Source organism: Luteimonas huabeiensis HB2 (assembly GCF_000559025.1).
In the GTDB taxonomy this organism is placed as follows: Bacteria; Pseudomonadota; Gammaproteobacteria; order Xanthomonadales; family Xanthomonadaceae; genus Luteimonas; species Luteimonas huabeiensis.
The window spans coordinates 1-52,742 of the sequence record NZ_JAAN01000033.1 but is presented as its reverse complement, the minus strand read 5'-3'; the positions used below and the strand labels follow the sequence as shown (position 1 = coordinate 52,742).

Annotated in this window: 53 protein-coding genes and 2 pseudogenes; 23 read left to right on the top strand and 32 right to left on the bottom strand. The window is 73.4% G+C overall.

The annotated features are described in order from the left end of the window. The first annotated feature begins 152 nt into the window (after positions 1-152). The 5 genes from Z164_RS0113975 to Z164_RS20645 all read left to right on the top strand — a co-directional run bounded on the left by Z164_RS0113975 (position 153) and on the right by Z164_RS20645 (position 3,662). Complete coding sequence (locus Z164_RS0113975; protein WP_043690172.1) at positions 153-530, top strand: diacylglycerol kinase; 378 nt, start codon at positions 153-155, stop codon at positions 528-530. 37 nt (positions 531-567) lie between these two features. After that, positions 568-1,347, top strand: a complete 780-nt coding sequence (locus tag Z164_RS0113970) for a TerC family protein (RefSeq protein WP_052338454.1) — start codon at positions 568-570, stop codon at positions 1,345-1,347. Positions 1,348-1,411: 64 nt separating this feature from the next. Continuing rightward, positions 1,412-2,323, top strand: coding sequence for a prolipoprotein diacylglyceryl transferase (gene lgt, locus Z164_RS0113965; protein WP_024891302.1), 912 nt, complete (start codon positions 1,412-1,414; stop codon positions 2,321-2,323). Then, positions 2,323-3,117 (top strand): thymidylate synthase, encoded by a 795-nt coding sequence (locus Z164_RS0113960; RefSeq protein ID WP_024891301.1) that lies wholly within the window; start codon positions 2,323-2,325, stop codon positions 3,115-3,117. Before lgt ends, Z164_RS0113960 begins: the two co-directional genes overlap by 1 nt. After that, positions 3,117-3,662, top strand: a complete 546-nt coding sequence (locus Z164_RS20645; RefSeq protein WP_052338453.1) for a dihydrofolate reductase — start codon at positions 3,117-3,119, stop codon at positions 3,660-3,662. The genes Z164_RS0113960 and Z164_RS20645 overlap by 1 nt, the downstream gene beginning before the upstream one ends. Here the strand turns inward: Z164_RS20645 and Z164_RS20640 are convergent. The 7 genes and pseudogenes from Z164_RS20640 to lptD form a co-directional block, all read right to left on the bottom strand. Further along, positions 3,638-4,526 (bottom strand): annotated as a pseudogene (locus Z164_RS20640) (symmetrical bis(5'-nucleosyl)-tetraphosphatase). The gene Z164_RS20645 and the pseudogene Z164_RS20640 sit on opposite strands and share 25 nt — an antisense overlap. A gap of 10 nt (positions 4,527-4,536) precedes the next feature. Then, positions 4,537-4,920 carry a Co2+/Mg2+ efflux protein ApaG gene (apaG, locus tag Z164_RS0113950; RefSeq protein ID WP_024891300.1) on the bottom strand — a complete coding sequence of 128 codons (384 nt, stop codon included), beginning with the start codon at positions 4,918-4,920 and terminating at the stop codon, positions 4,537-4,539. A 102-nt stretch (positions 4,921-5,022) separates the two neighbouring features. Continuing rightward, positions 5,023-5,829 carry a 16S rRNA (adenine(1518)-N(6)/adenine(1519)-N(6))-dimethyltransferase RsmA gene (gene rsmA, locus Z164_RS0113945; protein WP_024891299.1) on the bottom strand — a complete coding sequence of 269 codons (807 nt, stop codon included), beginning with the start codon at positions 5,827-5,829 and terminating at the stop codon, positions 5,023-5,025. Then, positions 5,826-6,164, bottom strand: a complete 339-nt coding sequence (locus Z164_RS0113940) for a tRNA-binding protein (protein ID WP_024891369.1) — start codon at positions 6,162-6,164, stop codon at positions 5,826-5,828. The genes rsmA and Z164_RS0113940 overlap by 4 nt, the downstream gene beginning before the upstream one ends. Then, positions 6,161-7,132, bottom strand: a complete 972-nt coding sequence (gene pdxA / locus Z164_RS0113935; protein WP_024891298.1) for a 4-hydroxythreonine-4-phosphate dehydrogenase PdxA — start codon at positions 7,130-7,132, stop codon at positions 6,161-6,163. Before pdxA ends, Z164_RS0113940 begins: the two co-directional genes overlap by 4 nt. Beyond that, a pseudogene (locus tag Z164_RS20635) lies at positions 7,113-8,445 on the bottom strand (peptidylprolyl isomerase); the annotation flags it as partial. The gene pdxA and the pseudogene Z164_RS20635, both read right to left, overlap by 20 nt. After that, positions 8,445-10,835, bottom strand: a complete 2,391-nt coding sequence (gene lptD / locus Z164_RS0113925) for an LPS-assembly protein LptD (protein WP_024891297.1) — start codon at positions 10,833-10,835, stop codon at positions 8,445-8,447. The pseudogene Z164_RS20635 and the gene lptD, both read right to left, overlap by 1 nt. Positions 10,836-10,934: 99 nt before the next feature. Here lptD and msrB point away from each other — a divergent pair, with 99 nt between their 5' ends. Beyond that, positions 10,935-11,345, top strand: coding sequence for a peptide-methionine (R)-S-oxide reductase MsrB (gene msrB / locus Z164_RS0113920; protein ID WP_024891296.1), 411 nt, complete (start codon positions 10,935-10,937; stop codon positions 11,343-11,345). A gap of 9 nt (positions 11,346-11,354) precedes the next feature. Here msrB and Z164_RS0113915 read toward each other — a convergent pair whose 3' ends face one another. The 3 genes from Z164_RS0113915 to Z164_RS0113905 form a co-directional block, all read right to left on the bottom strand. Then, on the bottom strand, positions 11,355-12,269 hold the full coding sequence (locus tag Z164_RS0113915) for a histone deacetylase family protein (protein ID WP_024891295.1): 915 nt from the start codon (positions 12,267-12,269) through the stop codon (positions 11,355-11,357). A gap of 2 nt (positions 12,270-12,271) precedes the next feature. Further along, positions 12,272-12,826, bottom strand: a complete 555-nt coding sequence (locus Z164_RS0113910; RefSeq protein WP_024891294.1) for a cob(I)yrinic acid a,c-diamide adenosyltransferase — start codon at positions 12,824-12,826, stop codon at positions 12,272-12,274. A 223-nt stretch (positions 12,827-13,049) separates the two neighbouring features. After that, on the bottom strand, positions 13,050-13,658 hold the full coding sequence (locus tag Z164_RS0113905; protein WP_024891293.1) for a hypothetical protein: 609 nt from the start codon (positions 13,656-13,658) through the stop codon (positions 13,050-13,052). Between the two features lie 89 nt (positions 13,659-13,747). On the opposite strand from Z164_RS0113905, the gene ubiH reads away from it, so the two are divergent. Together ubiH and Z164_RS0113895 are read left to right on the top strand one after the other, a co-directional pair. Next, positions 13,748-14,953, top strand: coding sequence for a 2-octaprenyl-6-methoxyphenyl hydroxylase (gene ubiH / locus Z164_RS0113900; protein ID WP_024891292.1), 1,206 nt, complete (start codon positions 13,748-13,750; stop codon positions 14,951-14,953). After that, positions 14,950-16,134 (top strand): FAD-dependent oxidoreductase, encoded by a 1,185-nt coding sequence (locus tag Z164_RS0113895; protein WP_024891291.1) that lies wholly within the window; start codon positions 14,950-14,952, stop codon positions 16,132-16,134. The genes ubiH and Z164_RS0113895 overlap by 4 nt, the downstream gene beginning before the upstream one ends. A 326-nt stretch (positions 16,135-16,460) precedes the next feature. Here Z164_RS0113895 and Z164_RS0113890 read toward each other — a convergent pair whose 3' ends face one another. The 5 genes from Z164_RS0113890 to Z164_RS0113870 all read right to left on the bottom strand — a co-directional run bounded on the left by Z164_RS0113890 (position 16,461) and on the right by Z164_RS0113870 (position 21,114). Continuing rightward, positions 16,461-17,180 carry a hypothetical protein gene (locus Z164_RS0113890; protein ID WP_024891290.1) on the bottom strand — a complete coding sequence of 240 codons (720 nt, stop codon included), beginning with the start codon at positions 17,178-17,180 and terminating at the stop codon, positions 16,461-16,463. 109 nt (positions 17,181-17,289) lie between these two features. After that, on the bottom strand, positions 17,290-18,357 hold the full coding sequence (gene rlmM / locus Z164_RS0113885) for a 23S rRNA (cytidine(2498)-2'-O)-methyltransferase RlmM (RefSeq protein ID WP_024891289.1): 1,068 nt from the start codon (positions 18,355-18,357) through the stop codon (positions 17,290-17,292). Then, complete coding sequence (locus tag Z164_RS0113880) at positions 18,357-18,917, bottom strand: nucleoside deaminase (RefSeq protein WP_024891288.1); 561 nt, start codon at positions 18,915-18,917, stop codon at positions 18,357-18,359. Before Z164_RS0113880 ends, rlmM begins: the two co-directional genes overlap by 1 nt. Beyond that, a complete protein-coding gene (locus Z164_RS0113875; protein WP_024891287.1) occupies positions 18,917-19,348 on the bottom strand; it encodes a hypothetical protein in 432 nt (143 codons plus the stop codon). The genes Z164_RS0113880 and Z164_RS0113875 overlap by 1 nt, the downstream gene beginning before the upstream one ends. 14 nt (positions 19,349-19,362) lie before the next feature. Continuing rightward, positions 19,363-21,114 (bottom strand): glutamine--tRNA ligase/YqeY domain fusion protein, encoded by a 1,752-nt coding sequence (locus Z164_RS0113870; RefSeq protein WP_024891286.1) that lies wholly within the window; start codon positions 21,112-21,114, stop codon positions 19,363-19,365. 277 nt (positions 21,115-21,391) lie between these two features. On the opposite strand from Z164_RS0113870, the gene Z164_RS21435 reads away from it, so the two are divergent. Together Z164_RS21435 and msrA are read left to right on the top strand one after the other, a co-directional pair. Then, positions 21,392-23,566, top strand: a complete 2,175-nt coding sequence (locus tag Z164_RS21435) for a GGDEF domain-containing protein (RefSeq protein WP_024891285.1) — start codon at positions 21,392-21,394, stop codon at positions 23,564-23,566. A gap of 377 nt (positions 23,567-23,943) precedes the next feature. Beyond that, the gene (gene msrA, locus Z164_RS0113860; RefSeq protein WP_024891284.1) at positions 23,944-24,594 is read left to right on the top strand and encodes a peptide-methionine (S)-S-oxide reductase MsrA; all 651 of its coding nucleotides are present in this window, start codon (positions 23,944-23,946) and stop codon (positions 24,592-24,594) included. A gap of 220 nt (positions 24,595-24,814) precedes the next feature. On the opposite strand, the gene rnk is transcribed toward msrA, so the two are convergent. From rnk to ahpC, 4 genes are all read right to left on the bottom strand, one after another. After that, positions 24,815-25,225, bottom strand: coding sequence for a nucleoside diphosphate kinase regulator (gene rnk / locus Z164_RS0113855; protein ID WP_024891283.1), 411 nt, complete (start codon positions 25,223-25,225; stop codon positions 24,815-24,817). Positions 25,226-25,320: 95 nt separating this feature from the next. After that, positions 25,321-26,247: a DNA-binding transcriptional regulator OxyR gene (gene oxyR, locus Z164_RS0113850; protein ID WP_024891282.1), complete on the bottom strand. Its 927-nt coding sequence runs from the start codon at positions 26,245-26,247 to the stop codon at positions 25,321-25,323. Positions 26,248-26,314: 67 nt separating this feature from the next. Further along, positions 26,315-27,907, bottom strand: a complete 1,593-nt coding sequence (ahpF, locus tag Z164_RS0113845) for an alkyl hydroperoxide reductase subunit F (RefSeq protein WP_024891281.1) — start codon at positions 27,905-27,907, stop codon at positions 26,315-26,317. Positions 27,908-28,134: 227 nt separating this feature from the next. Beyond that, positions 28,135-28,698: an alkyl hydroperoxide reductase subunit C gene (gene ahpC, locus Z164_RS0113840; RefSeq protein ID WP_024891280.1), complete on the bottom strand. Its 564-nt coding sequence runs from the start codon at positions 28,696-28,698 to the stop codon at positions 28,135-28,137. A 416-nt stretch (positions 28,699-29,114) separates the two neighbouring features. Between ahpC and prmC the strand changes: the two genes are divergently transcribed. Together prmC and pip are read left to right on the top strand one after the other, a co-directional pair. Continuing rightward, positions 29,115-30,023, top strand: coding sequence for a peptide chain release factor N(5)-glutamine methyltransferase (prmC, locus tag Z164_RS0113835; RefSeq protein WP_024891279.1), 909 nt, complete (start codon positions 29,115-29,117; stop codon positions 30,021-30,023). Between the two features lie 34 nt (positions 30,024-30,057). Continuing rightward, complete coding sequence (gene pip / locus Z164_RS0113830; RefSeq protein WP_024891278.1) at positions 30,058-31,005, top strand: prolyl aminopeptidase; 948 nt, start codon at positions 30,058-30,060, stop codon at positions 31,003-31,005. A gap of 32 nt (positions 31,006-31,037) precedes the next feature. Here pip and Z164_RS0113825 read toward each other — a convergent pair whose 3' ends face one another. From Z164_RS0113825 to Z164_RS0113815, 3 genes are read right to left on the bottom strand one after another with little or no spacing between them, the layout of a single operon-like run. Next, positions 31,038-31,601: an NUDIX hydrolase gene (locus Z164_RS0113825; RefSeq protein WP_024891277.1), complete on the bottom strand. Its 564-nt coding sequence runs from the start codon at positions 31,599-31,601 to the stop codon at positions 31,038-31,040. 46 nt (positions 31,602-31,647) lie between these two features. Then, positions 31,648-32,610: a 5'-3' exonuclease gene (locus Z164_RS0113820; protein ID WP_024891276.1), complete on the bottom strand. Its 963-nt coding sequence runs from the start codon at positions 32,608-32,610 to the stop codon at positions 31,648-31,650. Continuing rightward, positions 32,600-33,199: a nitroreductase family protein gene (locus Z164_RS0113815; RefSeq protein ID WP_024891275.1), complete on the bottom strand. Its 600-nt coding sequence runs from the start codon at positions 33,197-33,199 to the stop codon at positions 32,600-32,602. Before Z164_RS0113815 ends, Z164_RS0113820 begins: the two co-directional genes overlap by 11 nt. Positions 33,200-33,273: 74 nt before the next feature. Between Z164_RS0113815 and Z164_RS0113810 the strand changes: the two genes are divergently transcribed. Next, positions 33,274-35,649, top strand: a complete 2,376-nt coding sequence (locus Z164_RS0113810; RefSeq protein WP_024891274.1) for a DUF1631 family protein — start codon at positions 33,274-33,276, stop codon at positions 35,647-35,649. Between the two features lie 61 nt (positions 35,650-35,710). Further along, positions 35,711-36,802, top strand: coding sequence for an NAD(P) transhydrogenase subunit alpha (locus tag Z164_RS0113805; RefSeq protein WP_024891273.1), 1,092 nt, complete (start codon positions 35,711-35,713; stop codon positions 36,800-36,802). Positions 36,803-37,132: 330 nt separating this feature from the next. Here Z164_RS0113805 and Z164_RS20625 read toward each other — a convergent pair whose 3' ends face one another. Genes Z164_RS20625 through Z164_RS0113790 form a run of 3 tightly spaced genes read right to left on the bottom strand, consistent with a single transcriptional unit; the run spans position 37,133 to position 38,477 of the window. Beyond that, entirely contained in the window at positions 37,133-37,555 is a 423-nt protein-coding gene (locus Z164_RS20625; protein WP_043690168.1) for a DUF3106 domain-containing protein, read from the bottom strand. A 5-nt stretch (positions 37,556-37,560) separates the two neighbouring features. Next, entirely contained in the window at positions 37,561-37,938 is a 378-nt protein-coding gene (locus Z164_RS0113795) for a hypothetical protein (protein ID WP_024891272.1), read from the bottom strand. Further along, positions 37,935-38,477, bottom strand: a complete 543-nt coding sequence (locus Z164_RS0113790; RefSeq protein ID WP_024891271.1) for an RNA polymerase sigma factor — start codon at positions 38,475-38,477, stop codon at positions 37,935-37,937. Before Z164_RS0113790 ends, Z164_RS0113795 begins: the two co-directional genes overlap by 4 nt. Before the next feature lie 165 nt (positions 38,478-38,642). Here Z164_RS0113790 and Z164_RS0113785 point away from each other — a divergent pair, with 165 nt between their 5' ends. Together Z164_RS0113785 and Z164_RS0113780 are read left to right on the top strand one after the other, a co-directional pair. Next, a complete protein-coding gene (locus tag Z164_RS0113785; protein ID WP_024891270.1) occupies positions 38,643-38,942 on the top strand; it encodes an NAD(P) transhydrogenase subunit alpha part 2 in 300 nt (99 codons plus the stop codon). Further along, positions 38,939-40,342 (top strand): NAD(P)(+) transhydrogenase (Re/Si-specific) subunit beta, encoded by a 1,404-nt coding sequence (locus Z164_RS0113780; protein WP_024891269.1) that lies wholly within the window; start codon positions 38,939-38,941, stop codon positions 40,340-40,342. The genes Z164_RS0113785 and Z164_RS0113780 overlap by 4 nt, the downstream gene beginning before the upstream one ends. An 82-nt stretch (positions 40,343-40,424) precedes the next feature. Here Z164_RS0113780 and Z164_RS0113775 read toward each other — a convergent pair whose 3' ends face one another. Beyond that, a complete protein-coding gene (locus Z164_RS0113775; RefSeq protein ID WP_024891268.1) occupies positions 40,425-40,865 on the bottom strand; it encodes a hypothetical protein in 441 nt (146 codons plus the stop codon). Positions 40,866-40,930: 65 nt separating this feature from the next. Between Z164_RS0113775 and sufT the strand changes: the two genes are divergently transcribed. From sufT to Z164_RS0113755, 4 genes are all read left to right on the top strand, one after another. After that, a complete protein-coding gene (gene sufT / locus Z164_RS0113770; RefSeq protein ID WP_024891267.1) occupies positions 40,931-41,482 on the top strand; it encodes a putative Fe-S cluster assembly protein SufT in 552 nt (183 codons plus the stop codon). Between the two features lie 422 nt (positions 41,483-41,904). Next, on the top strand, positions 41,905-43,980 hold the full coding sequence (locus tag Z164_RS0113765; RefSeq protein WP_024891266.1) for a S8 family serine peptidase: 2,076 nt from the start codon (positions 41,905-41,907) through the stop codon (positions 43,978-43,980). A gap of 115 nt (positions 43,981-44,095) precedes the next feature. After that, positions 44,096-46,087 carry a PKD domain-containing protein gene (locus tag Z164_RS21430; protein WP_024891265.1) on the top strand — a complete coding sequence of 664 codons (1,992 nt, stop codon included), beginning with the start codon at positions 44,096-44,098 and terminating at the stop codon, positions 46,085-46,087. 133 nt (positions 46,088-46,220) lie between these two features. Beyond that, positions 46,221-46,667: a hypothetical protein gene (locus tag Z164_RS0113755; protein WP_024891264.1), complete on the top strand. Its 447-nt coding sequence runs from the start codon at positions 46,221-46,223 to the stop codon at positions 46,665-46,667. 224 nt (positions 46,668-46,891) lie between these two features. On the opposite strand, the gene Z164_RS0113750 is transcribed toward Z164_RS0113755, so the two are convergent. From Z164_RS0113750 to wrbA, 3 genes are all read right to left on the bottom strand, one after another. Further along, positions 46,892-47,380, bottom strand: coding sequence for an asparaginase domain-containing protein (locus Z164_RS0113750; protein ID WP_024891263.1), 489 nt, complete (start codon positions 47,378-47,380; stop codon positions 46,892-46,894). Between the two features lie 131 nt (positions 47,381-47,511). Then, positions 47,512-47,853, bottom strand: a complete 342-nt coding sequence (locus Z164_RS0113745) for a DUF2069 domain-containing protein (protein WP_024891262.1) — start codon at positions 47,851-47,853, stop codon at positions 47,512-47,514. Further along, positions 47,850-48,440, bottom strand: a complete 591-nt coding sequence (gene wrbA, locus Z164_RS0113740) for an NAD(P)H:quinone oxidoreductase (protein ID WP_024891261.1) — start codon at positions 48,438-48,440, stop codon at positions 47,850-47,852. The genes Z164_RS0113745 and wrbA overlap by 4 nt, the downstream gene beginning before the upstream one ends. 116 nt (positions 48,441-48,556) lie before the next feature. On the opposite strand from wrbA, the gene Z164_RS0113735 reads away from it, so the two are divergent. From Z164_RS0113735 to Z164_RS0113725, 3 genes are read left to right on the top strand one after another with little or no spacing between them, the layout of a single operon-like run. After that, a complete protein-coding gene (locus Z164_RS0113735; protein ID WP_024891260.1) occupies positions 48,557-49,837 on the top strand; it encodes a YihY family inner membrane protein in 1,281 nt (426 codons plus the stop codon). Continuing rightward, positions 49,834-50,418, top strand: coding sequence for a TlpA family protein disulfide reductase (locus tag Z164_RS0113730; protein ID WP_024891259.1), 585 nt, complete (start codon positions 49,834-49,836; stop codon positions 50,416-50,418). Before Z164_RS0113735 ends, Z164_RS0113730 begins: the two co-directional genes overlap by 4 nt. Continuing rightward, the gene (locus Z164_RS0113725; protein ID WP_024891258.1) at positions 50,415-50,687 is read left to right on the top strand and encodes an acylphosphatase; all 273 of its coding nucleotides are present in this window, start codon (positions 50,415-50,417) and stop codon (positions 50,685-50,687) included. The genes Z164_RS0113730 and Z164_RS0113725 overlap by 4 nt, the downstream gene beginning before the upstream one ends. Before the next feature lie 56 nt (positions 50,688-50,743). On the opposite strand, the gene Z164_RS21425 is transcribed toward Z164_RS0113725, so the two are convergent. The 3 genes from Z164_RS21425 to moaB are packed head-to-tail and all read right to left on the bottom strand — an operon-like array spanning position 50,744 to position 52,496. Then, entirely contained in the window at positions 50,744-51,184 is a 441-nt protein-coding gene (locus Z164_RS21425; RefSeq protein WP_052338451.1) for a hypothetical protein, read from the bottom strand. A gap of 2 nt (positions 51,185-51,186) precedes the next feature. After that, a complete protein-coding gene (gene ppk2, locus Z164_RS0113715; RefSeq protein ID WP_024891256.1) occupies positions 51,187-51,969 on the bottom strand; it encodes a polyphosphate kinase 2 in 783 nt (260 codons plus the stop codon). 8 nt (positions 51,970-51,977) lie between these two features. Next, on the bottom strand, positions 51,978-52,496 hold the full coding sequence (gene moaB / locus Z164_RS0113710; RefSeq protein WP_024891255.1) for a molybdenum cofactor biosynthesis protein B: 519 nt from the start codon (positions 52,494-52,496) through the stop codon (positions 51,978-51,980). Between the last annotated feature and the right edge of the window lie 246 nt (positions 52,497-52,742).

Here is a 52,742-nt window from a genome sequence, read left to right as displayed (position 1 = left end):
TGGCAGAATGCAGCGCTTCCGCCCCATCGACAGCGTCCGCGCCGACCCGATGCCACGATCCGAGGTGCCCTCCGCTTTCCGCCTGCCGGACGGCCGTCCGCCGCGGGCCGCCGCGCCGACGGCGGCTGCGCGCCGTCGGCGGGGCTGAGCGCATGGACGAGCGGGGACATCTGCCGCGCCGGCCGGCGCGGATGTGGAAGGCGACGCTGTGGTCGATCCAGGGCCTGCGCGCGGCCTGGCTGCACGAATCCTCGTTCCGGCTCGAGGTGTATCTGCTCGCGGCGATGGCGCCGCTGGCGCTCTGGCTGGGCGACGGGGGACTGGAGCGCGCGGTGCTGCTGGGCAGTTGCCTGCTGGTGCTGGCGGTGGAACTGCTGAACTCCGCGATCGAGGCGGTGATCGAGCGGTTCGGCGCGCAGTGGCACGAACTGGCCGGCCGCGCCAAGGACATGGGCTCGGCCGCGGTGTTCGTGGCGCTGGTGAACGTGGTGGTGACGTGGGGGCTGATCCTGCTCCCGCGCTGGCTCTGACCGGCATCGGCCGGTCCCGACGAGGACGACGAACGCAATGATCGAACTGCTGACCGATCCGCAGGTGTGGATCCTCCTGGTGACGCTGGCCGCGATCGAGATCGTGCTCGGCATCGACAACCTGGTCTTCATCTCGATCGCGGTGGGCAAGCTGCCGGTCGAACGGCGCGAATTCGCGCGCAAGTTCGGCATCGCGGTCGCGTGCATCACCCGCATCGCGCTGCTGCTGACCCTGGCCTGGCTGGCGCGGCTGACCACGCCGCTGTTCGAGCTGTTCGGCCGCGGCATCTCGGTGCGCGACCTGATCCTGATCCTGGGCGGCCTGTTCCTGATCGTGAAGGGCGCGATGGAGATCCGCGAGCAGCTCAAGGGCGAGGCCCACGAGGACGCGAGCGTGGCCGGCGCGGCGACGGCGTCGTTCGGTGCGGTGATCGCGCAGATCGCGGTCATCGACATCGTGTTCTCGCTCGACTCGGTGATCGCCGCGGTCGGCATGGCCGGCGAGTACGTGCCGGTGATGGTGGCCGCGATCCTGGTCGCGGTGGCGGTGATGCTGCTGGCCGCGCAGCCGCTTGGCCGGTTCATCGACGCCAATCCGACGGTGAAGATGCTGGCGCTGGCCTTCATCGTGCTGATCGGCGTGTACCTGACCCTGGACGGCTTCGGCCTGCACATCCCGAAGGGCTACATCTACGGGTCGATGGGCTTCTCGGCGTTCGTCGAGGTCCTCAACCTCTGGGCCAAGCGCAATACCATGCGCGCCCAGGGCGTGACCCCGCCGCCGGTGGATGAGCCGCGCCGTCCGCTGCCGCGTTGATGCCGACCGCGCCGGGCCGCCCGGGCCCGGCGCGACCCGCGAATCCTGAGGAGCCGCCGTTCCGATGACGATCCTGCACCAGATCGATCCCATCGCCTTCTCGCTGCCGGCCTTCGAGCTGTTCGGCCGCCAGTTCCACCCCCAGGTGCACTGGTACGGGATCATGTACCTGGTGGCCTTCGCCAGCGCCTGGTGGCTGGGGCGGCGCCGGATCGGCGCGGGGCGGCTGCCGGGGGTGGACCGTACCGCGTTCGGCGACCTGCTGTTCTACTGCATGTTCGGCGTTATCCTCGGCGGGCGCATCGGTTACGTGCTGTTCTACGCCTTCGGCGACCTGGTCGCCGACCCGACCATGGTGTTCCGCCCCTGGGAAGGCGGCATGAGCTTCCACGGCGGGCTGCTCGGCGTGCTGGTCGCGGCCTGGCTGTGGGCGCGCCGGCAGGGCCTGCATTTCTTCGACGTGATGGACTTCGGCGCGCCGCTGGTGCCGCTGGGGCTGGGCTTCGGCCGCATCGGCAACTGGATCGGCGGCGAGTTGTGGGGCCGCAGCACCGACGTGCCCTGGGCGGTGGTGTTCCCGAAGTCGCTGCCGCAGCAGTTCTGGGCGCTGGACGACGCCTCGCTGCGCGCGCTGCACGCCAGCGGCGCGCTGGACGCGTTCGCCCGCCATCCCTCGCAGCTCTACCAGGCGTTCCTGGAAGGCGTGGCGCTGTTCGCGCTGGTGTGGCTCTACTCGATGAAGCCGCGGCCGCGCTACGCGGTGTCGGGGCTGTTCGCGCTGGGCTACGGCGTGTTCCGCTTCCTGGTGGAGTTCGTGCGCGAGCCCGATCCGCAGCTCGGCTACCTCGCCTTCGGCTGGCTGACCATGGGCCAGCTGCTGAGCGTGCCGCTGATCCTGCTGGGGCTGTTCCTGCTGTGGCGCTCGCGCAAGGCGCCGGTGCTCGCGCCGCAGCCGCCGGCCGCGAAGGCGGGCTGATGCGCGCCTACCTCGACCTGCTGCGCCACGTGCTCGAGCACGGCGCGATCAAGGCCGACCGCACCGGGACCGGCACGCGCAGCGTGTTCGGCTGGCAGATGCGCTTCGACCTCAACGCGGGCTTCCCGCTGGTGACCACCAAGAAGCTGCACCTGCGCTCGATCGTGCACGAGCTGCTGTGGTTCCTGCGCGGCGAGACCAACATCGCTTACCTGCGCGAGCACAAGGTTTCGATCTGGGACGAATGGGCCGACACCGAGGGCGAGCTGGGGCCGGTCTACGGCAAGCAGTGGCGGCGCTGGGCCGGCGCCGACGGCCGCGAGATCGACCAGATCCGCTGGGTGGTCGACGAGATCCGCCGCAATCCCGACTCGCGGCGGCTGCTGGTCAGCGCCTGGAACGTGGCCGAGCTGCCGGACATGGCGCTGATGCCCTGCCACGCGCTGTTCCAGTTCTACGTCGCCGACGGCCGGCTGAGCTGCCAGCTCTACCAGCGCAGCGGCGACATCTTCCTCGGCGTGCCGTTCAACATCGCCAGCTACGCGCTGCTGACCCACATGGTCGCGCAGGTGACCGGGCTGGGCGTGGGCGACTTCGTCCACACCCTGGGCGACGCCCACCTGTACGCCAACCACGAGGCGCAGGCGCGCGAACAGCTCGCGCGCACGCCGCGCGCGCTGCCGACCCTGCGCCTGAACCCCGCGATCGACGACCTGTTCGCGTTCGGCTACGACGACATCGAGTTCGTCGGCTACGACCCGCTGCCGGCGATCAAGGCGCCGGTGGCGGTGTGATGGCGGGGATACGGGATCCGGGGCAGGGGTTTAGGGCCGGGCCCGCGCTGGTGCTGATCGCCGCGCTGGACCGCAACCGCGCGATCGGGCGCGACAACGCGCTGCTGTGGCATCTGCCCGACGACCTGAAGCGCTTCAAGGCGCTGACGCTCGGCAAGCCGGTGCTGATGGGCCGGAAGACCGCGGAGTCGATCGGGCGCGCGTTGCCCGGGCGGCGCAACCTGGTGCTGACCCGCTCCGGGCGCGTGCCGTTCGAGGGCATGGAGGCGGTCGAATCGCTCGACGCCGCGCTCGCGAGGGCCGCGGCCGACGGCGCGCAGGCGCTGTGCGCGATCGGCGGCGGCGAGGTCTACGCGCTGGCGTTGCCGCGGGCCGAAGCGCTGCATCTGACCCATGTCGAGACGACGGTCGCCGACGCCGATGCGTTCTTCCCGCCCTGGGACGCGCGGGCCTGGGAGGCGGTGTCCAGGACGCCGCACGCGGCCGACGCGCGCCACGCCTTCGCCTTCGAGTTCGTCGATTACGCGCGTCGCGCCGCGGACTGACGGCGGCCGCGGCGCTCAGTCCCGGCCCGCGGCCTCGCCCGGGGCGAGCTCGCGCCCCGGCACCTGCACGATGCGCAACTCGTCGGTGTCCAGTTGCAGCGCGGTCAGCCGGCCGCCCCAGACCGCGCCGGTATCGATAGCGTGCACCCCGTGGCCGATGAACAGCCCCAGCGTGGACCAGTGCCCGCAGACGATCTTCAGGTCGCGCTCGGCGCGTCCCGGGACCTCGTACCACGGGTACAGGCCGACGGCCTGGGTGCCGGGGGCGCCCTTCTCCTCGAAGGCGATGCGCCCGCGCGGGGTGCAGTAGCGCATGCGGCTGAAGATGTTGATGATCGCGCGCTCGCGGTCCACGCCCTTGAGGCCGGGCGACCAGGCCGGGCGGTCGCCGTACATGTTCCTCAGCAGCTTGCGGTAGCCGTTGCCGCGCAGCCGCCGCTCGACCTCCTGCGCGTGCTTCTCGGCCAGCTGCGTGGTCCAGCGCGGGGCCAGCCCGGCATGGATCATCATCCAGCCCAGCGCGCGGTCGGCGTGCAGCAGCGGGCGGCCGCGCAGCCAGTCGAGCAGCACGTCGCGGTCGGGCGCGAACAGCACCCGCTGCAGGTCGGGGTTCACCCGCCGCTGCTGCGCTTCCTCGCGCTCGGCGATCGCCAGCAGCGAAAGATCGTGGTTACCGAGCACCACGTGCGCGCTCTCGCGCAGCGAGTGCACGAGCCGCAGGGTCTCCAGCGACTCGCCGCCGCGGTTGACCAGGTCGCCGCAGAACCACAGCCGGTCGGCGGCGGGATCGAAGCGGATCTTCTCGAGCAGGCACTGCGTCGGTGCGTAGCAGCCCTGCAGGTCGCCGATGGCCCAGACCGTCATGGTCGAGGGCCTAGTGCAGCGTGCGCGGCACGGACAGGGTGAACGGCGGGATCGGCGCGTCGAAGCAGGTGCCGTCCTCGCCGACCATGTCGTAGCGGCCCTGCATGCTGCCCACGGCGGTCTCGAGCACCGCGCCCGAGGTGTACTCGAACTGGTCGCCCGGGGCGATGGTGGGCTGTTCGCCGACCACGCCCTCGCCGTGCACCTCGTCCACCTTGCCGTTACCGTCGGTGATGATCCAGTGCCGCGACATCAGCTGCGCGGCGCGCCGGCCCAGGTTGCGGATGCGGATGGTGTAGGCGAACACGTAGCGGTCGCGCTCGGGCTCCGATTCCTCGTCGAGGAAGCGGGTCGCGATCCGGATCTCGAGGGTGTAGTCGGGAGTCTCGTCCATGCGCACAGTGTAGGGCCAGTCGCCCGCAGCGGGGCGATGCGCGACAGCTTCGCGCAGGCGACGTGGCGACGGCGTGGCGGCGCGTCCGCAATGCGGGCGCTTTCAGTCCTGCGGGGCGGGCTGTTCGGCGAGGGCGACGAAGTCGGCGACGGCGAGCTGTTCGGCGCGCGCGCCCGGGTCGAGCCCGGCGCGGCGGATCGCGTCCGCATCCAGTACCCCCGACAGCGCGTTGCGCAGGGTCTTGCGGCGCTGGCCGAAGGCCGCGCGCACGACCTGCGCGAAGCGCGCCGGATCGGCGATGGCCACGCTCGCGCGCGGCCGCGGCACCAGCCGCACCACGGCCGAGTCCACCTTCGGCGGCGGCCGGAAGGCGCCGGGCGCCACCGCGAACAGCGGCGTCACCTCGCACCAGGCCTGCAACATCACGCTGAGCCGGCCGTAGACCTTGCTGCCGGGCGCGGCGGCCATCCGGTCCACCACCTCCTTCTGCAGCATGAAGTGCATGTCGCGCACGGCAGCCGCGTGCTCCAGCGCGTGGAACAGGATCGGCGAGGAGATGTTGTAGGGCAGGTTGCCGACCAGGCGCAGCGGCCGGCCGGCGGCCAGCGCGGTGAAATCGACCTGCAGCACGTCGCGATGCACGATCTCCAGCCGGCCCAGCGGCGCGGCCGCGGCGGTCAGCGGCGCGATCAGGTCGCGGTCGAACTCGATCACCGTGAGCTCGCCGTGGGCGCGCAGCAGCGGGAAGGTCAGCGCGCCCTGGCCGGGCCCGATCTCGACGATGCGCTCGCCCGGCCGCGGGTCCAGCGCCTGCAGGATGCGGTCGATGACCCCGCGCTCGTGCAGGAAGTGCTGGCCGAGCGCCTTCTTGGCGCGGCCGAACCCGGCCTCGGGCGGCGCGGCGTTCACAGCAGCCGGGTCCCGGGCGGCACGTCCGCGTCCGGCACGCACAGCGCCACCCGGCCCTGCGCATCGTGGAAGCCGGTGACCAGGCATTGCGACATTACCGGCCCGATCTGCTTGGGCGGGAAGTTGACCACCGCCACCACCAGCCGCCCCACCAGGCTCTCCGGGGTGTACAGGTCGGTGATCTGCGCGCTGGAACGGCGGGTGCCGATCTCCGGGCCGAAATCGATCTCCAGCACGTAGGCCGGCTTGCGCGCCTCGGGAAACGCGCGCGCCGACAGCACGCGGCCCACGCGCAGCTCCACCCGCTCGAAGTCGGCCCAGGCGATCTCGTTCATGCCGCGACCCCCGCGGCGGAGGCCATGCGCCCGCGCGCCAGCCGCGCGCAGGTGGCGATGGCGGCGAACAGGCTGGACGGATCGGCCAGGCCGCGGCCGGCCAGGTCGAGCGCGGTGCCGTGGTCGACCGCCACCCGCGGGTAGGGCAGGCCGAGGGTCAGGTTGACCGCCTGCTCGAAGCCGCTGTACTTGAGTACCGGCAGGCCCTGGTCGTGGTACATCGCCAGCACCGCGTCGAATTCCTCCAGCGCACGCGGCAGGAACGCGGTATCGGCCGGCAGCGGGCCGCGCAGGTCGAAGCCGTCGCGCGCGCGCAGCGCGGCCAGCACGGGTTCGATCACCTCGATCTCCTCGCGCCCCAGGTGTCCCGACTCGCCGGCGTGCGGATTGAGGCCCAGCACCGCGACGACCGGCCGCGCGATGCCGAAGTCGCGCAGCAGCGCGCCGTGGAGGATGCGCAGGGTGCGCTCCAGGCCGCGCGCGTCGATCGCGTCGGCGACCGCGCGCAAGGGCAGGTGGGTGGTCGCCAGCGCGACGCGGACGACCTCGTTGGCCAGCATCATCACCACCTCGCAGCCGGCCTGGCGGGCCAGCAGCTCGGTGGTGCCGGTGTAGGCGATGCCGCCGGCGTTGATCGCCGCCTTGTGCACCGGCCCGGTGACCAGCCCGTCGCAGCGGCCGGCCAGGCAGTCGGCGGCCGCCGCGGTCAGCGCCTGGATCACCGCGCGCGCGTTGGCCGGATCGGGCCGACCGAACTCCGGCGGCGCGGCATTGGGAATCTCGACCCAGCGCACGCCGGGGGCGGGCGCGGAGGCGTCGCCGGTCGCCGCGCCGGCGCGGCGCAGGGTGTCCGGGTCGCCGTAGACGATGAGGTCGGCGTCCCAGTCGCGGCGCAGCGCCGCGAGGCAGAGCTCGGGCCCGACGCCGGCCGGCTCTCCCGGGACCAGCGCGAGCCGGGGGCGGCGCATGACCGGACCCGTCAGCCGCCGGAGGCCGGCGCCGCCGCGTTGCGCACGTCGACGAAGGCCTCGCCGCGGATCTCGCGCAGGAAGCGGTTCCACTCGTCCTCCAGCTTGCGCTGGCCGATCGCCTCGCGCACCTGGGCGCGGCGGTTGTCGTCGCTGGCCGCGGTCTGGCGGCTGCCCAGGCGCTGCACCACGTGCCAGCCGGCCTGGGTCTTGAACGGCTCGGAGACCGCGCCGTCTTCCAGCCCGGCCACCTGCGCGCCGAAGTCGGGGCCGAACTGGTCGATGGTGAACCAGCCCAGATCGCCGCCGCGCTCGCGCGAGACGGTGTCGTCGGAGTGCTCCTGGGCCAGCTCGGCGAAGTCGGCGCCGCCCTCGATCCGCGCGCGCAGGGTGGCCGCGCGCGCGCGCGCCTGGTCGTCGCTGACGTCGCCGCCGCTGCGGATCAGGATGTGGCGGGCCTGGTACTGGGTCACCGTGCCCGGGCCTTCGGCGTCGCGGACGTCGACCAGCTGCAGGAGCTGGAAGCCGCTCGGGCCGCGCATCGGGCCGATGATCTGGCCCGGCTGCAGCGACTGGATCGCACCGGCGAACGCGGTCGGGATCTCGTCGAGCGAGCGCCAGCCCAGGTCGCCGCCCTCCAGCGCGTTGGGGCTGTCGGAATAGCGCACGGCCGCGGCCGCGAAGGCCATCTCGCCGCGGTCGATCAGGCCCTTCACGCCCTCGATCTTCTGCTCGGCGGTGGCGATCTGCTCCGGCGTGGCGCCGTCGGGCAGGGCGACCAGGATGTGCGCGAGCTGGTACTGGCGGCCGCCGGCCTGGTTCTCCAGGGCGGCATCCACCTCGGCATCGCTGACCACGATGCGGGTCTGCGCGAAGCGCTGGCGCAGGCGCTGGATCATCAGTTCCTCGCGCAGCGAATTGCGGAACTCGTCGAACGACAGGCCGTCGGCGGCCAGCTGCTGGCGCAACTGGTCGGGGGTGAAGCCGTTCTGCTGCGCGATCATGCCGACCGCGCCGTCGACCTCGGCGTCGCTCACGCGCACGCCCATCTGCGCCGCACGCGCCGTCTGCAGGCGCACCAGCACCAGCCGCTCCAGCACCTGGCGCTCCAGGATCTCGCGCGGCGGCAGCTGGTCGCTGCGGCCCTCGTACTGGGCCAGCACGTTGGCCACCGCGCGGTCGAGCTCGCTCTGCAGGATCACGTCCTCGTCCACCACCGCGGCGATGCGCTCCAGCGGCTGCACCTCTTGCGCATGGACTTGGAGGCCGAACAGCAGCAGCGCCGCCAGCAGGGACAGGAGGGATGTCTTCATTATTGGATGGGGTCGATTTGGACGGGATCGCCGCGCAGATCCGACGGCGGGACGAGATAGAGGTCGTCTCGGTAGTAGCCGAGAATAGCACGCCGCAGGCGGTCCTCCGTGTTGGCGCCGAGCGAGCCCAGGCCCTTCAGCTCGACCTCGAGCTGGATGGCGTCGTTCATCTCGCCGATGCGGTTGCGCACGTAGCGGCGGCCGACCAGGCGCACCGTCACGCAGCAGCTGTCCCATTGCACGCCGGCGATGCTTTCCAGCAGCGAGGAGTCCTTCAGCGAGTAGTAGTAGCGCCCGACCAGGCTCCAGGCCGGCGACAGCGGGTACAGGAAGGAGAAGTCCACCTGCTCCAGCAGCTCGCGGCGGTAGCGGTAGCCGAGATTGGCGATGCCGTCGTCGCCGATCAGGTAGCGGCTGCGCACGCTGATCAGGTCGTCGCGGCGGATCTTGGGATCCCACTGGTAGCCGGCGTTCAGGGTCCAGCGGTCGTTGATCGCGTAGGCGGCCTCGGCCACCCAGGAGGACTCGCCGGACTCGACCGGCGGCGCCTTCGGATTCAGGCCGACCCGGGAATCGTCGAAGTAGCGGATCTGGCCGATGCTGGCCGACAGCTTCTCGAGGCCGTCGGACTCGCGGATCAGGCGCGTGGTCAGCGCCACGGTCATCTGGTTGGCGTCGGCCTGGCGGTCGCCGCCGGAGAAGCGGTTGTCGCGGAACAGCTGGCCCCAGCTGAAGGTCAGCGCGCGGGTATCGAACAGCGGCAGGTTGTCCTGGTTGCGGTACGGCGAGTTCAGGTAGAACAGGCGCGGCTCCAGCGTGTGCAGGTAGCGGTCGCCGCGGAAGACGGTGTCGCGGTCGAAGAACAGGCCGGCATCGACGCTGGCGATCGGCTGGTTGCGGGTCGGCGAGCGGTCGGGCTCGGCGCCTTCGAGCGCCAGGGATTGCGCGAGTCTCTCGTCCAACTGGTAGGCGGTGCTGCGCCAGGCCAGGGTCGGTCGCACGAACCACGCCGCGCCTTCGAGCGGAAAGGAGACGTAGGGCTTGGCATCGAAGCGGCTGCCGCCGTAGCGCTGGTCGTCGGTGGCGGCGAACCGGGTCAGGTCCACGTCCAGGCCGGCCACCAGCCAGGGCCGGAACGGCTGCTCCCAGGAGCCGAACAGCCGCGGCAGGCGGTTGTAGGGCAGGTTCCGCTCCGACAGCGTGTAGTCGGCCAGCTGATTGTAGTCGGCCATCAGGCCGGCTTCCCAGTAGCGGCCGCGGCCGTAGAGCCCGGCGGTGCTGACGATGGAGATCGGCGAGCCCGCGGTCAGGCTGCTGCTCATGTCCTCCAGGTAGCGGGGGTCGCTGATCCAGTTGAGGTTGCCGCGCGCCTGCCAGGTGCGGTTGAAGCGGTGCGATCCGGAGAACTGGAACATGCCGCGGTCTTCCTCGCGACGGTTCTCCTCGGGGATGCCGAGGTCGATCTCCTCCTGGCGCTCGCGCGCGGTGATGTCGTCGGAGGGCAGGTACTCGAAGTACAGCTCCGCGCCGCCGCGGCGCGACAGGTAGCGGGCCTCGGTGCCGAGCATGAAGCCGCGGTCGGTCATGATCCGCGGCTCCAGGGTCATGTCGTAGTTCGGCGCCAGGTTCAGGTAGATCGGCTGCCGGTAGTCGAAGCCGTTGCGGCCGCTGTAGTCGATGCCCGGGTACAGCAGGCCGGTCTTGCGGCGGTCGTCGACCGGGAAGCGGAAGTAGGGCATATACAGGAGCGGGAACCGCCCCAGCCGCAGCGACGCGCCACGTGCCGTGCCCCAGCCGCTCTCGGTATCCACGTCGATCTGCCGCGCACGCAGCTCCCAGTGGCGGTCCTCGGGCGGGCAGGTGGAATAGGTGGACCCGTACATCGAGCCCAGGTCGCCGACCATCTCGGCGCGGTCGGCGCGGCCGTTGCCGCGGCGCTCGATGAGCTGGTACTGCACGTTCTCGATCTCGTGCATGTCCTGGTCGGGGTTGCCGCGCAGGCGCTCGGCCACGATGCGCATGCCCGAGTCCTGGTAGCGCACGCTGCCGTCGGCGACGTAGTGGCCGGTCTCCTCGTTGTAGTCGAGGTTGTCGGTGGCCAGGAACTGGTCGCCGCGGCGCAGGGTGACGTTGCCGTCGAAATTGATGACCTCGTCGCGCACGCCGGAGACGCTGTCGCCGTCGATGTCGGTGGGCTGCTGCTGGCGGTCGGCGGAGGTGCCGACCGGCTGCGGCGCGTCCGGGAACACCGGCACCGCGTCCTCCAGCGGGCACAGGCGCCAGTCCTCGGGCGGCTCGCGGTCCCAGTCCCACTCTTGCGCCTGCGCCGTGGCGCCGAGCGAGAACGCGATGCACAACGGCAGGGGCAGCAGTCGGAGGGCAGGGCGCACGCGGGATCCCGTGGAGGCAAACGGCCGCCAGAATGCCGCATCCCTTGCGAAGCGGCAATGCAGCCCAACCTAGGGTGGGTCACCTTCCCGGAGCGCATCATGACCGCTGTTCCCCCTGGCAAAACCGAGGCTGAATGGCGCGAACGGCTGACCCCGGAGCAGTTCGCGGTCTGCCGCTGCTCGGCCACCGAACCGCCGTTCACCGGCCGCTACTGGAACCACAAGGCCGAAGGCCTCTACCGTTGCGTGGCCTGCGGCGCGGCGCTGTTCGATTCGGCGACCAAGTACGATTCGGGCAGCGGCTGGCCGAGCTTCTACGCGCCGGTCTCGGCGGAAGCGGTGAGCGAGCATGCCGACGACAGCCACGGCATGCGCCGGGTCGAGGTCAAGTGCGCGCGCTGCGCCTCGCACCTGGGCCACGTGTTTCCGGACGGCCCGCGGCCGACCGGCCTGCGCTACTGCATCAACTCCGCCGCGCTGGATTTCGTGCCCGCCGACGCGCCTGGCTGAGGCGCCGTCTCAGCCGGCCATCAGCGCGCGCACATGCGCGACGCTGCACTCGCGCAGCGCCTGCAGGTCGTAGCCGCCCTCCAGCAGCGACACCGCGCGCCCGGCCGCGTGCTGGCCGGCGATCGCGCACAGTTCGCCGGTCAGCCAGGCGAAGTCGGCGGCGTCGAGCTGCATCTGCGCCAGCGGGTCGCGCCAGTGCGCATCGAACCCGGCCGAGATCAGCACCAGCTGCGGGCGGAACGCTTCCAGCTCGGGCAGCAGCCGCTCGACCCACGCTTCCTGGAACATGCGGCTGCCCGTGCCGGGCGGCAGCGGCACGTTCATGATGTTGCCCAGTCCGCGCTCGCGGCGCGCGCCGCTGTGGGGAAACAGCCCCTGCTGGTGCGAGCTGAGGTACAGCACCTGCGGTTCGGCCTCGAAGATCGCCTGGGTGCCGTTGCCGTGGTGGACATCGAAGTCGACCACGGCCACGCGCGACAGCCCGTGCTTGTCGAGCGCATGGGCGGCGGCCACGGCGACGTTGTTGAACAGGCAGAAGCCCATCGCCTGGCCGCCGGTGGCGTGGTGGCCGGGCGGCCGCACGGCGCAGAACGCGCGCTCGGCGTCGCCGTGCATGACCGCGTCCACCGCCGCGACGCCGGCGCCGGCCGCGCGCAGCGCCGCCTCGCCGGAAGAGGGCGACAGCACGGTGTCGGGATCGAGCTGGGTGCGCGCGGCCGGCGAATGCTCCAGCACGGCTTCCAGCAAATGCTCGTCGTGCACGCGCAGCAGCTGCCCGCGCGTCGCCCGCGGCGCCTCGCGCCAGTCCAGCCCCGGCAGTTGATCGTGCAGGGCCTGGATCACCGCGGCCAGGCGCTGGGACGATTCGGGATGGCCCGGGCCGGTGTCGTGGCCCAGGCAGGCGGAATGGGTGTAGACCGGCAGGCTCATCCGCCGCGGCGTTCGTGGCGCCACAGCGTCTCGCCGTGGCCGCCGGCGCGGGCCAGCACCCGCGACAGCACGAACAGCAGATCGGACAGGCGGTTGAGGTAGCGCACCGCCTGCGGGCGCACCCGCTCCTGGCGCGACAGCGCGACCGTCTCGCGCTCGGCGCGGCGCACTACCGTGCGCGCGACATGGCAGCGCGCCGCGGCCTCGCCGCCGCCGGGCAGGATGAAATCCTTCAGCGCGGGCAGATCGGCGTTGTAGCGATCCAGGTGCGCTTCCAGGCGCTCGATGTCGGCGTCGTCGATCGCCGCGTGGCCGGGGATGCACAGCTCGCCGCCGAGGTCGAACAACTGGTGCTGGAGCGCGGTGAGCAGCTCGCGCACGTCTTCCGGGAGTTCGCAGGCCAGCAGCAGGCCGAGGCAGGCGTTGGCCTCGTCCACGGTGCCGTAGGCGGCCACGCGCGCCGAGTCCTTCGCCACCCGACTGCCGTCGCCGAGCCCCGTCGTGCCGTCGTCGCCGGTACGGGTATAGATGCGGGAGAGGCGGTGGCCCATCAGCCGATGTCCGTGCGGAGCCGGTAGGCACGACGTCCCGGGCAGGATGCCCGGGCGCGGGCGCCGGCAGGCGCCCGGCGGCGGGCGGCCGGGCGCCGCCGCTCGGTCGCTCGCGACGACGGGCGCGCAGGACGTGCGGCCGTCGTCGTCGGGCGATGCCCGCCGTCGTCGCCGGTCCGGGTGTAGATGCGGGAGAGGCGGTGGCCCACGTGCGGGCGGCCGGTCAGGCGATGCGGCCGCGGCGCTGGGCGGCCGCCGTGGTCAGCTGCAGCGCGGCGGCATGCAGCGCGGCGGCCAGCGCGACGTACAGCGCCATCGTGCCCAGGTAGGCCGGCAGCCAGTCGGTGTAGTTCTTCCACCAGCCGGCCACGGTCGGGGCGGCGACGCTGGCGCTGATCCAGTAGAAGCTGCCCTGGGCCACCAGCTGGCAGGCGGCGGCGGAGGCGACCACCGCCAGCGCGAGCCGGCCGAGGGTGCGCAGGTCGAGCGCCAGCGGCCTGCGCGCGACCCAGGCGCCGCCGGCCCACAGCAGCAGGTAGGCGCCGATCAGGCACCAGTACGCCGGCGAGACGCAGTAGTGCTGCCAGAAGCTCAGGCCCTGACCGCGGATCACCGCCCAGTCGACCAGCACCGCCAGCGCCATCAGCGCCGGGAACGCGCGGCGCGCGTGCCGGTGCAGATAGAGGCCGCCGAGGAAGAACACCGCCCACGAGGCGTCCGGGATCGCGGCGAAGTGGTGCACGCGGGTGGCCGCCAGCAGCACGGCGAGCGCGGCGAAGATCAGCGCGGCGGTCGGAACGGCGGCCGAAGCGGCGCGGTCGGTGGAGGTCATCGGGCGGCTCCCGGGAGTGTCTTGGCCGCATTCTAGGCGCTGCGCGCGCGAAAGGCCCGTCCCGGGCGCCGGCCGGTATCATCGGCGCCATGGACCCTATCCACGACGTGCTGATCGTCGGCGGCGGCCTGGTCGGCGCCAGCCTCGCCATCGCGCTGGCCCGGCTCGACCTCGACGTCGGCCTGGTCGAGGCGAGCCCGCCCGGTGCGTTGCCGGCGGTGTTCGACCAGCGCAACCTGAGCTTCGCCGATGCCACCGTCAACGCGCTGGGCGCGCTCGGGGTGATGCAGCACCTGCGCGCGCCGGGCGGGGCGATCGCCGAGATCCACGTCAGCCGCGCCGGCGATTTCGGCCGGTTGCGGTTGCGCGCGGCCGACTATGGGCGCAGCGCGTTCGGCCAGGTGGTGGTGGCGCGCGACTTCGGCCAGGCCCTGGAAGCGCGGCTGGCCGAGCTGCCGAGGCTGGCCCGCTACCGGCCGGCGCGCTACCTGGACAGCGCGGTCGAGGGCGAGGCGCGGCGCGTGCGCCTGCAGACCGAGGGCGGCCCGGACACGTTGCGCGCGCGCCTGCTGGTCGGTGCCGACGGCACCGGCAGCGTGGTGCGCGCCGGCCTCGGCATCGACACCGCCGATCACGACTACCGGCAGACCTTGATGGTGGCGCGGGTGCGCGCGGCGCGGCCGCCGCACGGCGTCGCCTGGGAGCGGCTGACCGACAGCGGTCCGACCGCGCTGCTGCCGCGCGGCGATGGCCACTACGGGCTGGTCCACGGCGTGCCCGCCGAGGAGGCGGACGCCGTCGAGGCGCTGGACGATACGGCGTTCCTGGCGCGAGTGCAGACCGCGTTCGGCTGGCGCGCCGGGCGCCTGCTGGAAACGGGGCCGCGCAGCGCGTATCCGCTGCGCCGGCGGGTCGCCGAGCGCACCATCGCGCCGCGCGCGGCGCTGGTGGGCAACGCCGCGCAGACCCTGCACCCGATCGGCGCCCAGGGCTTCAACCTGGGGCTGCGCGATGCGCTGGTACTGGCCGAGGCGATCGCCGCCCACGGCCCCGGCGACGCGGCCCTGAGCGACTACGCACGGCGCCGGCGCGAGGACCGCGCGCGCACGCTGGCGTTCTCCGACGGCCTGGCGCGGTTGACCGCCAACCCGAGCGGGCTGCTGCGGCCGCTGCGCAGCCTCGGCCTGCTGGCGCTGGATGGCGACCACGGCGGCCTGCAGGCGCGGCTGGCCGGGGGCGCCATGGGCTATCGCGGCGACGACGTGCCGGCGCTGTGCCGGCGGGGTGCGGCATGAACCGGCGCGCCCGCCACGATGCGGTGGTGGTCGGCGGCGGCGTGGTCGGCGCGGCCTGCGCGCTGGCGCTGGCGCGCGAGGGCCTGGACGTGGCCCTGGTGGAGCGGCGGCGCCCGCCCGCCTGGTCGGCCGAGGCGCCGGACCTGCGGGTGTACGCGCTGGCCGCCGACGCCGTCGCGCTGCTCGATCGCCTCGGCGCCTGGGATGCGGTGCGCGCCGCGCGCGCGCAGCCCTACCGCCGCATGCAGGTGCGCGACGCGGCCGGCGGCGACGAACTGCGCTTCGATGCCGACGCCTACGGTCGCGAGGCGCTGGGCTGGATCGTGGAGCAGGCGCTGCTGACCGACCGGCTGTGGGCCGCGCTGCCGCCGGCCGGGGTCGCCCTGCGCTGCCCGGCGGCGGTGGAGGCGCTGGAGGAATCCGGCGACGCCGTGGCCCTGCGCCTGGACGACGGCGGCCGCGTCGCCGCGCGGGTGGCGATCGCCGCCGACGGCGCCGAATCCACCTTGCGCCGGCTGGCCGGGATCGGCATCGCTCGCCACGCCTACGGCCAGCGCGGCGTGGTGGCCTACGTGGGCACCGAACGCCCGCACCAGGCCAGCGCGCGGCAGCGCTTCCTGGTCGGCGGACCGCTGGCCTTCCTGCCCTGCGCCGACGGCAGCAGCTCGATCGTGTGGAGCCTGCCGGACGACGAGGCCGAGCGCGTGCTGGCGCTCGACGACGCGGCCTTCGGCCAGGCGCTGACCCGCGCCTTCGACGGCTGGCTGGGGGAGGCGCGGCCGCTGTCGCGCCGGGTCGCGTTCCCGCTGCGCCGCCAGCTGGCCGAGCGCCAGTTCGCCGGACGGGTGCTGGCGCTGGGCGACGCGGCGCACGTGGTGCATCCGCTGGCGGGGCAAGGGGTCAATCTGGGCCTGCGCGACGTCGCGGATCTCGCCGCGGCGGTGGCCGCCGCGCGCCACCGTGGCGCCGACTGGGCACGCCCGCACGCGCTGGCGCGCTGGGCGCGCCGGCGCCGCAGCGAGAACGCGGTGGCCGCATGGGCCTTCGACGGCATCCAGCGCGTGTATGCCAGCGACGACCCGCTGCTGACGCTGACGCGCGGGCACGCGCTGGGCCTGGCCGGCCGCCTGCCGCCGCTGGCGCAGGCGCTGTGGCGGCGCGCCTCCGGGCTGGCGCCCTGAGACGGGCGCCCTCGCCGCCATCTTTCCCGCAAGTGGGGGCATGCGGTCCGTTCTCCCGCAAGCGGGCCCGCATCGTCCCTTCTCCCGCAAGCGGGGCCATGCTGTTCCTTCTCCCGCAAGCGGGAGCATATCGTCCCTTCTCCCGCCTTGCGGGGGAAGGGAAAAAAAAATGGTCCCCGCTTGCGGGGGAAGGGAAAACAAGAATGGTCCCCGCTTGCGGGGGAAGGGAAAAACAAGATGGTCCCCCGCTCGCTGGGGCAGGGACACGCCTTCGGCATCGCGCGCCACGACGGCCCAGGGGCGCCCGGCGGGACGGCATGGGCCGATCAGCCCAGGAACGGGAACGCCACCCGCAGCACGCCGCGCACGCCGCCCTCCAGGCTTCCGGCGACCGCGCGCGCGCCGAGCGCGTTCAGCGCGTTGCGCACGTCTTCCCAGCGCAACTGGTCGAGATCCTTGCGCAGCAGCTCGGCGACTTCCTGCGCCGCCGGCGCCAGCTCGCGCAGTTGGCGCGCCACCGCCTGCGGGTCCGGCTGCAGGTGGCCGCCGCGCTCGGCCAGGCGCAGCAGGGTGTCGAAGCGCACCGCGACCACCTCGCGATTGCGCTCGTAGACCGGCAGCGCGCCCACGTCGAGGATGGCCTGTTCGAAGCGGGCGAGATCGTCCGGGTGTTCGATGCGCACCGCCAGGAAGCCTTCCTTGCGACTGCGCTCGCTGACGTGGCGGGCGCCCGCGCGCAGGTTCTCCGCGGTCAGCACCGTGGCCAGGATGCGCGGCAGCGCGGCCTCCGGCGGTTCGGCGACCAGTTGCCGCCAGCGCGCGTAGCCGTCGCGGCGCAGCGCCTTGAGCCTGGCCGGGGTCACCCGCAGCTGCGCCGCGGCGGCGTGGTTGGAGACCGCGCGGTCGATCGCGCCGTCGCGTTCTAGCAGCACGAAGATCAGCAGTTCGAGATCGCGCTTGGTCAGCGAGCCGAAGCCCTGAAGCTGCGTCTGGCGCATGAATTCCTGGCCGAACGTGGCCGGATCGTTGAGTACGAGCGCTTGCATGGCCTTCCCTCCTGGCAGGCTCGCAGCATGCCAGCGGCCGTTTGCAGGCGCTGAGACCCGGTCCACGGGCGCGGCGCGTCCCGGCGCCCGAACGCGCCCGCCGGGCGGGTCAGCCGGCCCCGGCCGAGGCGAACACGGTGATCTCCTCGCGGTCGTGGTAGAGCTGGCGCGCGCGCACCTCCAGCGGCACGCCGGCCTCGTCGGCCAGCAGGTCCAGGCACAGCCGGGTCTCCTGCCAGCGCTTCTTCATCGGCAGCTTGAGGTTGAACACGGCGTGCCGGCACCAGCCCTCGCGGAACCAGGTCGCCATCCGCGCGGCCACCCGGCGCGGCTGCTCGACCATGTCGCAGACCATCCAGTCCAGGGTGCGCTCGGGCTGCCAGCGGAAGCCGTCGGCGCGCAGGTGCTCGACCAGGCCGGTGTCGTGCAGCGCCGGCTGCAGCGGGCCGTTGTCCACCGCGGTCACGTGCAGGTGATGGCGGGTCAGCACCCAGGTCCAGCCGCCGGGCGCGGCGCCGAGGTCGGCCGCGCGCATGCCGGGCTTGATCAGGGTCTCGCGCTCGCGTGCGCTGAGCAGCGACAGCAGCGCTTCCTCCAGCTTCAGCGCCGAGCGCGAGGGCGCGTCGGCGTGCAGGCGCAGGCGCGGGATGCCCTGCGGCCAGGGCGCGCCGTCGCCGGGCTCGCTGCGCGACAGCAGCAGGTGGTCGCCGGCCAGCAGGCAGACGTGCAGGCGCGGGCGCGCCGGATCGTCGTGCGGGGTCAGAAAGCCGCGCTGGCGCAGCGCCGGGCGCAGCGCGTTGCCGAAGGCGCGCGCGAGCCCGGACAGCGGCCGCCCGGCCTCGGAGTCCGGATGCTCGACCCACAGCTCGCCGTAGCGGCCGCGCCCTTCCAGCGCCGACAGCACCGGCGTGAGCCGGTCGCGCGGGTCGAGGCCGTCCAGCTCGGCGATCAGCTGCGTCTTCTGCCGCGCGAACACCAGCGCGCGCCAGGGCAGGGCGCGCCCGGGGCGGTCGTCGGGGTCGGCGGCGTGGAACAGCGCGTAGCCGTCGTCGCGCGCGGCGCGCGCGTAGCCGCCGATGCCGGCCAGCGCCGCGCGCTCGGTCAGTTCGGCGGCCAGCTCGGGCTCGAAGCCGGCCCGGCACAGGCACAGCAGCGCCTGCGGTGCGGAGGCGTCCATCAGTAGCGCGGCCCGCCGCCGGCGCCGTAGGCGCGCAGCACCTCGCGCGCCTCGTCGCGGCGCAGGTCGGCGACGACCTCGATCCCGCGGCGCGCCAGCTCGCCGCGCCAGTCGGCGGGCAGCGGGCCTTCGTCGAACTCGGTCAGCGCCTCCACGTCCTCGGCGCGGGCGCCGATCAGCAGGCGGTCGATGCCGGCCCACACGGTGGCGCCGAAGCACTGGCAGCAGGGCTGCGCCGAGGTGGCCAGCACGACCGGGCCGCCGGCCGCGTTGAGGCGCGGGGTCTGCAGCCGCTGCTGGGCGAGCATGTACGCCATGGTCTCGGCGTGGGCGACCGAGCAGTTGGCCGGCACCACGCGGTTGACGCCGACCGCGACCAGGCGGTCGCCCGGCCCGAACACCGCCGCGCCGAAGGGACCGCCGCTGCCGGCTTCCACGTTGCGCCGCGACAGCGCGATGGCCAGCTCGACCTTGGCGTCGTCGCCGGGATAGCGGCGCTCGGCGTCCACCGTTTCGTGGACCCAGGCGGGCAGGGTGAGGTGGACCTGGGCGTAGAGCATCAGCGCACGACCGGGGTGGCGGCGTCGGTCGCCTCGCAGCGGTTCTGCACGCAGGCGCAGGACTGGATCTCGCGGAAGCCGCAGACCGAGGCCATGCCGCTGCGCTGGCACTCGGCCATCACCGCCTGCGGGTCGGCGGGGCTGTCGCGGTGCACGCAGGCGGGATAGGCGCCGCAGCAGTTGCCGACGTCCTTGACCACGCAGTCGCTGTCGACCGCGCAGGCGGTGCGCAGCTCGGGCACGCCGGGCGCGGCCGGCCCGCCGTCGGCATCGTCGGAGTCGGCGACCGGTCCGGACGGTGCGGGCGCGGCTGGCTGGGGCGCGGCGGCGGCCGGCGGCTGCGGCGCGGCGCAGGCGGACAGCAGCAGCGCCAGCACGGCGGCGAACGGCAGGCGGCGGCTGCGCGGGTGCGGGATCGGGAAGGCGGGCATCGGCGGGTCTCCGGTCAGGCGCGCGCGGCCCAGGTGTCGCGCAGGGTCACGCTGCGGTTGAACACCGGCGCGTCGGCGCGGTGGTCGTGGCGGTCGGCCACGAAGTAGCCGAGCCGCTCGAACTGGAACGACTGCTCCGGCGCGGCCTGCGCCGCCGCCGGTTCCACCCAGCCGCGCGCGCTGCGCCGCGAATCGGGGTTCAGATGGTCGCGATAGGTCTTGCCGTCGGACTCGTCGTCGGGCTTCTCCACCGAGAACAGGCGATCGTAGAGGCGGATCTCGGCGGCGACCGCGTGCGCGGCGCTGACCCAGTGGATGGTGCCCTTGACCTTGCGGTTGGCGCCTTCCATGCCCGGGCGGGATTCCGGGTCCAGCCAGCCGCGCAGCTCGACCACGCGGCCCTCGGCGTCCTTGACCACCTCGTCCACGCGCGCGATGCCGGCCCCGCGCAAGCGCACTTCGCCGCCGGGCACCAGCCGCTTCCAGCCCTTGGGCGGCACCTCGGCGAAGTCCTCGCGCTCGATCCACAGCTCGCGCGAGAACGGCACCTCACGGCTGCCGAAGCGCTCGTCCTTGGGATGGTTGGCGAAGGCCAGCCGCTCCTCGTGGCCTTCCGGCAGGTTGGTCAGCACCAGCTTCAGCGGATCGATCACCGCCATGCGCCGCGGCGCATGCGCGTCCAGGTCCTCGCGCAGGCAGCCCTCCAGCACCGAGAAGTCGATGACCGAGTTCTGCTTGCTGATGCCCACGCGGTCCACCAGCAGCCGCAGCGCGGCGGGGGTGTAGCCGCGGCGGCGCAGTCCCTGCAGGGTGTACATGCGCGGATCGTCCCAGCCGTCCACCAGGCCGTCGGCGACGAGCTGGGTCAGCTTGCGCTTGCTCATCACCGTGTAGTTGATGTTGAGCCGGGAGAACTCGATCTGGCGCGGCGTGCCGGCCTGGTTGGGCAGGCCGCGCGCGAGCAGCGGCTGCAGCAGCTCGGGATGCCCGGCCAGATCCACCTGCGCCACGCACCAGTCGTACAGCGGGCGGTGGTCCTCGAACTCCAGCGTGCACAGCGAGTGGGTGATGCCCTCGATGGCGTCGCCCAGCGCGTGGGCGAAGTCGTACATCGGGTAGATCGGCCAGGCGTCGCCGGTGTTCTGGTGCGCGACGTGCTTGATCCGGTACAGCGCCGGGTCGCGCAGGTTGATGTTGCCGCTGGCCATGTCGATCTTCGCGCGCAGGGTGCGCGCGCCGTCTTCGAACTCGCCGGCGCGCATGCGCCGGAACAGGTCCAGGTTCTCCTCCACGCTGCGGTCGCGGAACGGCGAATTGCGGCCCGGCTCGGTCAGGCTGCCGCGGTAGGCGCGGACCTCTTCGGCCGAGAGGTCGCAGACGAAGGCCTTGCCGTCGCGGATCAGCTTCTCCGCGGCCAGGTAGTAGACCTCGAAGTAGTCGGAGGCGTGGCGCAGCTCGGCCCAGTCGAAGCCCAGCCAGCGCACGTCGTCCTGGATCGCGGCGACGAACTCCGGGTCCTCCCTGGCCGGATTGGTGTCGTCGAAGCGCAGGTTGCACTGCCCGCCGAACTCGGCGGCGATGCCGAAGTCCAGGCAGATCGCCTTGGCGTGGCCGATGTGCAGGTAGCCGTTGGGCTCGGGCGGGAAGCGGGTGCGGATCGCGGTGTGCTTGCCGCTGGCCAGATCCTCGCGGACGATCTGGCGGATGAAGTCGCGCTTCTCGGGCGGGGCGTCGGCGGCGGTGGGTTCGGGCAGGGCGCTGGTCATCGGCGATCGGGCGGCGTGGAGGCGGTGGGCGCGCGCGAGGCGCGCGCCGGGGACCGCACAGTGTAGGCGACCGGGCACCGCGTGGCCGCTGCGGTCCGGAAGTCCGCGCCAGGTCCGGTCGCGGCGGACGCCACGGTGGGTGTGGCGAAAAACGTGACGGTGTACCATTTTCGGCCGGAGCGGGGCTTGCCGGGATGCAGGCGACCGAGGGGAAACGCCGCATGCGGATCGACGATCCGGGAGTGCCAGTCCACGCCGCGCGGGCGAGGACGTCTCGATGAACCCGTCGGCCGTGTCCCGCAGCGGCCCCGGCTGGGTATTCGCGATCGGCACGCTCGCGCTCGCGCTGCTGCTGTGGGCGGCGCTGCAGGGGCTCGGGGCCGGTCGCATCCAGGTGTGGCTGCCGGCGCAGATCGAAGCCGGCGACGCGGCGGTCCCGCTGCCCGACGGGCTGCGCCTGGGCGGCGCAGCGGGCGAGGCGCGCGCCACGCTGCGCTGGCGGGTGCCGGCGTCTTCCGACGGCGGCGCGCGCTGGGTGCTGTGGGCGCCGCGCGTTCCGGCGGATCGGCTGCAGTTCTCCGCGCCGGGCTGGACCGGCCCGGCGCACGATTTCTTCGCCCCGCGCACCGAACACGCGCTGCCGGGGGGCTTCAGTTCGCCGCTGCCCGCCGGCGCGGTCGATGCGCCGCTCGCGCTGCGGGTCGAAAGCGGCCTGCCGGTGGACGTGTACCCGGTGCTGGTGCGCGAGAACGACACCATCGTGCTCGAGCAGCGCGCCGCGGCGGCCGCCTCCGGCATCTATGCCGCGCTGTTCATGCTGGCGTTCCTGGCCCTGGCGCTGTACGCGGCCGCCCGCGACCCGGCCTACCTGATGTACTTCGCCTGCGCGCTGAGTGCCCTGCTGATGCTGGCCGCGATCAACGGCCACCTGTACCGGGTGGCGGGGCTGTCGTGGTTCGGACGCTGGCGCACCGCCGGCATCGATGCGCTGGTGCTGGGCTTCCTCGCCGCCTGGTCGCGGATGCTGCCGCTGTACGCGGGCGCCGGGGTGGTGCCGCGCACGGCGCAGCGGTGGGCCGTCGCCGTCGCCGCGGGCCTGCTCGCGCTGGCGGTGCTGTGCCTGCTCGACCTGCCGGCGTTGCGACCGTGGCTGCACCCGCTGGCGTCGGCGGCCTGGGTACTGGTGGGGGCGGGCAGCCTCGCCTGGCTGGCGCTGGCCGTGCGCGGGGGCGCCCCGATGGCCTGGCCGCTGCTCGGCCTGCTGGCGCTCACCCTGCTGCTGACGGCGCTGCAGCGTGCCCTGCCGGGCTTGGGCGCGCCGGACCCGCTGGCCGGGCGCTACGCCTTCCAGGCGGGCATCGTGATGTTGTTCACCGTGCTCGCCGTGGGCCTGGTCTCGCGGGTGGCGGAGTACCGCACCCAGCGCGACCACGACCGCCTGGCGCGCGCCGATACCGAGCGCCGGATGGCGCGCGAGACCGCGCGCAACGATCTCGCCCACGCGTTGCAGTCGCAGCTGCGCGCGCTCGCGCCCGGCGACATCGAGCACACCGCGTTCGCGCTGCTGTTCGACCACCTGCTGCCGCTGCTGCCGGTGGACTCGGCGGCGGCGGTGGCCGAGGGCTTCCACGGCCGGCGGCTGCTGGTGGTGCGGCCGGAGCCCCGGCACGAGGCGGTGGCCGAGGAAATCGCCCGGCGCGTCGTGCCGCTGCGCCGCACGGCATCGGCCGGCATGGCGCTGCAGTACCTGCTGGGCGAGGGCGGTCGCGCCCTGACCGAGGCGCTGATCCCGCTGAAGGTCCATGCCCCCGGCTGGGGCGGGGTGCTGCTGCGGCGCGAGGGAACCGCGGGACTGAGCCCGGAGGAATTGGCCCTGGCTGCGGAATTCACCCGCCTGACGCTGCTGCACGTCGAGCACGCGGTCGCCGCGGTGCAACTCCGGCGCTCGGCCGAACTGGATGCGCTGACCGGCTCGCTCAATCGGCGCTCGATCGACCAATGGCTGGCGCGCGCCTTCGCCGATGCCGAGCGCGAGCGGCAGCCGCTGTCGGTGGCGTTCATCGACGTCGATCATTTCAAGTCGGTGAACGACCGCTACGGCCACGCCGCCGGCGACCACTGCCTGCGGCGCGTGGCCACCGCGCTGCGCGCCGCGCTCGGCGAGAACGGACTGTTCGGCCGCTACGGCGGCGAGGAGTTCATCGCCATCCTGCCCGGGCAGGGCGAGGCGCTGGCGCGCGCCACCGGCGAACGCATCCGCGCCGCGGTCGAGCGCCTGGACGCGCGCTGGGAAGACCGCCCGCTGCAGTTGACCGTGAGCGTGGGCGTGGCCGCGCGACGCGACGGCGAACGCACTCCCGAGGCGACCCTGGCGCGCGCCGACAAGGCGCTCTACGCCGCCAAGCGCAACGGCCGCAACCGCGTGCAGGTCGCGCCGGCGGTGTTCGACTAGGCTGTATCGACATCCAGCGTGCGAAAGCCGCGTCCCTCGCAAGCGGGAGCACTCCGCTTTTTCCTTCCCCCGCAAGCGGGGGGCACTCTGTTTTTCCTTTCCCCGCAAGCGGGGGAAGGTGCCGAAGGCGGATGGGGGCGCGCCGCAGGCGCCCAAGGCGGCCCTCATCCGGCGCTGAAGGAACAGCACGGCCCCGCTCGCGGGAGACGGGACGATGTGGGCCCGCTTGCGGGAGCGGGGACGGCTTCGTCACCGCAGGTCGAAGGTCGATGCACCCGGGCATCGGCATCGCGCCCTTCGGATCGGCGCGCGGCGGCCGGCTTGATCGGCGCGGCCGAGACCGCATGTGGTGTCCATCCCCATACGCGGAGACCGCCATGCTCGGCATCGGCGCCTTCAAGCAACGCCTGCCCCGCCCCGAGGACGCCCTGCCCGGGCGCGACGCGCCGCTGCCGCTGCGCAACGTCCACTTCGTGCACGGACGGCCGCTGCGCGGCGATTTCGCGGGGCTGGCCGACGTCCGCTTCGGCATGGGCTGCTTCTGGGGCGCCGAGCGCGCGTTCTGGTCGCTGCCGGGGGTGGAGACGACGGCGGTCGGCTACGCCGGCGGCTTCACGCCCCACCCGACCTATCGGGAGGTCTGCAGCGGGATGACCGGGCACGCCGAGATGGTGCGCGTGGTCTACGACCCGGCGCGGATCGGCTTCGAGCGGCTGCTGGCGACGTTCTGGGAATCGCACGACCCGACCCAGGGCATGCGCCAGGGCAACGACGTCGGCACCCAGTACCGCTCGGCGATCCACTGCACCACGCCGGAGCAGGCCGAGGCCGCGCGCAAGAGCCTGGACGCGTACCAGGCGCGGTTGCGCGAGGCGGGCCTGGGCCGGATCACCACCGAGATCGTGGCGCCGGCGCCGGCGTTCTACTACGCCGAGGACGAGCACCAGCAGTATCTCGCCAAGCATCCCGGCGGCTACTGCGGGCTGGGGGGAACCGGGGTGAGCTGCCCGGTGGGGCTGGGCGCCTGAGAACCCGTGCGGGTCCGGCCGCGCCTGCCGGCTGGCGGGTGCGGCGCCCGAAGGAACCGCACGCCGCGGTCGTCGCCGTCGCCTCAGCGGCGGTCGGCGAGGTGGCCGCCGGGACCGGCGGCCACGAGACGTCCACGGAGCGCGCGTGCATGGCGCGTCCTGCGTTCGGCCGCGCGCCGTCCGGCGGCGCTCGCGGCGGAATCAGGACCGGCTCCGGGCCTCACGCGCCCGCGTCGCGCGGGTGCACCGCGGCGACCTCGAGGCTGAGCGTGCTGCCGTCGGGGCGCGGCCAGTCGATCCGCTGGCCGACCGACAGGCCGAGCAGCGCGCTGCCCACCGGGGCGAGGACCGAGACCCGTCCGCTGGCGGCATCGGCCTCGTGCGGGTAGACCAGGGTGACGGTGCGGCGGGTGCCATCGGCATCGACGCAGTCCACGCGCGAGTGCATGCGCACCACGTCGTCGGGCATCTGCGCGGCGGGCAGGATGCGCGCGCGCAGGAGTTCCTCCTGCAGGGCCTGGGCGGCGGGCTCGCGGCGCCAGACGGGGTTTTCCAGCAGCGCGTCCAGGCGCGCGGCGTCTTCTTCGGACACGAGCAGGGACGGCGGCAGGCCGCTGTGCGGGTTGGACATCGGGGTGTTCTCCTGGGGATTGGACGCAAAGCAAACGGGCGACGCGTCGGCGCCGCCCGTTGTGGCGATCACGCTACCCGCTCCGGGCGCCGGGTTCAAGCCGCCGGCGCGGCCGGCGCGCCGGGCCCCAGCAACCCCGGCGGCAACTGCCTGAACAGCGCCGCGAGCTGGCGCAGGAAGCCGTCCATCGCCGAGCTGCGGCGCCACAGCATGGCGATCTCGCGCCGCGGCGGGTCGCCTTCGAAGGGGAGCAGGCGGATGTCCGGCGAGCGCGCCACCGGCGGCTGCACCGACAGCATCGGCAGCAGGGTCATGCCGACATTGGCGGCCACCATCTGCCGCAGCGTCTCCAGGCTGGTGGCGCGGAACTCGCTCTTCTCGTGGGCGCCCGAGAGCTGGCACACGTCCAGCGCCTGCTCGCGCAGGCAGTGTCCGTCCTCCAGCAGCAGCAGGCGCTGGTCGGCCAGGTCGTCCAGCGCCAGGCGGGTGCGGGCGGCGAACGGGTGGCGGTCGGGGACGGCGAGCACGAAGGGCTCGCTGAACAGGGGCTCGACGTGCAGCTGCTCGTCCTCGACCGGCAGGGCGAGGATCGCGGCGTCGAGCCGGCCGTCGCGAAGCCGCGCCAGCAGCACGTCGCTCTTCTCCTCCACCAGCAGCAGCTCCAGCTGCGGAAAGCGCGCGCGCAGGCCCGGGATCACGTGCGGCAGCAGGTAGGGGCCCAGGGTGGGAAAGAGGCCCAGGCGCACGGTCCCCGCCTGCGGGTCCTGGCTGCGGCGCGCCGCCTCCTTCATCTGCTCCACCTCGGCGACGATGCGCCGCGCGCGCTCGGCGGCTTCGCGCCCGGCCGGGGTGAGCATGACCTTGCGCGGCGCGCGCTCCACCAGCGAGACGCCCAGTTCCTCCTCCAGCTTGCGGATCTGGGTGGACAGCGTCGGCTGGCTGACGAAGCAGGCCGCGGCGGCGCGCCCGAAGTGGCGGTGGTCGGCCAGCGCCACCAGGTAGCGGAGGTCGCGCAGGTTCATGGCCGCACCGCCGAAGGCGTGGGGCGGGCCGCGCACCTCCGTCCTGCAGCGGCGCGGCGCGCGGGCATCACGCGGCCTCGGCCACCGCGCCGCTGGTCTTGGGCGCGCTGCTGCGGATGAGATGGTCGAACGCGGCCAGCGCCGCCTTCGAGCCTTCGCCCATCGCGATCACGATCTGCTTGTACGGCACCGTGGTGCAGTCGCCGGCGGCGAACACGCCCGGCACGTCGGTCTGGCCGCGATCGTCGACGACGATCTCGCCCCTGGGCGACAGCGCCACGGTGCCCTTCAGCCATTCGGTGTTGGGCAGCAGGCCGATCTGCACGAACACGCCTTCCAGCTCCACCCGGTGCGCATCGCCGCCCTGCCGGTCCTTGTAGATCAGGCCGGTGACCCGGGTACCGTCGCCCAGCACCTCGGTGGTCTGCGCGCTGGTGACGATCTTCACGTTCGGCAGGCTCTTCAGCTTGCGCTGCAGCACGTCGTCGGCGCGCAGCCTTTCGTCGAACTCGATCAGGGTGACGTGGGCGACGATGCCGGCCAGGTCGATCGCGGCCTCGACGCCGGAGTTGCCGCCGCCGATCACCGCCACCCGCTTGCCCTTGAACAGCGGGCCGTCGCAGTGCGGGCAATAGGCCACGCCCTTGTTGCGGTACTCGTTCTCGCCGGGCACGTTCATCTGCCGCCAGCGCGCGCCGGTGGCCAGGATCACCGTCTTCGCCTTCAGGCTGGCGCCGTTCTCGAGCGCCACCTCGATCAGCCCGTCGGCGCCGGCCGGGACCAGCCGCTGCGCGCGCTGCAGGTTCATGATGTCCACGTCGTACTGGCGCACGTGCTGCTCCAGCGCCGCGGCCATCTTCGGCCCTTCGGTCTCCGGCACCGAGATGAAGTTCTCGATCGCCATCGTGTCCAGCACCTGGCCGCCGAAGCGCTCGGCCGCCACGCCGGTGCGGATGCCCTTGCGCGCGGCGTAGATCGCCGCCGCGGCGCCGGCCGGGCCGCCGCCGACCACCAGCACGTCGAACGGCGCCTTGGCCGAGATCTTCTCCGCCTCGCGCGCGGCGGCGCCGGTGTCGAGCTTGGCGACGATCTGCTCCAGCGTCATCCGGCCCTGGTCGAAGACCTCGCCGTTGAGGTAGACGGTGGGCACCGACATGATCTGCCGCGCCTCCACCTCGTCCTGGAACAGCGCGCCGTCGATGGCGGTGTGGCGGATGCGCGGGTTGAGCACCGCGGCCAGGTTCAGCGCCTGCACCACGTCCGGGCAGTTCTGGCAGGACTGCGAGAAATACGTCTCGAAGCGATAGTCGCCGTCGAGCGCGCGGACCTGCTCGATCAGCTCGGCGTCGGCCTTCGGCGGATAGCCGCCGACCTGCAGCAGCGCCAGCACCAGCGAGGTGAACTCGTGGCCCATGGGCAGGCCGGCGAAGCGCAGGTGGATCTCGTGGCCGGGCGAGGTCAGCGCGAAGGACGGCTTGCGCTCGGCGTCGTCGCGCACGACCTCGACGCTGATGCGCGCGCTGGCGGACTTCAGGTCGTCGAGCAGCGACAGCAGTTCGCGCGACTTCTCGCCGTCGTCGACCGAGGCCACGATGTGGATCGGGCGGACGACGCGCTCCAGATAGGCCGCGAGCTGGGTCTTGAGTTCGGCATCCAACATGACAGGCTCCTGGGTCGGTCAAGAAGGGCCGCGACGCGGCGCCGGCCGCATCGGGACGTGGGGGAGGGGAGGAAGCGCACCGGAGCCGGCTGGGCGCGGGCTGGCGTCGGCGGGCGGGCGCCCAACGGACTCCGGTGCGCTCCCGCCCGCGGGGGCGGACGGGGGCGCGATCGCCGTCCCGGCGCCGGGACCCGCCGCGAAGCGGGGCCGGCGCGGGCGGCGGGCGATCAGATCTTGCCGACCAGGTCCAGCGACGGCTTCAGGGTCTTCTCGCCTTCCTTCCACTTGGCCGGGCAGACCTCGCCCGGGTGCGCGGCGACGTACTGGGCGGCCTTGACCTTGCGCAGCAGCTCGCCGGCGTCGCGGCCCACGCCCTCGGAGGTCACCTCGACCAGCTGGATGACGCCCTGCGGGTCGATCACGAAGGTGCCGCGGTCGGCCAGGCCCTGGCCCTCGCGCAGCACGTCGAAGTTGCGGGCCAGCGTCGCGGTCGGGTCGCCGACCATCGGGAACTGGATCTTGCCGATGGCCTCGGAGGTGTCGTGCCAGGCCTTGTGCGAGAAGTGGGTGTCGGTGGAGACGCTGTAGATCTCCACGCCGAGCTTCCTGAACTCCTCGTAATGCTCGGCCAGGTCCTCGAGTTCGGTCGGGCAGACGAAGGTGAAGTCGGCGGGGTAGAAGAAGACCACCGACCACTTGCCCTTCAGATCGGCGTCGGTGATTTCGACGAACTCGCCGTTCTGGAACGCGGTGGCCTTGAACGGCTTGATTTCGGTGTTGATCAGAGACATGGAAGTCCTCGGTGACGGGTGGGGTGTGAAACCGGCCGCAACGACCGGACCGGCACAGGATAGGGACTCACTATCAATATGTAAAATCGATAGAACGCATAAATTAAATAGGATTTATCTATCGGCTCCCGGCGGGCCGGGCGTCGTTTGGCGCTTGACCGTGCGTGCTGCATTGCACCAAAATGGATGCGAACCCGGCGCCGAGGCGCCGGTCCAGCACGAGACGGCCCGTCCGTCCACCGCTTCCGTGTCCCGTACTCCCTCCCACGCGTGTCACGGAATTTTGAAGGCGACTTCGGTCGCCTTCATTTTTTTGAGCGCCGCTTCGCGTCCGGGCCCCGGGCCGGGCGCCCGTGCAGGCGTCCTCGAGCCCGCCGTCGGCCCGCATCGTCCCCCGCGCGCTTACCATGCCGCCCATGCACCGCGGCCCCAGCCCAATCCCGCCCGCCGATGCGGCGCCGCCACGGGCCGATGCGCTGCTGCGCGAGGCGCGGCGGCGCATCGACCCGGTCGATGCCGAATGGTTGCTGCTGCACGTGCTGGCGCGCCCGCGCGCCTGGTTGTACGCGCACGGCGACGCGCCGGTCGGCGCTGATGTCGCCGCCGCCTACGCGGCCCTGGTCGCGCGCCGCGAACGCGGCGAGCCGGTCGCCTATCTCACCGGCCGGCGCGGCTTCCGCCACCTCGACCTGCAGGTCACTCCAGACACCCTGATTCCGCGCGAGGACACCGAGCGGCTGGTCGAACTCGCGTTGGCGCGGCTGGACCCGCAGGCGCCGGCGCGCGTGGCCGATCTCGGCACCGGCAGCGGGGCGATCGCGCTGGCCATCGCCAGCGAGCGCCCGCGCGCGCAGGTGACCGCCACCGACCGCAGCCCCGCCGCGCTGGAGGTGGCCGCCGGCAATGCGCGAGCGCTGGGCCTGCGCAACGTGGCGTTCGTCGCCGGCGAGTGGTTCGCGCCGCTGGCCGGGCGGCGATTCGACCTCGTCGCCAGCAACCCGCCCTACATCGCCGCCGGAGACCCGCACCTGACGCACGGCGACCTGCGCTTCGAGCCGGCGATGGCGCTGGCCTCGGGCGTGGACGGGCTGGACGACATCCGCCGCATCGTCGCCGACGCGCCCGGGCACCTGGCCGAGGGCGGCTGGCTGCTGCTCGAGCACGGCCACGACCAGGGCGCGGCCGTGCGCGCGCTGTTGCGCGCGCGCGGCTTCGACGCGGTCGCCACCGCGCACGATCTGGAAGGGCGCGAGCGGGTCACGATGGGGCGCTTCGCGGGCGGTCGACGGCAGCCCGCCGCCGGGCCGCCGGCGCCGACACGCTAGAATCCGGGGCCGTCCCCGCCCAGGATCGACGCCCATGCGCACGCTGTACCCCGAGATCGAACCCTTCGACACCGGCTTCCTGCCGGTGGACGGCCGCCACACGCTCTACTACGAGCAGAGCGGCAATCCCAAGGGCAAGCCGGTGGTGCTGCTGCACGGCGGCCCCGGCGGCGGGTCCAGCCCGAAGATGCGGCGCTTCCATGATCCGGCGAAGTACCGCATCGTGCTGTTCGACCAGCGCGGCGCCGGCCGCTCCACCCCGCACGCCGACCTGACCGACAACACCACCTGGCACCTGGTCGCCGACATCGAGGCCCTGCGCGAACACCTCGGCATCGAGCGCTGGCAGGTGTTCGGCGGCTCCTGGGGTTCCACGCTGGCGCTGGCCTATGCGCAGACCCACGCGCGGCGGGTGACGGAGCTGGTGCTGCGCGGCATCTTCATGCTGCGCCGCTGGGAGCTGGAGTGGTTCTACCAGGAAGGCGCCTCGCGGCTGTTCCCGGAGGCGTGGGAACGCTACCTCGCGGCGATCCCCGAGGACGAGCGCGGCGACCTGATCGCCGCCTACCACGCGCGCCTGACCAGCGAGGACGAAAGCGTCCGCCTGGAGGCGGCGCGCGCCTGGAGCGTGTGGGAAGGCGCGACCTCGTTCCTGCGCGTGGACCCGGACTTCGTGCAGGGCCACGAGGATGCGCAGTTCGCGCTGGCGTTCGCGCGCATCGAGAACCACTACTTCGTCAACGGCGGCTTCTTCGAGGCCGACGACCAGCTGCTGCGCGACGTCTACCGGATCGTCGACATCCCCGGCGTCATCGTGCACGGCCGCTACGACGTGGTGTGCCCGGTGCAGAATGCCTGGGACCTGCACAAGGCGTGGCCGAAGTCGGAGCTGGTGATCACCCCGGCCTCGGGCCACTCCGCGTTCGAGGCCGAGAACATCGACGCCCTGGTGCGCGCGACCGACCGTTTCGCGGCGTCCTGACCGGCGGGCGCGCGCGTCCCGGCCGCGCGCGCCTACGGCGCCGCCGGGCTGCCGTCGGGCTCGTGCTCGATCATCCACAGCCCGGCCCAGAGCTTGAGGTCGAGCTCGTAGCCAGCGCGGTGCATTTCCATCAGCCAGGCCGGCGCGCGCTCGCGCGGCACGCGGTGGACCACGATGTCCTCGCTGCCCACGCCGCCGCCTTCGCCGACCTTGCGCAGGTCGCGCGCGCGGGCGAAGGCGATGCGCTCGTTGCTCATCCCCGAGGTGGTGGGGCCGGTCAGCAGGATCTCGACCCGGCCCGGCTCCCAGCCGGTCTCCTCGATCAGCTCGCGGCGCGCGGCGGACTGCAGGGTGTCGTCGTCGTGGTCGTCGCCGACCAGGCCGGCGGGCATCTCGATGGTGCGCGCGCCGAGCGGCACCCGGTACTGCTCGACGAACAGCACCTCGTCCTCGGGCGTCACCGCGATCACGATCACCGCCAGGCCTTCGCGGCCGTGGGTGCGTTCGCAGAACTCCCACTTGCCGCGGCGCACCAGCCGCAGCCAGTCGCCTTCGTAGAGGAGTTCGGGTTCGGGGCGTTCGTCGGCACGGGTCATCGGCAGATGCTATCGCATCGCGCCGCGCTGCCGCTGCCGCCCGGGGTCAGAACGGCTCCGGCGCCCAGGCGTCGGCGGCCGCGGCCGGCGGCGCGAACGCCAGCCCCGCCGCGGCGTACAGCCGCTTGCGGGTGAGCGGGCCGAAGCGCAGGGTCCGGCTCAGCGCGTCCAGCGCGGCGGCGTCGGCCTCGCCGCGGGCGAACGGCGCGGCGAACGGCGACAGCGGCGCGTCGAGCGCGATCGTGGCCAGGCGCCGGCACAGCCGCGCCTGCTCGCCGTGGGCGCGCAGGCGCTCGGCGGTCTGGCGCGCGCCGCGCAGGCGCAGGTAGGGCACTTCCTCCACCCGCGCGAGCAGCGCATCCAGGCTGCCGAAGTGGGCCAGCAGCGCGGCCGCGGTCTTGCAGCCGATGCCGGGCACGCCGGGGATGTTGTCGATGCTGTCGCCGCACAGCGCCAGGTAGTCCGGGATCTGCTCGGCGCGCACGCCGTGCCGGGCCGGTACCCCCGCCGCGCTCCAGCGCTGGCCGCGGGCGAAGTCCCACTGCTCGTCGGCGCCCTGCAGCAGCTGCGAGAGATCCTTGTCGGCCGACACGATGACGCCGCGGTGGCCGAGCCGGCGGGCCTGGGCCAGCGCGCTGCCGATCAGGTCGTCGGCCTCGTACTCGGCATCGGCCAGCACCACCAGGCCGAGCGCGGCGGCCAGCGCCTTGCAGTGCGCGAACTGCCGCCGCAGCGCCTCCGGGGCCGGCGGCCGGTTGGCCTTGTAGGCGGCGTAGAGCGCGTGGCGGAAGCAGCTGTCCAGCGCCTCGTCGAAGGCCACCACGATGTGCCGCGGACGCTCGCGTTCCAGCAGCTCGAGCAGGAAGCGCGCGAAGCCGTGCACCGCGTTGGCCGGCTCGCCGTCGGCGTCGCGGAACTCGTCGGGCATGGAATGCCAGGCCCGGAACACGTACAGGCTGGCGTCGACCAGGTGCAGGGTGCCGGCGGGCGCGCCGCGCTCAGGGGCCATCGGGCGACCAGTCGCGCAGCAGCGCGGCCGGGTCCGGGCGCTCGCGCTCGGGCGGCTCGATGCGCGGCGTGCCCAGGTGGACGAAGCCGGCGATGCGCTCGTGCGGCCCCAGCCCCAGCAGGTCCATGACCTCGCGCTCGAAGGCCGGCCAGCCGGTCAGCCAGCTGCCGCCGTAGCCCATCGCCTGCGCGGCCTGCAGCAGCGCGAAGCACACGCAACCGGCGGTCATCAGCCGCTCCTGCTCGGGAATCGCGGTGTCGGCCGGGTCGAGCACCGCCACCACCACCAGCACCAGCGGCGCGTGCGAAAAGCGCTGCCGGTCCTTCTCGAACGCCGCCTCGCCGGCGCCGGGCCGCAGCCGGCGGCCGATCGCCGCGACCCGCTCGCCGAGCGCGCTGCGTGCGGCGCCGCGCACGCGCAGGAAACGGAACGGCACGCGCTTGCCGTGATCGGGCACGCGCACGGCCGAGCGCAGCAGGCGCAGCAGTTCGGCGTCGTCCGGCGCGGGTTCGGCCAGCTGGCGGGCCGGCACCGAGCGCCGTGCGTCCAGCGCCGCGAGCGCTTCCTCGGTATTTGCGATGTCAGTCACAGACGTGGAATGGTCCGGTCGGGATCGTACGTTCGTAGCGACGGCATCCCGTCGCCAGCGTATTCTCCCCCGAAATGAAGCCCGCAGACGACCTCGCCACCTCCCGCGTGGCGCGCGCATCCAGCGCGCGCGGACCCGGGCGCGTGCTGGAGACGCTGCAACGCGATGCGGCGACCGATCTGGTCGGCGTGCTGGCGGGGTTCTGGAGCTCGATCGAGGAGCAGGTGCGGCTGGCGGCGCTGGCCGGGCACGACTTCAGTTCCGCGCAGGAAGACCGCGTGGCGGTGCTGGCGCTGAGCCATCGCGCGCTGGAACTGGCCACCCGCTACCGCGGCGCCATCGAGCGCGCCTTCGAAGCCTGGCTCGACCCGGCCGGCGGCGCCCAGGCGCGCGATGGCGCGCTGCAGCTGATGTCCGAGGGCGAGCTGGAGATCCACCTGGCCGGGCAGCAGATCACCGAGCTGCTCGACCACCAGTTCCTGCACCCGCTGGCCCAGCTCGACGAGCGCCTGGAGGCGCTGGCGCAGGCGATGGGGCTGCCGCAGGCGCAGCGCCCCAACCCGCTGCGGCCGGAGGTGGCGGTCTCGGCCTTCGTGGACCTGTTCGAGGCCGAGGACCTGACCCCCAGCCTGCGGCAGATGGTGTTCCAGCAGTTCGACAAGCGGCTGCCGAAGATCCTGGGCGAGGTCTATACCAAGGCCAACGCCACCCTCGCCGCCGCCGCGTTCGGCGCCGTGGACGCGGCGGTGCCGCGGCCGGCCGCGCGGTCGCGCCGAGAGGCGCCGGCGCCCGCGGCCGGCTGGGTCCCCGACGTCGGCACCGTCGAGCACACCCGCCGCGATCCGGGGCCGCCGGGCGCGGCCGACTCCGCGGCCGGCGGGCACGAGGCGCCGCCGCAGGCGGGCCATGCCGCGCCCTCGGGGTTCTCCGGGGCGGCCGCTTCGTCTCCCGCCGCGCCGGCCGAAGGCCAGCCGCTGCGCTACCGCGACATCGTGCGCGACCAGCTGCGCGCCTGGCGCGCCCACGCCGCGGCCAGCGAGCCGGCGCCCGCCGCCGGCCCCGCGCCGCGCGCCGAGCCGCCCGGGCAGTTCCTCGGCACCGAGGACATGCTCAACATCGCCTCGCTGCTGCAGGGCGACGATCCCGCGCCCTACGCCCGCGCGCTCGCGGGCGAGGACGAGCGCGCGCTGGGCGACGTGCTGCGCAGCCAGATCCTGGGCAGCGTGCGCCAGCTCGGCCTCGACCCGGAACGCGTGCGCTTCAGCAGCGACGAGGAGGACGCGATCGACCTGGTCGGCATCCTGTTCCGCTCGCTGTTCGAGGCCAACGACCTGCTGCAGCGCTCGCGCGCGCTGTACGGCAAGCTGGTGGTGCCCTACCTCAAGGTCGCGCTGACCGACGACACCCTGTTCAACCGCCGCAGCCACCCGGCGCGCAAGCTGCTGGACGCGCTCACCGAGGCCTGCGACGGCAACACCGGCGAGACCCCGCAGGACCAGGAAACCCTGGATCGCGCCGAGCGCGCGGTGGACCGCGTGGTCGAGGAATTCCAGGACGATGCCGCGATCTTCGAACTCGCGGCCAGCGAACTGCGCGACCAGCTCGACCAGCAGCGCAAGCGTTCGGAAATCGCCGAGCGCCGCATCGCGGAGTCGATCTTCGGTCGCGAGCGCCTGCAGCTGGCCCGGCGCAGCGCCGAGGACCTGGTCGCCTCGCGCATGTGCGAGCGGCCGCTGACCGCGCCGGTGGCGCAGTTCCTCGACGAGCACTGGCGCCATTACCTGACGCAGACCTGGTTGCGCGACGGGCCCGATTCGCCGCGGCATCGCGCCGCGATCGGCCTGGGCGACGCCATGGTGCAGGTGGACGCCGACGCCGCGCAGGTGCGCGGGGCCGCGGTGGCCGACCAGTTGCTGGCGCTGCAGGCGCCGCTGGCCGAGTGCTATTCCAGCTGCGGCATGGAGGCCGGCGCCGCGCGCGAGGCGATGGCGCGGATCATTTCCGCGCTGGCGATGCCCGATACCGTGCGGCAGATCCACACCCCGCGCGCGGAGCCGGTGGACGAGGCGGCGCCGGACGAGATGCCGCTGCGGCTGGTGGGCGGGACCGACACCGTCGATTGCGATCCGGCGATCGCCGCGCGCATGCGCCGGCTCAAGGTCGGGCAGGGCCTGCGTCTGATCGACCGCTCCGGCCACGAGAGCGCGGCGCGGATCGCCTGGATCAGCCCGCTGACCTCGCGCCTGTTGCTGGTCAACCGCCGCGGCGTGCGCAAGATGGTGGTCTCCCCCGAGGAACTGGCGGTGCTGGTGGCCTCGGGGCGGGCGGTGGTGCGCTCGGTGGACGCGCCCTTCGACGAGGCGATGAAGCAGCTCTGGCAGCGCCTCAACCAGGCGCCGCGCACCGCGCCCGCCGCCCCCCCGCCGCCGGCCGCCGCCAACGCGTTCTGAGCGCGGCGCGCGCGCCGCGCGACTTGCTAGGATGCGGTTCCGCGGGGAACTGGAGCAGCCGATGACGATCACCTTGGGCATCGCGCGCGAGCGCGCGCCGGGCGAGCGGCGGGTGGCGGTGACGCCGGAGACCTGCCGCAAGCTCGTGGCCGCGGGCGCCGTCGTGCGCCTCGAACGCGGCAGCGGCGCGGCGGCGTTCTTCCCGGACGCGGCCTATGCCGAGGCCGGCGCGCAACTGGTCGCCGACGCGCCGGCCGCCCTCGACGGCGCCGACGCGGTGCTGTGCGTGCAGGCGCCGCCGGCGACGGCGCTGGCCGCGCTGAAGCCCGGCGCGGTCGTCGTCGGCATCCTGCAGCCGGAGGCGGACCCCGCGCGCGCCCAGGCGCTGCGCGAGCGCGGCCTGATCGCCTTTCCGCTGGAACGGCTGCCGCGCACCACCCGCGCGCAGGCGATGGACGTGCTCAGCTCGCAGGCCGGCATGGCCGGCTACAAGGCGGTGCTGATCGGCGCGCAGCTGGCGCCGCGCTTCTTTCCCATGCTGACCACCGCCGCCGGCACCATCCGCCCGTCGAAGGTGCTGGTGATCGGCGCCGGCGTCGCCGGCCTGCAGGCGATCGCCACCGCGCGCCGGCTGGGCGCGCAGGTGGAGGGTTTCGACGTGCGGCCGGAGACGCGCGAGCAGATCGAGTCGCTCGGTGCGCGCTTCCTCGACCTGGGCGTCAGCGCCGCGGGCGAGGGCGGCTACGCGCGCGCGCTGACCGATCAGGAGCGCGCCGAGCAGCAGCGGCGCCTGTCCGAGCACCTCAAGGGCGTGGACGTGGTGGTGTGCACCGCCGCGGTGCCCGGCCGGCCCGCACCCAGGATCGTCACCGAGGCCATGGTGGCCGGCATGAAACCGGGCAGCGTGATCGTGGACCTCGCCGCGGAGACCGGTGGCAACTGCGAGGCCACGCGGCCGGGCGAGACCCACGAGGTGGGCGGGGTGACCGTGGCCGGGCCGCTGCACCTGGCCAGCCAGGGCGCGCAGCACGCCAGCGAGATGTATGCCCGCAACGTGTTCAATTTCGTCCAGCTGCTGCTGCGCGACGGCGCGCTCGGCTTCGACTGGAACGACGAATTGCTGTCGCGCACGGTGTGGCCGGCGCCGCCGTAGGCGCGCGCATACCGCGATCGCCAGGGAGGATCGACGCTCGGCCTGCGACGGGCACGGTTGTCCCCCCCGTCGGCGGGGGGCGTGCCGCAGGCGGAGGGGACGCGTTGCTGGCGTCCAGAGGGCCCTCATCCGGCGCTGCGCGCCACCTTCTCCCGCTTGCGGGAGAAGGAACGACGTGGGCCCGCTCGCGGGAGAAGTAACAACTTGGGCCCGCTCGCGGGAGAAGGAACGACGTGGGCCCGCTTGCGGGAGAAGGAAAATCAGGATGCGCCCCGCTTGCGGGAGAAGGCGCAGCGTCAGCCCGCTGCGGGCGAAGGGGGCGGCCCGGTCCTAGTCGCGGGGCGGGTGCTCGCGGATCCAGCGCTCGCGCTCGGCCGGCGTCATCGTCCGCCAGCGTTCGCGCAGCGCCTGCTGCTCGGCCTCGGGCAGCCGGCGCATGTGCTCGAACAACGCGCGCGTTTCGTGCCGGCGTTCGGGCGACATGTCCTCCCAGCGCTTCATGCCGCGCCGTGCGCGCTGGCGTTCCTCGGGGCTCATGTCGCGCCAGCGCTCGGCGCGCCGCAGCATGTGCGCGCGCGCGGCGGGTTCGTCGTTCCAGCGTTCGCGGATCGGCGCGATCAGCGTTTCGCGCTGGGCGGGCGTCAGCTGCTCCCAGGCGGGAAGCGCGGGGGCGGCGTCCTGCGCCGGCGCCGGGCCGGCGAGCGGCAGCAGGAGCAGGCAAAGCGCCAGGGGGCGGGTCGGGAAGCGGGACATGCGGGTCACTCCATCGCCAGCGGGCGGGCCTCGCTCGAGGCCAGCCAGAGGAACAGGTCGGGGTCTTCGTCGAGCGCGACCAGCAGGTCGCCCTCGGGCAGGGCGGCGGGCGCGGGCGCGGCGGCCTCGATGCCCGCGGCCAGCGCGGGCGCGGCCTCGGGCGGCGCCAATAGCGCGCGGGCGCCGAGCACGGCGGCGAACACGGCCGCGCAGGCCGTGGCCAGCGCCCAGCCCGGCCGCCGGGCGCGCGCGGGCGCGGTCTTTTCGCTGCGCGGGCGCAGGCGCGCCAGCGTGCGCGCGGAGACGTGCGCGAGCGCGGCATCGTGGGCCTGGCGGACGCTGCGCTCGAAGCCGTCGTCGCGGGGGGCGGTCGGGGGCGTCATCGGAAATCCTCCAGTCGCTGCTGCAGCGCCTCGCGGGCGCGCGAAAGGTGCGTCTTCACCGAACCCTCGCCGCACCCCATGATGCGCGCGGTGGTGGCGACGTCGAGCTCTTCCATGATCCGCAGGGTGAACGCCTCGCGCTGCCGCCGGGGCAGCCCGCGCAGGGCGGCCACCAGGGTCGCGTAGGCCTCGCGCGAATCCTGCGCGCGGGCGGGGTCGGGGCCGTCGTCGGCCCAGTCCAGGGTCTGCTGGGCGTCGTCGCCGGCCTCGGTCATCCAGCCCAGCCGGAACATGCGCCGGCGCTGGATGTCGACGATGCGGCTGCGCAGGATCGTCCAGAACAGCGCGGTCCATTCCTCCGGCGGCCGGTCGCGATACCCGAGCATGCGGGTCATCGCGTCCTGCACCGCGTCCAGCGCGTCCTCGCGATGGCGCAGGCCGATCTCGGCGAAGCGGAACGCGCGCGCGCGCACGCCGGCGAAGAACGCGTCCAGCGTCGCCGGCGCGTCGCCGCGGGCGGGCGCGGGATTCACGTCCATGCGGACGGCGGGAGAGGGCAGGCTGCCATCCACGGCGACGGCGGGGCTCCGGCGGGGGTCGGAACCGTCAACGCGCGGGCGGGCGGGCGGTTGACACGGGGCCGGCGCACGCGCGGCGGCGCCGGGTATGATGCGGCGCAGGCGATGTCCGAGGGGGAGGGTGGCATGAGCGAGGGGTTCGCGGCGCTGTACATCTTCATGCTGGCGGCGATCGCCGGCCACGTGATCATTTCCCGGGTCCCGGTGATCCTGCACACGCCGCTGATGTCGGGCAGCAACTTCATCCACGGCATCGTACTCATCGGCGCGATGGTCGTGCTCGGCCACGCGCAGACGCCGCTGGAGAAGGCGATCGGCTTCCTGGCGGTGCTGATGGGCGCCGGCAACGCCGCCGGCGGCTACGTGGTCACCGAGCGCATGCTCGAGATGTTCCGCGCCAGCCGCAGGCCCGGGGGCGGCGCATGATCGCCGACGCGGGCGGCCTGCTCGCGCTCGTGGCCAAGTCCAGCTACCTCGTTGCCGCCACCCTGTTCCTGCTCGGCCTGCAGCGCATGGCCTCGCCGCTGACCGCCCGCAGCGGCATCCGCTGGGCCGGCGCCGGCATGCTGATCGCCACCGGAGCGACCTTCCTGCTGCCCGGGCTGGGCAACATCGGCCTGATCCTGCTGGCGATCGCGCTGGGCACCGCGCTGGCCTGGGTGTCGGGCAAGAAGGTCGCGATCACCGACATGCCGCAGATGGTCGCGCTGTACAACGGCCTGGGCGGCGGCTCGGCGGCGGCGATCGGCGCGGTGGAGCTGCTGCGCTGGTCGCATGCCGGCGCGGCGCCGTCGGCGGTGGCGCTGGTGCTGGCGGTGCTGGGCGCGCTGATCGGCTCGGTGGCGCTGTCGGGCTCGGTGGTGGCCTGGGCCAAGCTCGACGGGCGCATGGACAAGCGCTATGCGTTCGCCGGCCAGCAGGCCTTCAACGCCCTGGTGTTCCTGGCCGCGGTGGCGCTGGGCGCGGTCGTCGTGCATTCGTTGGGCGTGCCGCCGGTGGTGGCCTTCTTCGCCTGCGCGCTGGCACTGGGCGTGCTGATGACGCTGCCCATCGGCGGCGCCGACATGCCGGTGGTGATCTCGCTCTACAACGCGCTGACCGGGCTGGCGGTGGCCTTCGAGGGCTACGTGCTGGGCAACGAGGCGCTGATCATCGCCGGCACCATGGTCGGCGCGGCCGGCATGCTGCTGACCCGGCTGATGGCCAAGGCGATGAACCGCTCGATCAGGAGCGTGCTGTTCGCAAGCTTCGGCGGCGGCGGGCAGGCGCAGGCGATCGAGGGCGCGCAGAAGCCGATCGAGGCCGGCGACGTCGCGGCGATGATGGCCTACGCCGAGCGCGTGGTGATCGTGCCCGGCTACGGCATGGCGGTGGCGCAGGCGCAGCACAAGATCTGGGAGCTGGCGCAGCGGCTGATCGAGCGCGGGGTCAAGGTGAAGTTCGCGATCCACCCGGTCGCCGGTCGCATGCCGGGCCACATGAACGTGCTGCTGGCCGAGGCCGGGGTGCCCTACGACCTGATCGCCGACATGGACGACATCAACCCCGAGTTCGCCAGCACCGACGTCAGCCTGGTGATCGGCGCCAACGACGTGGTCAACCCGGTGGCCAAGACCGACCCGGCCAGCCCGATCTACGGCATGCCGATCCTCGACGTGGTCGATTCCAAGAACGTCGTAGTCATCAAGCGCGGCAAGGGCACCGGCTTCGCCGGCATCGAGAACGCGCTGTTCTATGCCGACAACGCCCGCATGCTCTACGGCGACGGCGCCGAGGTGGCCGGCGCGCTGGTGGGCGAGCTGAAGGCGCTCGACGGCGGCCACTGAGGCCGTCGTTCCGGCTCTCAGGCGCCGGGGCGGTGGAAACGTTCGCGCCATGCAGCCCGGACGGCTTCTGCCGCCCAGGCTCTTAACGCGAGACCACCGCCGCCACGACCAGCGCCGCGCCGAACCAGGCCAGGTCGACCGCGTCGAGCGAGACGCCGGCGATCGCCCAGGCCAGCGACGCGCCCAGCCTCAGCGCCGACTCCCAGGGCTGCAGCCCGAACATCGCGCCGACCTGGGCGGCGATCACGCCCCACTGCGCGGCGGCGATCATGACCGCGGTCGCCAGCACGCCGGCCAGCGCGCGCGCCCAGCCCGGGCGGGCGCGGCCCATGCGCAGCAGCAGCGCGGCGTCGAGCGCGGCGACCGCCGCCAGCCAGCTGCAGGGCCGGCCCAGCGTGGCCGCCGCCAGCACCCAGATCGCCGCGAAGCCGGCGCAGCCGATCAGCAGCACGAGCAGGACCGGCGGGGACAGGACGGAACGGTGGGCGGGCATCGCGTGCGGGCTGGCAGGGCGCGCCAGCATACCGGGATCGCCGGCGCGCTAAAATGCGCGCTTGCGCACGCCCGCGCCGCCCCCACCTCGTCCCCATGTATTCCCGAAGCAGCGAGCCCGTCCGATTCGAGCGCGATTGCGCCGCCGTCCTGGTGCCGCAGGGCGACGAGGTCACCCTGCCGGCCGGCAGCGCCGGCTACATCACCCAGGCCCTGGGCGGCAGCTACACGGTGTTCGTGGAAGGCAACCTGTTCCGCATCGCCGGCCGCGACGCCGACGCCATCGGCAAGGAACCGCCCGAGCCGCTGGAACTGCCCGACGACGCCGACGACGCCGCCGTCGAGCAGCTGGTCTGGAAGCAGCTGCGGACCTGCTTCGATCCCGAGATCCCGATCAACGTGGTCGACCTGGGACTGATCTACGAGGCCGCGGTGCATGCCGACGACGCCGGCCAGCGCAAGGTCGAGGTGAAGATGACCCTCACCGCGCCCGGCTGCGGCATGGGCGAGATCCTGGTCGACGACGTGCGCAGCAAGCTGGAACTGATCCCGACCGTGCGCGAAGCCGACGTCGAGCTGGTGTTCGACCCGCCGTGGAACCAGACCATGATGTCCGAGGCCGCGCGCCTGGAAACCGGGATGCTCTGATCGCCGGCTCGGCCGGATCCGAGATCGGATCGAGCGCTAGGCAGGGATGGCGGGGCGATGGCGGGGCCGCGGCGTCGCGAGCGTTGAGGCGTGGGCACGGATCCGGTCGCGGCGCTCCCGGCGCGCGCGGCGGACGAGAGGTGCTGGCGCCGGCGGCGGTCCGCGCTGCCGATCCTCGGGACCCGCGCCCGGGCATGTCCGCACTCTCCATTCATTGTTCGTTTATGTGACGCCCGTCGCGTGGCATGCGGGGTGCGCTTCCGCGCAGCCATTGCATTCACGCGAAGCGGTCGCGTAGCGTCAGTTTGTGGACGCGAGCGTCAGTCCACGTTCAGGCCGGGACGCCGCAGGGTTTCGATCGGTGGTTCCGGGATCCCGGCGAACGCCGCCCAGCGGCCGCCTTCCACACTCGGGGAAAACCGATGTCCCACAGCAAGCACCGCGGCCTGCGCCGCCGCGTTCTGGCGACCGCGACCGCCCTGGCCCTGTTCTCGATCGCCGCCGCACCGGTGGCGGCCGGCGAGGTCGACGTCAGCGGCCTGTCCGCCGATGCCGCATTCGACCAGTTCATCGTCACCTACCGCGATGGCGCCGCCGCGCAGACCGACCCGGCCGCGCTCGCGCGCAGCCTGAACTCCGCGGCCTCCGCCGTCTCCGGCACGGCGGCCTCGCGCGCGGCGCGGCCGCTGCGCGCCGCCCACCAGCGGCGCCTGGGCATCGGCGCCGACGTGGTGCGCCTGGACCGCAAGCTCGACCGGGTGGAGGCGGAGACCTTCATGCGCCAGCTGGCCGCCGATCCCAGCGTGCAGCACGTCGAGGTCGACCGCCCGATGCGGGCGACGCTGACGCCCAACGATCCGCGCTACGCCGAGCAGTGGGGCTTCTTCAGCGCCGCCGGCGGCATCCGCGCGCCGCAGGCCTGGGACCGCGCCACCGGCGCCGGGATCGTGGTGGCGATCATCGACAGCGGCATCATTGCCCACCCGGACCTGGACGCGAACTCGGTCGGCGGCTACGACTTCGTCAGTTCCACCAGCTCCGGCAACGCCGGGTCGTGCGACGGCAACGGGCGCGATGCGGACCCGACCGACGCCTGCGGCGTGCTGCACGGCACCCACGTCGCCGGCACGGTGGCGGCGCTGACCGACAACGGCGTGGGCGTGGCGGGCACCGCCTTCGACGCCAAGCTGCTGCACCTGCGGGTGCTGGGCCGCAACGGCTACGGCTCGTCGTCGGACATCATCGACGCGATCACCTGGGCCTCGGGCGGCAGCGTGCCGGGGGTGCCGGCCAACGCGAACCCGGCGGAGGTCATCAACCTGAGCCTGGGCGGCAGCGGCGCCTGCGGCAGCGCCTACCAGACCGCGATCAACGGCGCGGTGTCGCGCGGCACCACGGTGGTGGTGGCCTCGGGCAACAGCAACGCGGACGTGGCCAACTTCTCGCCGGGCAACTGCGCCAACGTGATCTCGGTGGCGGCCAACGACCAGAACGGGGCCCGCTCGATCTGGACCGGCGGGCAGGCCTCGAACTACGGCAGCCTGATCGACATCGCCGCGCCCGGGACCAGCATCCTGTCCACCTACCGCAGCGGCTCGACGCCGAGCTACGCCAACAGCAGCGGTACCTCGATGGCGGCGCCGCACGTGGCCGGCGTGGTGGCGCTGATGCAGTCGGCCGCCGACACCCCGCGCACGCCGGCGCAGATCGAGACGATCATCAAGGAGACCGCCCGCGCCTTCCCCGCCACCCCGGACCGCGCCATCGGCGCGGGCATCGTCGATGCCGACGCCGCGGTGGCCGCGATCCAGGGCGAGGAGCCCGGCCCGGGCCCCGGTCCCGGCCCGGGCCCGGGCCCGGGCGAGCTGCAGAACGGCGTGCCGGTGACCGGCGTGTCCGGCGCGGCCGGCAGCGCGCAGTACTGGACCATTACCGTCCCCGCTGGCGCGACCAACCTGCGGGTCGCGATCTCCGGCGGCAGCGGCGACGCCGATCTTTACGTCCGCTTCGGCGCGCAGCCGACCACCAGCGCCTACGACTGCCGCCCCTACCAGAGCGGCAACGCCGAGGCGTGCACCTTCGCCGCGCCGCAGGCGGGCACCTACCACGTGCTGGTGCGCGGCTACGCGGCGTTCTCGGGCGTCACCCTGACCGCCAGCTACGCCAGCGGTACCGGCGGCGGAAACCAACTGCAGAACGGCGTGCCGGTGAGCGGCCTGTCCGGCGCCAGCGGCAGCGTGCGCAACTGGACGCTGGAAGTGCCCGCGGGCGCGACCAACCTCAGCTTCGCGCTGTCGGGCGGCAGCGGCGACGCCGACCTGTACGTCCGCCGCGGCGCGGCGCCCACCACCAGCACCTACGACTGCCGTCCCTACCGCTCCGGCAACAACGAGACCTGCACCTTCGCCTCGCCGCAGGCCGGCACCTGGCACGTCGGCGTGCGCGGTTACTCCGCGTACTCCGGGGCGACGCTGGTGGGCAGCTACGACGGCGGCTGAGCGCCTCGTCCGACGCCGGGCGGCCCCAGTGGCCGCCCGGTCCCCGTTCCGGCGCGCCCGCCCTGGGGAGCGTCCGGTCTCCAGGACCAGGGCCACGAAAAAGGATGGACAGACGATGAAAGCTTGGTTCGCGATCCTCGTCGCCGGCGCGCTCTCCGCCGGCGCCGCCTCGGCTTCCGCGCGCGACGTGCGCCCGGCGGCCTTCGACCACGCGCTTCCGGCCGAGCACACGGTCGAGGTGCGCAACATGCCGGCGGTGGACAACGCCGCGCTGCTGGCCGAGGACCGCCGCGAGGCGGCCGCGCGCCGCGACGCGCCGGTGCGCTTCGCCACTCCGCACAAGGTGGCGATCACCCCGCTGGACGCCGGCGACTGGGACGCGCTGGACGCCGACACCCTGGTCTGGCGCCTGCGGATCGAATCGCGCGGCGCGCTGTCGCTGAACTTCGGCTTCGACGAGTACCGCATGCCCGAGGGCGGCCGCCTGCTCGTCTATCCGGCCGGCCTGCCGCGCGACGCCGATCCCGGCGCGATCCGCGCCTTCACCGCCGCCGACAACAAGCCGCACGGCCAGTTGTGGACGCCCGTGGTCCCGGGCGATCACGCGGTGCTCGAGGTGGTGGTGCCGAAGGCGCGCGCCGACGAACTGCGGCTGCACCTGTCCAGCGTGAACCACGACTACGTGGGCTTCGGCAAGCTCGCCCGCGAAGGCGCGCTGGCGCAGACCAAGGGCGTTTCCGGCGCCTGCAACGTGGACGTGATCTGCCCCGCCGGCGACGCCTTCCGCGACCAGATCCCCGCGGTCGGCGCCTACTCGCGCTTCGGCACCATGTACTGCACCGGCTCGCTGGTGAACAACACCGCCAACGACCAGAAGATGTACTTCCTGACCGCGCATCACTGCGGCATGGGCACCGCCGATGCCGCCGCCTCGATCGTCGTCTACTGGAACTACGAGAACTCCTACTGCCGCACGCCCGGCAGCGCCGAAAGCGGCGCCGACGGCGACGGCAGCCTGGACCAGAACCAGACCGGCGCCACCGTCAAGGCGACCTGGGCGACCTCCGATTTCACCCTGCTGGAACTCGACGCCCCGGCCGATCCCGCCTTCGGGCTGTACTGGGCCGGCTGGGACCGCCGCGACGTCGCCTTCGACGGCGCCACCGGCATCCACCACCCGCGCGTGGCCGAGAAGCGCATCACCCACTCCAACAACCCGCTGCAGATCGAGGGCTACCTCGGCGCGTCCGGCAGCAGCCACCTGAAGGTGCAGTGGAACCCGGAAGGCACCACCGAGGGCGGCTCCTCCGGCTCGCCGATGTACAGCCCGGACAAGCGCGTGATCGGCCAGCTGCACGGCGGCTACGCCTCCTGCAGCACCACCGGCGCGGACCACGTCGACTGGTACGGCCGCATCTACACCTCCTGGTCCGGCGGCGGCACCGACGCCACCCGCCTGAGCACCTGGCTCGACCCGGCGGGCACCGGCGCCGAGTTCATCGACGGCATCGGTGCGGACGGCGGCGGCGAGCCGGGCGACCCGGTGGCCGGCTTCACCTTCGAGGTCGACCACGACACGCTGACCGTGAGCTTCACCGACACCTCGACCGACGACGGCAGCATCGTGTCCTGGAACTGGGATTTCGGCGACGGCACCACCTCGACCGAGGCCAGCCCGGTGAAGACCTACGACGCCGCGGGCGCGTACGCGGTCGCGCTGACCGTCGCCGACGACGAGGGCAACACCGGCACCCGCAGCCAGACCGTGGAGGTCGGCGACACCGGCCCCGACGCCATCGAACTGCTCAACCGCACGCCCGTGCGCGGGCTGTCGGCGGCGGTGGGCGACAGCCTGCTGTACCGGATCGACGTGCCGGAGGGCGCCAGCGGCCCGCTGACCATCCTGACCGCCGGCGGCAGCGGCAACGTGAGCGTGTACGTCGGCCACGAGGCCGAGCCGACCGCCGAGGCCTACGACCTGCGCTCGGCGCGCCCCGGCAACAACGAGAGCCTGCGCATCGCCCAGCCGCAGGCCGGCCGCTACTACATCAAGCTGGTGGCGGAGACGACCTTCGCCAACCTGACCCTGCAGGCCCGCCACAACTGAGCCGTCGCCGGCCCGCCGGCGACGCGCGCATCGCCCCGGTCCGCCGGGGCGATGCCGCGCCTGCGGCGCGGCGGTTGCCGGCGCGTTCACCCGGACTACGCTAAGACGGTCGCCGGACCTGGGGAGCGCGCGCATGCGGATTCTGATTCTGGCGGCACTGGCCGCGATCGTCGGCGCGACGGCCGCATCCGCGGCGGACGCCCCGGCGGAGGAACGCAAGACGATGGCACCCGAGGACATCGCGCTGCCGGGCCAGGGCCCGTGGCAGCGCTTCATCGTGAAGTACCGCGACGACAGCGCCCCCGGGCGCGACCCGGCCGCGGTGCCGGAGCGGTTGCGGCGTACCGCCGAGGCCACCGGCCTGGCGTCGCGCGCCGGCGCCCCGGCCCTGCGCTGGGAGCGGCGGCTGGGCGTACGCGCAGACCTGATCGTCGCCGAGCCCGCGCTCGACCGCGCACAGGCGCAGCGCCTGCTGCGCGAACTGGCCGCGGAACCTGATGTGCAGTACGCCGAGCCCGACGCGCCGATGCAGGCCGGACCGGGCCCGGCCATCCGCGGCCCTTCGCTCCGGGGCGACTAGCCGGACAGCCCGCGAGCGGGACCACGCCGTTCCTACCGCGAGCGGGCGCTCGCCGTCCCTTCTCCCGCAAGCGGGCGCTTGTTGTTCCTTCTCCCGCAAGCGGGAGAAGGTGGCGCGCAGCGCCGGATGAGGGCGTTTCACGCGGTGGCCGCTTGCCTCCCGCTTCGGCACCTCCCGCAGGCGGATTCCGTCCCGATCCTCGGGTCCCGATACGGCCGGTGCGCCTACGCGACCGGCTCGAAGCGGTTGGCCTCGACGTTCTTGCGCACCCGCGCCGGGTCCCAGATGCGGCCGTTCATGGCGATGTATACGCCCGCCGGCAGCGACTGCACCGCGCCCACCGCGGTGCCGATGTTGAACTCCGCGTCCGATCCGCGGAACCGCGCGGGGTTCAGCGCGCCGGTGAGCACGATGGTCTTGTCCGGGATCGAGGCCAGCGCGCGCGCGGTCTCGACCATGGAGTCGGTGCCGTGGGTGATGAGCACGTGCCGCGCCGGCTGCGCGAGGATGGTCGAGCGCACCAGGGCGCGGTCGGCGTCGGTGAGGTGCAGCGAATCCTTGCGCAGGATCGGGATCACCCGGAAACGGAACGCGACCCCCAGTTCCTCCAGGATGCGCCCGATCTGCGGCTCGCCGACCTGGTAGTCCGACTTGTCGTCGAAGTAGACCTTGTCGATGGTGCCGCCGGTGGTGACGATCAGGAGTTCTTCCATCGGGCGCTCGTTCGGAGAGGAAAGGGAGAGGCGCCGGCGCCTCGTGCGCGACGGGGCGGCGGCCGGGCCTTGGAGGCCGCAGATTCTCGGCCAGGCCCGGCCCGGCGGCAACCTCGCGCTCGCCGCGCGCCTTAGCGCGCCTTGCGCAGGCGCGCGCGCAGCCCGGTCCAGCTCGCGCCGCCGATCGCCGCCAGCGCCAGCACGATCTCCGCCCAACCGTAGCCGCGTTCGGCCGGATCGCTCCAGGCCACCATCACCCCGTGCGAGAACCAGAACAGGCCGAGCACGCCGGCCCAGAAGCGCGCGCGGGCGCTGCCGCGCAGCACGCCGGCGAGCAGCAGCAGCGGCGGCGCCACGAACACCGCCAGCGCGGCGACGAGGTGCCCGTCGGGCACGAACCAGGCCGCGAACAGCGCCGCCAGCCCGGCGAGCGCGGCGGCCAGCAGGCGGTGCGCGGGCGGGCGGGCGCTCATGCCAGGCGGGCCGCCAGCGCGGCGATGCGGCGGCCGAGCGCGCGCGCCAGCGCGGCCTCGTCGTCGCTGGGCTGCGGGTCGTCGTCGCCGCCGGCGACGTGGCTGGCGCCGTAGGGCGTGCCGCCCTCGCGGGTGGCGCTCAGCGCCGGCTCGGTGTACGGGATGCCGGCGATCACGCAGCCGTGGTGCAGCAACGGCAGCATCATCGACAGCAGCGTCGCCTCCTGGCCGCCGTGCTGGGTCGCGGTGGAGGTGAACACCGCCGCCGGCTTGCCGGCCAGGGTGCCGCTGGCCCACTCGGTGCCCAGCCCGTCGAGGAAATGTTTCAGCGGCGCGGCCATGTTGCCGAAGCGGGTCGGGCTGCCCAGCAGCAGGCCGGCGCACTCGGCGAGGTCCGCGCGCTCGACGTAGGGCGCGCCGTCCTCGGGCACCGGCGGTGCGGCGGCCTGGGTCACCGCCGCCACCGGCGGTACCGTGCGCAGCCTTGCCTGCATCCCCTCGACCTCGCCGATGCCGCGCGCGATCTGCCGCGCCAGCCGCGCCACGGAGCCGCCGCGGCTGTAGTAGAGCACCAGGATGTCGCGCATCTCGCCTGTCCGGGCGGCCGCGTGCGGCCGGGGCGTCGAGGATAGAGCATGGCGTGCCGACGACGGCCGCCGCGGTCGCGACCGGCTCCCACGCCGGCATCGGGTACGCTTCGCCGATGGAGCCGCTGGACACCTTCAATCGCTGGAGCGAGCGGATGACCGACCGCGCGCGGGCCGGTTCGTTCGTGCGCTTCCTGTGGCGCCGCTTCCAGGACGACCGGCTGTTCGAGGCCGCCGGCGCGCTGGCGTTCACCACCGTCTTCGCCCTGGTGCCGCTGAGCATGGTGGTGTTCGGCGTGCTGTCGGCGTTCCCGGTGTTCGAATCCTGGAGCGGGCAGCTCACCGACTACGTGTTCTCCAACTTCGTGCCCGACTCGGCGCGTAAGGTCCAGGACTACCTGCTGGCGTTCTCGCAGAACATCGGCCAGCTGACCGCGCTGGGCGTGATCGCGCTGGTGGTCTCGGTGCTGATCACCCTGCAGGGCGTGGAGGCCACGTTCAACCGCATCTGGCGCGTGCCCACGGCACGGCCCAAGGTCGGCCGCTTCCTGGTGTACTGGACCGTGCTGACGCTGGGCGCGCTGGTGGCGGCGGCGAGCCTGGCGCTGTTCACCCGCTTCCTGGCGCTGGACGTCTTCCACAGCACCGCGCCCGGGCAGTGGCTGCAGCGCGCGCTGCTGCAGATCGCGCCGCTGGCCATCGAGCTGGCCGCGATCGCCACCGTCTACCGGGTGATCCCGCACCGCACGGTGCAGTGGCGGCACGCCTTCGGCGGCGCGCTGCTGGCGGCGCTGCTGCTGGAACTGGCCAAGCGCCTGATCGCGGTCTACCTGGGCAGCTTCGACGGCTACCAGCGCATCTACGGCCAGGTCGCCTTCATCCCGATCCTGCTGCTGTGGATCTATTTCTGCTGGCTGGCGATCCTGCTCGGCGCGTCGTTCGCCTCGTCGCTGTCGGCTTTCCGCTACCAGCCGGTGGCGATGCGGCTGCCGGTGGGCTTCGAGCTGTTCGGGCTGCTGCGCCTGCTGGGCCGCTTCGCCGAGGCCCGGCGCGAGGGGCGCGGCCTGCACAGCGACGAACTGATGGCGCTCGAGCCCTGCCTGACCGACGCGCTGGTGCAGCGCTTCTTCTCGCAGCTGGAGCCGGCCGGCGTGCTGGTGCGCGGGGAGAACGGCGCCTGGCTGCTCGGCCGCGACCTCGACGCGGTGACGCTGGGCGAACTCTACGAGACCTGCCGCCTGCGCATCCCGGTGCGCGAGGCGCATCTGCCCTGCCACGACGACGCGCTCGGCCGCGCCGCGCTGGCGGCGATGGACGAACTGCGCATGCCGCTGCGCGAGCTGCTCAAGCGCCGCGTCGGCGATCTCTATCCTTCCGGCAAGGAACCTTCGACATGAACCGACTTCTTCTCCCGCTGCTGATCGCCGTCGCGCTGCTGGGCGCCTGCCGGCGCGAGCCGCCGGCGCCCGCGGCCGATCCCGATGCACCGCCGGCGCAGCCGCAGGTGCCGGCCGAGCCCCCGGGCGACGACGCGGACGCCGCGCGCCCCGAACACCCGCGGCTGCGGGTGACCACCCTCGACGGCGCCGCCTACGACCTGGCCGACCATCGCGGCAAGTGGGTGATCGTCAACTTCTGGGCCACCTGGTGCGCGCCCTGCCGCAAGGAGATGCCGGAGCTGTCGGCGCTGGGCGCGATGCGCGAGCACATCGAGGTGATCGGCCTGGCCTACGAGGAGATCGAGCCCGAGGCCATGCGCGCATTCCTCGAGGAACGCCCGGTGCTGTACCCGATCGCCATCGTCGATCCCTACGCGCCGCCGGAGGACTTCGAGACGCCGCGCGGGCTGCCGCTGACCTACCTGATCGATCCGCAGGGCAGGGTGGCGCAGCGCTACCTCGGTCCGGTCACCGCCGAGCGCATCGAGCGCGACATCGCCGCGGCCGGCGGCCCGCCGGTGCCGGAGGCGGGGGCGTGAGCGCGGCGCGCTTCCTCGTCGCCGGCCGCGTGCAGGGCGTGTTCTTCCGCGCCTGCGCGCGCGAGCAGGCGCAGCGCCTGGGCCTGCGCGGGCACGCGCGCAATCTCGACGACGGCCGGGTCGAGGTCCTCGCCGCCGGGGACGAGGCGGCGATCGAGGCGTTCGCCGCCTGGCTGCGGCACGGCCCGCCGCTGGCCCGGGTGGAGTCGCTGTCGCGCGAGGAGATCGCCGCCGACGCCGTCGCGCATCCCGGCTTCGAGGTGCGCTGAAAGGTCGCGCGCTCCGCGCGACGGACCGCGCAGGGCGAGCGCGGGCCGCCTGGCCGCTATGGCGCGTCGTCGTCCTGCAGCGCCGCGGCGCGCGCGCGCAGCGTCTCGTCCAGCGGCGGCGGCCGCGCCTCGGCGGGCTGGACCTGGTGCTTCCAGCCGGGCAGGCGCTTCACGCCGTCCGCGGCCTTCATCAGCGCATAGCCGACCGCCATGTTGACCAGCCCGCCCTGCATGCCGATCTCTTCCAGGCTGGGCGGCTCGCGCCACGCGCGCCGGAACACGTTGTCCTCGACTTCGATGGGATTGCGGAACGCGAACGGGTCCTCGATCCGCTGGCCGACCACGCGCACCGGCGCGAGCTCGGCGACCGGGGCGGTGGGGGCCGTGTCCGCGTCCGCGTCCGCGGCGTCGGTGGCGGCGGCGTCCTGCCCGTGGGCGGCGAACGCGCTCGCGCACAGCGCGACGAGACAGGGCAGCACAGTGCGGGGTGCGCGCATGCTCAGTCCGCCGGCATGTAGGGCGGGATCGGCGCCAGCACGCCGTAGCGCTCCCGTTCCGGCGGCCCGGGCAGCGGCGGGAGCGCCACCGGCGCCGGCTCGACGCGGGTGTCGGGCAGCCGGTCCAGCAGGTCGCGGATCAGGGTCAGCCGGCCGCGCCGCTGGTCGTTGAAGTCCACCAGCGTCCACGGCGCATGCGCGGTGTGGGTCGCCTGCAGCATCTCCTCGCGGGCGCGGGTGTAGTCGGCGTAGCGCGTGCGCGCCTCCAGGTCGATGGGCGAGAGCTTCCAGCGCTTGGTCGGGTTTTCCAGGCGCTCGGCGAAGCGCTGCTCCTGTTCGGCCTGGTCGCAGCACAGCCAGTACTTGAACAGCAGGATGCCGTCGTCGGCCAGCAGTTGCTCGAACGCGGGCGCCTGGCGCAGGAAGGCCCGCACCTGCGCCTCGTCGGCGAAGCCCATCACCCGCTCCACGCCGGCGCGGTTGTACCAGCTGCGATCGAACAGCGCGATCTCGCCGGCCGCCGGCAGGTGCGGCACGTAGCGCTGGAAGTACCACTGGCCGGCTTCCTGGTCGCTGGGCTTGGGCAGCGCCACGATCCGGCACTGGCGCGGGTTGAGCGGCTGGGCGATGGCCGCGATCGCGCCGCCCTTGCCGGCGGTGTCGCGGCCCTCGAAGACCACCAGCAGGCGCCGGCCGCTGGCCTTGAGCCAGCGCGCCGCGTCGGCCAGCTCGATCTGCATCGGCGCCAGCAGCGCCTCGTAGGCCTTGCGCTTGAGCGGGCTCATGCGCGCGGCTACTCGCGCAGCCGCGGGCGCAGGGTGGCGAGGTTGCAGGGCCGCGTGCGGGCGTCGAGCTGATCGCGCACGATGCGTTCCCAGGCGGTGCGGCAGGCCGAGGTGGACCCGGGCAGGCAGAACACGAACGTGGCGTTGGCCAGGCCGGCGAAGGCGCGCGACTGCAGCGACGAGGTGCCGATCTCCTCGAAGCTGATCGCGCGGAACAGCTCGCCGAAGCCCGGCATCTCCTTGTCCAGCAGCGGGCGCAGCGCCTCGGGGGTGGAATCGCGCCCGGTGAAGCCGGTGCCGCCGGTGACCAGCACGCCGTCGACCGCCTCGTCGGCGATCCAGCGCGAGACCACCGCGCGCAGCCGGTAGCGGTCGTCGGGCAGCAGCGCGCGCTCGGCCAGGCGGTGGCCGGCGGCCTGCAGCGACTCGACGAGGTAGTCGCCCGAGCTGTCCTCGGCCAGGCTGCGGCTGTCGGAGACGGTCAGCACGCAGATCGACAATGGAATGAAATCGCGTTCGGCGCTCATGCCGGCAGGGTAGCGGGCAGGCGGCCCGGAAGAAAGACGGCGCGCGCCTGCAGCGAGCGAAAATCCGACTGCAACGTCGAAACCGTCCCGTCTGCCGCGGGTGGGCGCATGTCGTGCCTTCTCCCGCACGCGGGTCCGTATCGCGCCTTCTCGCGCAAGCGGGGCCATGCTGTTCCTTCTCCCGCAAGCGGGTGCACGTCGTCCCTTCTCCCGCAAGCGGGGCCACGTTGTTCCTTCTCCCGCAAG

What these genes read in the sequence shown, in the direction of transcription:
- Z164_RS0113880 (WP_024891288.1), bottom strand. Translation starts at nt 18,917, where the DNA reads ATGCTCTACGCCCAGGTCCACCTCACCCTGCCCGCCTGGGTCCACGAA.
- Z164_RS0113875 (WP_024891287.1), bottom strand. Translation starts at nt 19,348, where the DNA reads ATGCCCGCCTTCCCGATCCCGCACCCGCGCAGCCGCCGCCTGCCGTTC.
- prmC (WP_024891279.1), top strand. Translation starts at nt 29,115, where the DNA reads ATGCACCGCGGCCCCAGCCCAATCCCGCCCGCCGATGCGGCGCCGCCA.
- Z164_RS0113765 (WP_024891266.1), top strand. Translation starts at nt 41,905, where the DNA reads ATGTCCCACAGCAAGCACCGCGGCCTGCGCCGCCGCGTTCTGGCGACC.
- Z164_RS0113810 (WP_024891274.1), top strand. Translation starts at nt 33,274, where the DNA reads ATGAAGCCCGCAGACGACCTCGCCACCTCCCGCGTGGCGCGCGCATCC.
- msrB (WP_024891296.1), top strand. Translation starts at nt 10,935, where the DNA reads ATGACCGCTGTTCCCCCTGGCAAAACCGAGGCTGAATGGCGCGAACGG.
- Z164_RS0113895 (WP_024891291.1), top strand. Translation starts at nt 14,950, where the DNA reads ATGAACCGGCGCGCCCGCCACGATGCGGTGGTGGTCGGCGGCGGCGTG.
- Z164_RS0113755 (WP_024891264.1), top strand. Translation starts at nt 46,221, where the DNA reads ATGCGGATTCTGATTCTGGCGGCACTGGCCGCGATCGTCGGCGCGACG.
- Z164_RS0113905 (WP_024891293.1), bottom strand. Translation starts at nt 13,658, where the DNA reads ATGACCTCCACCGACCGCGCCGCTTCGGCCGCCGTTCCGACCGCCGCG.
- Z164_RS0113775 (WP_024891268.1), bottom strand. Translation starts at nt 40,865, where the DNA reads ATGCTGGCGCGCCCTGCCAGCCCGCACGCGATGCCCGCCCACCGTTCC.
- Z164_RS0113750 (WP_024891263.1), bottom strand. Translation starts at nt 47,380, where the DNA reads ATGGAAGAACTCCTGATCGTCACCACCGGCGGCACCATCGACAAGGTC.
- Z164_RS21425 (WP_052338451.1), bottom strand. Translation starts at nt 51,184, where the DNA reads ATGCGCGCACCCCGCACTGTGCTGCCCTGTCTCGTCGCGCTGTGCGCG.
- Z164_RS0113975 (WP_043690172.1), top strand. Translation starts at nt 153, where the DNA reads ATGGACGAGCGGGGACATCTGCCGCGCCGGCCGGCGCGGATGTGGAAG.
- Z164_RS0113745 (WP_024891262.1), bottom strand. Translation starts at nt 47,853, where the DNA reads ATGAGCGCCCGCCCGCCCGCGCACCGCCTGCTGGCCGCCGCGCTCGCC.
- msrA (WP_024891284.1), top strand. Translation starts at nt 23,944, where the DNA reads ATGCTCGGCATCGGCGCCTTCAAGCAACGCCTGCCCCGCCCCGAGGAC.
- ppk2 (WP_024891256.1), bottom strand. Translation starts at nt 51,969, where the DNA reads ATGAGCCCGCTCAAGCGCAAGGCCTACGAGGCGCTGCTGGCGCCGATG.
- Z164_RS0113870 (WP_024891286.1), bottom strand. Translation starts at nt 21,114, where the DNA reads ATGACCAGCGCCCTGCCCGAACCCACCGCCGCCGACGCCCCGCCCGAG.
- ahpF (WP_024891281.1), bottom strand. Translation starts at nt 27,907, where the DNA reads ATGTTGGATGCCGAACTCAAGACCCAGCTCGCGGCCTATCTGGAGCGC.
- Z164_RS20645 (WP_052338453.1), top strand. Translation starts at nt 3,117, where the DNA reads ATGGCGGGGATACGGGATCCGGGGCAGGGGTTTAGGGCCGGGCCCGCG.
- Z164_RS0113970 (WP_052338454.1), top strand. Translation starts at nt 568, where the DNA reads ATGATCGAACTGCTGACCGATCCGCAGGTGTGGATCCTCCTGGTGACG.
- Z164_RS0113785 (WP_024891270.1), top strand. Translation starts at nt 38,643, where the DNA reads ATGAGCGAGGGGTTCGCGGCGCTGTACATCTTCATGCTGGCGGCGATC.
- lgt (WP_024891302.1), top strand. Translation starts at nt 1,412, where the DNA reads ATGACGATCCTGCACCAGATCGATCCCATCGCCTTCTCGCTGCCGGCC.
- oxyR (WP_024891282.1), bottom strand. Translation starts at nt 26,247, where the DNA reads ATGAACCTGCGCGACCTCCGCTACCTGGTGGCGCTGGCCGACCACCGC.
- Z164_RS0113795 (WP_024891272.1), bottom strand. Translation starts at nt 37,938, where the DNA reads ATGACGCCCCCGACCGCCCCCCGCGACGACGGCTTCGAGCGCAGCGTC.
- rlmM (WP_024891289.1), bottom strand. Translation starts at nt 18,357, where the DNA reads ATGGACGCCTCCGCACCGCAGGCGCTGCTGTGCCTGTGCCGGGCCGGC.
- Z164_RS21435 (WP_024891285.1), top strand. Translation starts at nt 21,392, where the DNA reads ATGAACCCGTCGGCCGTGTCCCGCAGCGGCCCCGGCTGGGTATTCGCG.
- Z164_RS20625 (WP_043690168.1), bottom strand. Translation starts at nt 37,555, where the DNA reads ATGTCCCGCTTCCCGACCCGCCCCCTGGCGCTTTGCCTGCTCCTGCTG.
- apaG (WP_024891300.1), bottom strand. Translation starts at nt 4,920, where the DNA reads ATGGACGAGACTCCCGACTACACCCTCGAGATCCGGATCGCGACCCGC.
- moaB (WP_024891255.1), bottom strand. Translation starts at nt 52,496, where the DNA reads ATGAGCGCCGAACGCGATTTCATTCCATTGTCGATCTGCGTGCTGACC.
- Z164_RS0113825 (WP_024891277.1), bottom strand. Translation starts at nt 31,601, where the DNA reads ATGACCCGTGCCGACGAACGCCCCGAACCCGAACTCCTCTACGAAGGC.
- Z164_RS21430 (WP_024891265.1), top strand. Translation starts at nt 44,096, where the DNA reads ATGAAAGCTTGGTTCGCGATCCTCGTCGCCGGCGCGCTCTCCGCCGGC.
- wrbA (WP_024891261.1), bottom strand. Translation starts at nt 48,440, where the DNA reads ATGCGCGACATCCTGGTGCTCTACTACAGCCGCGGCGGCTCCGTGGCG.
- Z164_RS0113940 (WP_024891369.1), bottom strand. Translation starts at nt 6,164, where the DNA reads ATGAACGAGATCGCCTGGGCCGACTTCGAGCGGGTGGAGCTGCGCGTG.
- sufT (WP_024891267.1), top strand. Translation starts at nt 40,931, where the DNA reads ATGTATTCCCGAAGCAGCGAGCCCGTCCGATTCGAGCGCGATTGCGCC.
- ubiH (WP_024891292.1), top strand. Translation starts at nt 13,748, where the DNA reads ATGGACCCTATCCACGACGTGCTGATCGTCGGCGGCGGCCTGGTCGGC.
- Z164_RS0113820 (WP_024891276.1), bottom strand. Translation starts at nt 32,610, where the DNA reads ATGGCCCCTGAGCGCGGCGCGCCCGCCGGCACCCTGCACCTGGTCGAC.
- Z164_RS0113960 (WP_024891301.1), top strand. Translation starts at nt 2,323, where the DNA reads ATGCGCGCCTACCTCGACCTGCTGCGCCACGTGCTCGAGCACGGCGCG.
- Z164_RS0113730 (WP_024891259.1), top strand. Translation starts at nt 49,834, where the DNA reads ATGAACCGACTTCTTCTCCCGCTGCTGATCGCCGTCGCGCTGCTGGGC.
- Z164_RS0113790 (WP_024891271.1), bottom strand. Translation starts at nt 38,477, where the DNA reads ATGGACGTGAATCCCGCGCCCGCCCGCGGCGACGCGCCGGCGACGCTG.
- Z164_RS0113890 (WP_024891290.1), bottom strand. Translation starts at nt 17,180, where the DNA reads ATGCAAGCGCTCGTACTCAACGATCCGGCCACGTTCGGCCAGGAATTC.
- ahpC (WP_024891280.1), bottom strand. Translation starts at nt 28,698, where the DNA reads ATGTCTCTGATCAACACCGAAATCAAGCCGTTCAAGGCCACCGCGTTC.
- pdxA (WP_024891298.1), bottom strand. Translation starts at nt 7,132, where the DNA reads ATGCGCCGCCCCCGGCTCGCGCTGGTCCCGGGAGAGCCGGCCGGCGTC.
- Z164_RS0113735 (WP_024891260.1), top strand. Translation starts at nt 48,557, where the DNA reads ATGGAGCCGCTGGACACCTTCAATCGCTGGAGCGAGCGGATGACCGAC.
- rnk (WP_024891283.1), bottom strand. Translation starts at nt 25,225, where the DNA reads ATGTCCAACCCGCACAGCGGCCTGCCGCCGTCCCTGCTCGTGTCCGAA.
- Z164_RS0113910 (WP_024891294.1), bottom strand. Translation starts at nt 12,826, where the DNA reads ATGGGCCACCGCCTCTCCCGCATCTATACCCGTACCGGCGACGACGGC.
- pip (WP_024891278.1), top strand. Translation starts at nt 30,058, where the DNA reads ATGCGCACGCTGTACCCCGAGATCGAACCCTTCGACACCGGCTTCCTG.
- Z164_RS0113780 (WP_024891269.1), top strand. Translation starts at nt 38,939, where the DNA reads ATGATCGCCGACGCGGGCGGCCTGCTCGCGCTCGTGGCCAAGTCCAGC.
- Z164_RS0113805 (WP_024891273.1), top strand. Translation starts at nt 35,711, where the DNA reads ATGACGATCACCTTGGGCATCGCGCGCGAGCGCGCGCCGGGCGAGCGG.